Raw genomic sequence first — 57,671 nt, 5'->3', positions numbered from 1 at the left:
TTTACAACCTGATCTACAAAAGCCTAAAAAATGGCTCATCAAGGGTTATGGTCATCGTGGTCTCGATCTTGCTTGGAGCGTGCGTGTGTGCGGCATTTGTCAATGTCTATCTGGATATCGACTCAAAGGTCTCACGCGAGCTAAAAACTTATGGTGCAAATATGATCTTTGCTCCAAAAGATATGGCGACAAGTGATGATATGAGTGAAAAAACCTATAATGAAATGATCGCTAAAGTGCCAAAAGATAAGCTTTTAGGCGAGAGCGGTTATCTCTTTGCTCAGGCAAATATCGGTCCGACAAATGCCATCGTCATGGGGACAAAATTTAGCAATCTAAAAAAAGTTAAGCCGTTTTTGGATGTTAGAGATGGAGCGATGATAAATGTTGATTTTGACGATAAAAACGTGCTAATAGGCGTCGATCTTGCTCGTCAAGCTGGCTTTAAAGCAGGCGATGATATAGAAATTCGTGCCATTGGCTCAAACGAGAGCATAAATGTAAAGATAAAAGGCGTAGTGGCAAGTGGCGACAAAGAGGATGCCCTTTTGATCACGTCGCTATCTTTGGCTCAGAAAATTTCAAACAAAGTTGGCAAGATAAACTATGCTGAAGCTGTTGTGCTTGGAAATTTTGATGAGATAACATCGCTTGCAAAAACTATAAGCAACGATGAAATAGTCGCAAAACCAGTGGCAAAGGTCTCAAAGTCTGAGGGTTATATCTTAGAAAAGATCAAACTTCTAATGGCACTTGTCAGCCTTGTCATCTTGCTCATTACTTCAATGTGCGTAAATACAACGCTTAGTGCTATCTTGCTCTCTCGATCACGTGAGATCGCACTTCTTAGAGCTATAGGCGCAAGCAAAAAAGACGTGCTAAGGCTGTTTGGCTTTGAAACATTTGTGACAGCGCTCATCTCAGCGTTAGTCGGAGCGTTTTTAGGTTATCTACTAGCTCAAATTTTAGGTTATGCGATATTTGATTCTAGTATTGATTTTAGAATTCTAAGCATCCCAGTAGCTGTGGTCATATCACTTCTTTTTGCAGCGATCGCAGCGTTTTACCCGATTAAGCGGGCACTTAATAACAAAATGGCAGATACACTAAGAGGAGAATGATATGCAAAATGCACTAGAACTTAAAAATATTTGTAAAATTTTTGGCGATGTAAAAGCACTTGATGATATAAGTTTTGAGGTTAAAAAGGGCGAGTGGGTCAGCGTCATGGGTCCAAGCGGTAGCGGTAAGAGTACGCTTGTAAATATCCTTTCTCTAATGGATACTCCAAGTAGTGGTGTCTATATGCTTGGCGGCGATGATGCGAGCAACCTAAACGCTGATGATACGCTTAAATTTAGACGTGAAAAGATCGGACTTGTCTTTCAGCAGTTTCACCTAGTGCCATATCTTAGCGCGCTTGAAAACGTGATGATAGCGCAGTATTATCACAGCTCAGTTGATGAAGAGGATGCTAAAAAGGCACTTGAGGCAGTTGGTCTCTCTCACAGGCTAACACACAGACCAAGTCAACTAAGTGGTGGTGAGCAACAACGCCTTTGTATCGCACGCTCGCTCATAAACGACCCTGAAATTTTAATAGCAGATGAGCCAACTGGTAACCTTGACGAGGCAAATGAGAGGATCATACTTGATCTTTTTTGCAAGCTAAGAAAAGAGGGCAAGACGATACTTCTAGTCACTCACAACCCAGATCTAGGCGAGTATGGCGATAAGATCGTCTATCTAAGACATGGCAAACTAGAGAAGATCCGCACTATCGAAAATCCAAAGGTGCCAAATGCGATATAAAATTTTACTTTTATGTCTAGTATCAGCCCTAGTTTTGGGCTGCGTCAAGCAGTATGAGAAGCACCACATCACGCTAAATGACTCAAGTGGCATCGATACGCAGTTTTTCCCTACCGAAAAGCGCCTAAAGATAGGTGACAAGCCATATATGCTATTTTTCTTTGGCACGGACTGTGGGGTGTGCAAGGCTGCGATCCCTGATCTAAACGCACTTGAAAAAGAGTATGGCAAAGAGGTTCAGTTCATTGGCATTTTAGGGCCTAGCAAGGGCTTTGATAAGGATATCGAAATCTTAAAAGAGCACAACATTACCTTTAAAACTACAAGTGATAAGGTCTCGGTGGATTACTTCAGCAAGGCAGTTGGTGGCGTTATGGGCGTGCCAGTTATCTATTTTTTTGATAAAGATGGTAAGATGCGATCAAAATTTATCGGTCTTACACCAAAAAGTGTGCTTGAAGGTGCTATAAGATCGCTCTTATAGGAGTGAAGATGAGAAATTTCTTTTTATTTGTCTTGGCGGTATTTTTTGTCGGATGTGCTAGCAGCACGCCAAATATCTCGGTAAAAACGAGCGATCCGATCTTTTTTACGCTTGGTGAAGCAAACAAAAGCGTCTATGTAAATTTTAAAAATAGCGCGACCGGACAAGATGTAAATGCTGAAATTTTAAGCGAATTTGCAAAGGCTGGCTTTAGAAATGAGCCAAATATCAAAAATGCCGACTTCATCATCCTTGGCGACGTGCAAAGTTTTTCTAGGACAACCAAAAGAGATCCTAGATTTTCAATGGGCATGGGATATGGCTTTGGCAGACCAAGTTTTGGCTTTGGCTACTCGATGTTTTTCCCATTTGACTATGATTATGATGACGACTTTAGCACAAACAGCTATGCTTACTACATGCAAGTAAGCGTGCTAGTGCGCCCAAAAGATGGCGGTGAGAAAGCGACAAATATCTCGCTCATGCAAGCTGGCAATGTCTATTCGCCAAGCTACATTTGGCCATTTTTCAAAGAGCGCCTAGCAAAACAGATCGTTAGCTTTTTTTATAACGTCTCACAAAGGTAGAGAGATTTAGCGAAATTTAAAAGGAGTTAAGATGCTAGTTGATGGAAGCTACGAAATTTTATCTTGTGATGATGTGGAGCTTGGTATCAAAAGAAGCTCTGCTTTATCTTTTTATGCCTGTTATGACGATGTTAAAGAGGCAAAAGCTCTTTTAGTTATCATCTCTGGTTTTGGAGAGGACTCTGACTCTGGCTATAGAACCCATCTCATGCGAAGCATGGTAGAGTCTTATGATGTGGCATGCATTAGTGTGGATTATCACTGTATAGGCAACCGCCCACAGCTTGGGGCAAAAATTGGGCTTGATGATATAGACCGCGCGATACTAATAAGAGAATTGGCAAAGATCGGTATAACTTTACCTATTGATTTAAAAATAGTTGATAACTATGATAAAACCTGCGTTTTACTTAAAAGTCTTAACGAGGAGATCACTATTAGAAAAGAGAGCGGGGTCTTGCCAGATGATTTTATTTTAGATATCAGTATGACTATGTTACCGACAAAAAATGAATACCAAAATTTTGGCGTTATGCAAGCAATGGACGTGCTAAATGCCGTGCTTTATACAAAAAAATATATAAATAGTGCCAAATTTGAGCATCTACCAGTGATAATGGTAGGCAGCTCACATGGTGGATATCTGTCACATATGTGCGCTAAGATCGCTCCATGGCTAGTTGATGGGGTGATAGATAATAGCTCTTACGCTATATTTTTATGGAAACTTATTGGTTTTGGCAAGGAGATTGATTTTACTAGATTTTTTGGTTGTGGCACTGGAAATTTATATGAAAATTTAAATCTTTATTTCTGTGATAAAACTTATTGGACTCTTAATGAGAAATCACCATATTATTTTAGTGATGCAAGAGAAGAGATAAGAAATATCCTAAATTTAGATCATTTAACTGTTCAAAGTAGCTATAAAAAACCAGTTTACGTTAGCCATCACTGCATTTATGACACAGATATAGCCCCATCAAAGGATAAAACCAAGCTTTACGAGGCTCTTAAGAAGCTTAAATTTGACGCGACACTTCATATGATAAAAGATGAGAGCGAGGTTGATGGCAAATTTATAAAGTCACTAACTCACGGCATGGGGATGTCTTATAAACTGCTTTTGCAAAGAGAGCTTCCTAGCGTTATGAAGAAAATCTTGTCTAAAAAAGATAAAAAAGATGAGATCAATGAAAAATGCATAGAGTATAAGTGTGGTGATTTGCTTTATAAATTTAGTGAAGTCTCAGATCAGATAAGGCTTGAAGTTACCAATATTTAAATTTTATAGCCATTTTATCTAAAGCTAGGCTTTTAAAGACCTAGCTTTAAATTTTCTAATTATCTATCATAAAATCATAAAATTCGTTGTTATATCCTACGTTTCCTACTTTGCTATATTGTATAAGAGCGGCTTTTATGTTATCGATTTGCTGATACATAAAGCCAAGGGCGGCTCTGTTTTCGACAGCGCTTGGATCATTTAGCTTTGTAAGCTCTAAAAGTGCGATCGCGTTTGTTATTTTGTTTGCTCCAGTGGCCGCCACAGAGGCTAAAAAGAGCGTTCCAGCGTCATTTATCTTAAACTCATCTATAATCTCATTATAAAGCTTAAAACTCTCGTCAAAGTCGTTTGTAAAGATATCCACGTAGGCTAGAGTTTGGATCAAATTTATATTTTTTGGCGCGCTCTTTAGCTGGGCTCTTAGCTTGTCACGCTCCCTTGTTAGCAGGCCTGAGATCTGAAGTAGCTTGATGTATTGCTTTTTGATGATGTCAGCGCCGTGATAGAAGGCATTTGAGTCGAGATTTTTATCGGTGAAGTAAATTTGTATCGCTTTTGCGTACTCTTTGACGTTTTGATCTTTGTTTTTAGAGATGAAATTTAATATATTTGCGATGATATCATTTGGTAAGATCTTCATAAGCTCATCAGCCTTTTTTGACATTAGTTCATCGTTGTTTGAGATTTTAGCAATGATGATATCAAAGGCTAAATTTAGCGTCGTAGGCTCTTTTGGCTCTTCAAGCCACCTTATCATCGCACTTTGGTTGCCGCTTATCAGGCTTAAAAGTGAGGCGTATAAATTTACAGGCTTTAGGCTTTTGTCATTTTCTAAATTTTCGCCGATCTCTTCAACTAGTTTTGGATTTAAATTTCTATTTATATCCATGCAGATAGCCCCAAAGATGCCAGAGAGGTGGTTATTTACATCTTGATGGTAGCTTGCTATAAAGTGTTTTGCAGCAAGGCTAAAATTTCCAAGCTGAGCGTAGCTAAGAGCTAGGTTATACTGCAAGATCGAGTGGTTTGGATAGGCTTTGGCAAGCTCTTCAAAGTCCTTGTTTGCCTCTTTTAAGCGGTAGTTAAGTGCCTTTGCGATGGCTTCGCTAAGTTTGGCATTGACCTTTGAGGCGGCGGCACTTTGGCTAAGGTAGTCATTTGCCGCTGAGGTATCGTCTAAAAAGACGCTAACACCACCTTTTCTTATCTGCTCGATGCTCTGTTTTGCGTCAAAAACCTTGTAAGGCGCGAAGTAAAAGAGCGTCTCGTAGCGTCTTGTTCTATCAAAAAACATATCGTCACTAAAGTGCGCCTGAGCTAGGCTAACGTCAAAAAGATCTGGCTTTAGGATGGTCTTTATCTTGTAAATTTTACTTGGCATCGAGGCGTTGTAGTCATAAACATCTTTGATAAATGCTGCCGCATCGCCATAATCAGCCGTTTTTAGATCGATTAGTGCCTCAGTCATCTTGATAAGATCGATATTTGGCGTGTTTTTAGAAGCCTTTGTTAGATAGTCCCTTGCCTTGTCGTATTTGCCAAGTCTTGCGTAGAGCTGTGCTAGCGTAAAGTCAGCCTTAAACGCCTTTTGTCCTTCAAGCTTAGCTATGGCTCTTTCGTCATCGCCAAGAAGCGATAAAATTTTAGCGCTTAGGTAGGCATACTCGCCCTTATAGTCCTCTGTGCTAGGGTGCGAGAGTGCTTGCAGCGCCTCGTAATAATTGCCCTTGTAATAATTAACTAGCGCATAGTAGTAGCTGTAAAGTGGCGAGCTGTTTTCATATTGCAAAAAGGAGTCTGCAAGCCCTATGTAATAATTGAAATTTTTGGTGTTATTTAGCTCAAGCGAGCAAACAGCGGCGTTTATGGCGCTAACTGCGGTGTTTTCGCGGTCAGTTATCGCTTTGTTAAACGAGATGATCGCCTCGTCGCATTTTTCTTGTTTCATCTGTGAAACGCCGAGGTTGTAGTTTGAAAGCGACTGGTTATAAACGGCTATATTTTCATAAATTTTTAACGCTTCAAATTTGTTGCCACGCTCATAAAGCTGGTTAGCCTTGTTTATCATCTCATCGATCTTTGAAGCACCAAAATTTTGCGTTTGGTAGTTGTTTTCTATATTTTTTACGATAGCTGTAGTGTCTATCTCCTCTTTTTTGTCTTTTTTTAGCAAGACGATTAGCAAAACAGCGATCAAGATGACAAGCACCAAAGCAGCTGCGCCGATGATGATAAAGAGCTTTTTCTTGCTCTTTTTTACAGGTATCGGCTCTGGGATGCTCTCATCTTGCAGCACGCCATCACTTGCTATGCTCTCAAGTGAGACGATCTCTTCAGGAGCTTCAGCTTTTGCCTCCTCAGGCGCTTGCTCTGCTTGCTCGCCAGGTGGTTTTAGAACTACAACCTCGTCATCAGCCACTACATATACCTTTTAAGAACTTCTGGAATTTCGATAGTGCCATCAGCCTTTTGGTAGTTTTCCATTATCGCTATTAGCGTCCTGCCAACTGCCAGACTTGAGCCATTTAGGGTATTTACAAGCATATTTTTCTTACCATCTTTAAAGCGAATTTTCGCTCTTCTTGCTTGAAAATCACGAGTATTAGAGATAGAGCTTATCTCGCGGTACTTGCCCTGACCTGGTAGCCAAACCTCAAGATCCACCGTCTTTGCTGCGCTAAAGCCTAGATCGCCGCTACAAAGAAGCATGTGGCGGTGAGGCAAACCAAGGCTAGTTAGCAAGTCGCTAGCGCAAGATATCATCTCAGCAAGCACGCCCTCGCTTTGATCAGGTTTTGTGATGCTTACAAGCTCGACCTTTTCAAACTGGTGCTGGCGGATCATGCCCCTTGTGTCGCGTCCTGCTGAGCCTGCCTCTTGGCGGAAGCATGCTGAGTAGCAAGTCATCTTTATAGGTAGCTGCTCAGCCTCAATGATGGTGTCATTGTATAAATTTGTCACAGGTACTTCGCTAGTTGGGATGAGGTAGAGGTTCTCGTCACGCACCTTGTAAAGATCCTCTTCAAATTTAGGTAGCTGACCAGTGCCAAAAAGTGTGTTTGAGCTTACTAGATAAGGGACATTTACAAGCTCAAAGCCTCGTGCGCTGTTAAAGTCGATCATATAATTAACAAGCGCTCTACTAAGCCTTGCTCCCATGCCACGAAGCACGGTAAAGCGCGACCCTGAGAGCTTTGCGCCCCTTTCAAAGTCAAGCCAGCCAAGGCTCTCGCCTAGCTCCCAGTGCTCCTTTGGCGTAAAGTCAAATTTAGTTGGCTCTAGCACCGTTTTTATGCAGACGTTATCGTCCTCGTCCTTGCCAAATGGTACGTCATCGTCGGTGATATTTGGCACGCTAAATGAAATTTGCTCAAGCTTTTCTTCATATTGTTTAACAATCTCATCAGCGTCAGCAAGGGCAGCTTTGTTTAAATTTAGCTCACTCTTAAGCTCGCTCACATCTTCACCAGCTCTTGCTTTTACGCCAAGCTCCTTGCTCTTTGCGTTTTGGATCGCTTGGAAATTTTCAAGTGCTTTGCGCTTTTGCTTTAGCTCGTTAAAAGTCTGCAAAAGCTCGTCTAGCAGGCTAGCTTTAACGTTTTTGCCCTCTAGTTTTTTTACGAATTCATCGTAGTTTGTCTCAAGTAGTTTTAAATTTATCATTATCCTCTCCTTATCCTATCCTTAAACCATAAACATAACTTTTGCAAGCAAGACGATCGCCACCGCAAGCGTAAGCGCGATAGGGTGGATGTTGCCAAGTGGGCTAGGGCGCTTAAATATAAATTTGCAGCTTAAATTTACTATCACCGCAGCCACGATCACCATCGCTAAGCAAAATTTGATCATAAAAGCGATCTGTAAATTTGTCTCAAAGTAGCCTCCAGCCTTGCTGCCGACCCAGTTACTCATCATCATGCCACCAGTTAAAACTAAAAGTAGCACGCAAATAGGCATGATCTTAACAGCTACTGAGCCGATGGCTTGCTTTGCCTTTTGAGCAAGCTCTGGCGGCATCTTTTTGCTTGCCGCTCTTAATATGATCACATCAAAAAATAGATAACCAACAAAGATAATCGCACAAAAAAGGTGAATTATCTGCGCGTAGGGATATAAATTTTGCATATTTTTCCTTATCTGTAAATTCCAACCGCTTCACGCACTTTTTTTATCGTTGCGTGAGCTACATTTTGGGCTTTTTTAGCGCCTAGATCTAAAATTTTAGCCACCTCGTCAGGGTTGTTTTGATAGTATTCAAATTTCTCTCTTGCATCTTTGAAATAGTCCCAAACAAGCTCGTTTAGATAGGCTTTAAAGTGTCCGTGACCCTCGCCGCCTCGCTCATATCTAGCCTGCAAGTCGCACTGTCCGCTCTCGTCTAAGAAAAGCTTTGCGATGTTATAGACGTTGCAGTTTTGCCACTGCTTTGGCTCTTCAAGCGGCGTGCCATCAGTCACGATGCTTGAAATTTGCTTTTTAAGCGTCTTGGCGTCTGCGAAGATATCGATCGTGTTGCCGTAGCTTTTGCTCATCTTTTCGCCATTTGTGCCGGGCACGGTAGCGACGTTTTCATCGATCTTTGCCTCAGGCAATGTAAAAATCTCGCCATGTTCGTTGTTAAATTTGATCGCGATGTCGCGCGCGATCTCTACGTGCTGGATCTGGTCTTTGCCCACAGGCACGACCTGCGCGTTATAAAGCAAGATATCAGCCGCCATCAAAACTGGGTAGCTAAAGAGTCCGTGGTGCGAGCTAATGCCCTTTGCGACCTTGTCTTTGTAACTGTGCGCGCGCTCAAGTAGCCCCATAGGCGTGTGCTGGCTTAGCACCCAGTAAAGCTCAAGCACGTCTTTAACGTCACTTTGCACCCAGAAAATGCTCTTGTCTGGGTCGATCCCAAGCGCCAAAAATGCACACGCAGCGTCAAATGTGTTTTGCTTTAGCGCCTTGCCGTCGCTAAGGCTGGTCATCGCATGGTAGTTTGCTATAAACATAAACATCTCGTTTTGCTCTTGCATATCAACCATCTGCTTTATCGAGGCAAAATAGTTGCCAAGGTGTAGTTTGCCAGAGGGTTGGAGGCCAGTTAATACTCTCATCTTATCCTTTCAAATTTTGGCTTTTTCTCGCGAGCGCTTTTGATAGAGATTTGAAATTTTAAGCTTTCGGCAGACTATATGTCTAGCCTCGGCTTAAAATTTCAAATCTCTATCAAAATCATCTCACGATACTTCGCCAAAATGCTTTTTTTAAATTTTAACATCAGGGTAGATACTTTTATCTAGTCTAATCTTAAAATTTAGCTTGCTAGCCCTCACTTAAAAACAAAATTTCGCCTTGCCTAAACAAAAAACTCTTCGCCAAAGCTTTTAAATTTTAACATCACGTTAGACTTTGTGCGTCTAGCTTGATCTTGAAATTTATCGTTGCAAGTAGCCCTCGCCACTTTGCAACTAAACTTTTAAAAGTATCCTTATCTCTTTTACGATCTGCTTTGGAGTTTTGCCCTCGACTTCAACGATATAATCAGCCTTTTTCTCGTAGAGCTTTTCTCGCTCCAGATGAAGTGCCTCAGCCTTTTTTAGGTCGCTTAAAAGCGGGCGTTTGGCGAGCTTTTTCTCGCTATTTTTGCTATTTTTTAGTCTTTGCATGATCGCATCAAAGCTTGCTTTTAGATAGATCACGGTGCCTATTTTGTTTAAATTTTTAACCTTTGCAAATCCCCCACCTGTCGAGATGATCGCATTTTTGACATTTGTCGCTAGAAATTTAGCAAGGTCTTTCTCAAGCTGCCTAAAATGCTCCTCTCCGTACTCTTCAAATATGGTTTTTATCTTCATATTTTGCGAGCTCTCTAGCAAGTCGTCGCAGTCAAGGTTCATCGTCTTTAACGCCTTACTTAGTGCCCTTGCGGTTGTGCCCTTGCCAACACCCATAAACCCTATCAAAACGATGTTATTGTTCTTTGTCTTCATCACTCTCTCCACGTTTTTTAGGGATTAGCACGATAGGCACACCAGCTAGGCTAAAGCTCTCTCTAAGCTTGTTTGTTAGGTAGCGTTTGTAGCTAAAGTGCAGGCATTTTTGGCGGTTCATTATGAGCGCTATCATGATAGGTGCGGTTTTAAACTGCGCTGCATAGTAGATTTTAACGACCCTGCCTTTATCTCGTGGCAGAGGGTGCGCTTTGGTTGCTTCGCCGATCACTTCATTTAGCTTTGAAGTTTGGATTTTTTGGGTGTAGTTTTTATAAATTTCAACTATGAGCGGGTAAATTTTATGCACTCTTTTGCCACCAAGTGCTGAGACGCTGATGATCGGCGCATATGAGAGAAATTTAAACCTATCCTTTATCTCTTTGCAAAGCTCGTCAAATTCTTCGCTACTTTTGTCCCATTTGTTTAGCACGATGATGACGCCAAGCTCAAATTTCGAGGCGATGCCAGCGATACGCTCATCAAGCTCGGTTAGTGGCTCAGAGCTATCAAGCACAAGTAGCGCCACGTCTGTCTCTTCTAAAATTTTCTCAGTTCTATTTAGCGCGTATCTCTCGATGCCTTCGATCTTGCCGCGCTTTCTGATACCGGCAGTATCGACAAACTCAAAAACTCTGCCATCATGCTCGTAAATTTCATTGACTGGGTCGATCGTAGTGCCTGCTACGTCGCTAACAACGGCGCGGCTCTCTTTTACAAGGGCGTTTAGAAGTGAGCTTTTGCCGACATTTACACGGCCTATGATGCCAACTCTTATGTTTTTGCTCTCATAGTCTATCTCGTCGCTTAGCTCGCCCTCGTCGTTATAGTTTTCTAAAAAATCATCAAAATCATCGATCAAATCGGCCTTTATCTGCACTTTCTCTTCTAGGTGCTTTGCTAGCCAGATGCTAAGCTCATCGACGCCAGTGTTGTGACTTACTGAAATGCCAAATGAGTTTTTTGCGCCAAAACTTACAAATTCCCACTCTCTTTGCTCGTCTTTTTTGCTGTCGATTTTGTTGATGACTAGAGCGATTGGTAAATTTAGCTTGCTAAGCTCGTAAAAAATGGCTCTATCCTCATCATCTGGCATCATTTTGCCATCGACCATGTATAGGATAACGTCTGAGTTTCTAGCCTCTGCTAAGGTCTTTGCTTTTACGTTTTTAAAAAGCTCGCTGCTATCATCAAGCCCGCCGCTGTCGATTAATATACACTCTTTGCCCTCAACTTCGATCTTAGCTTTATTTGTATCTCTTGTAGTGCCGCTAACGTCGCTTGTTATGGCGATGCGTCTTCTTGCTAGGCGGTTAAAAAGTGAGCTTTTGCCGACATTTGGCTTGCCTACTAATATTACTTTTTGCAAATTTTGTCCTTTTTATGATGGCTGATTATACAAATTTTTCTCTTATATAAAGTATAAAATTACGCTTAAAAGCGCCGAAATAAAAGAAAAAATCAACCAAAATTTAAGCCATTTTTCATTAAAATGAGTGCTTTAAATTTAGAGGTTTTGCGATGTTAAAAAGGTTTTATATTTCACATCTTGGCATTTTTTATATGCTCTTTGCTTGCTTTATGTTTGCCGTGACTGGCGCATTTGCAAAGTATCTGAGTAAAGATATGCCTTCTATCGAAGTTGTTTTTTTTAGAAATTTGATCGGACTTTTCATCGTCATCTACGCCATCTATAAATTTCCATTTAAACAAACTGGCGGACACTTTTTCTTACTGATGTTTCGCGGTTTTGTAGGCACGGTGGCGCTTTTTGCATTTTTTTATAACGTCGCACACGTAAATTTAGCCACAGCCTTTACCTTTCAAAAGACAAACCCGATATTTACAGCCATTCTCGCAGCTATCGTGTTTAAGGAGCGGCTAAGTTCGCTTGGCTGGTTTGCTGTCTTTTTGGGATTTGGTGGAATTTTGCTCGTTATCCAGCCAAATTTAGGCATAAATAAGACCGATATCATCGGCATTTGGAGCGGTCTTGGAGCGGCTATTGCCTACACGAGTGTCAAGGAGCTAAACAAGAGCTACGGCACAAATATCATCGTGCTAAGCTTTATGCTTTGGGGCTCTTTTTTGCCGCTTATTTGTATGGGGATGGCTGAGTTTTTTACATATGAGCCTCTGGATTTTTTATTTTCTAAATTTACTATGCCAAGCTGGCACAACGTCGTTTTTATCTTGCTAATGGGGCTTAGTGGCTACTATTTTCAGGCGTTTATGACAAAGGCATTTGCGGTTGGCAAAAAAGCTGGTGTCATCGCTGCGGTTAGCTACGCTGACGTCATTTTTACGCTTATTATTGGCTATTTTATGGGCGATGCGTTGCCAAATCACCTAGCACTCGCAGGTATCGTGCTTGTCGTGGTGAGTGGAATTTTAGTTGTTAAAGAAAAATAAAGGAGAAAATATGATATTAATCGCTGGACCTTGCGTGATAGAGAGCAAGGAGCTTGTTTTTGAAGTGGCAAAAAGGCTAGTTAAATTTAATGAAAATCCAAAAATTGACTTTTACTTTAAGTCGAGCTTTGACAAGGCAAATCGCACGAGCATTAGCTCATTTCGTGGGCCTGGGCTTGAAAAAGGCTGCGAAATTTTGGCTGATGTAAAAAAAGAATTTGGCTTTAAAATTTTAACCGATATCCACGAGAGCTATCAGGCAGCACCTGTTGGCGAAGTGGCTGATGTGCTGCAGATCCCTGCATTTTTGTGCCGCCAAACAGACCTTCTTGTAGCAGCCGCAAAGACAAAAGCGGTCGTAAATATCAAAAAAGGGCAGTTTTTAGCGGCGTCTGCGATGAAGCACTCTGTTAAAAAGGTGCTTGAGACAAGAGGTGTGAGCGGCGATGGATATGAGGTCGCAAAGGCAAATGGCGTCTGGCTAACGGAGCGTGGAAGCACCTTTGGATATGGAAATTTAGTCGTTGATATGAGAAATTTGGTGATGATGAGAGAATTTGCGCCAGTCATTTTTGACGCGACCCACAGCGTGCAGATGCCAAGCGCACTTGGCGAAAAAAGCGGCGGCGATGCTAGATTTGTGCCGTATCTTGCAAGGGCGGCAGCTAGCGTTGGGGTGGATGGATTTTTCTACGAGACGCATATAAACCCTTGCGAGGCGCTATGTGATGGGCCAAATATGCTAAATTTAGACGAGCTTGAAAAAGTTGTCGAGCAGACGATGAAGATAGAGGAAATTTTAAATTTTTAAACAAAGGATAAAAAGATGAAAAGGATTTTTGCACTACTTTTAGGAGTGTTGTTTTTAGTAGGTTGTGGCTCATCTCAGCCAAAGGTGCCACTTGCTGGCAAGTATAAATTTGAGGGCATAGAGTACGCTCATGTGCAACACCACGAGCCGACAAAATTTCTCTATCAAAGCCCAAAAATGGTCGAGAAAAAGTACAATAAGCAAATCACAGAGGCGCTTACAAAAGAAAATTTGCTTGATCCTAGCTCAAGTGATGAGCTAAAGATAAAGATAACTCACCGCAGGGAATTTATAGGCGAAGCAACCTTTGCTAAGAGCGACAGAATGGGCAATATCTACCTTACTTACGAGGTAGAAGTCATTAGAAATGGCGAAGTTTTGAGGCATTATGGCTCTAGCGAGCTAAGGTTTGACCCTGGATTTTTTGGAAATTTAAAGGGGATAGCTGGGCAAAACACAGATGATAGTTTAGAAAATGATGCGATAAAAGCCATGGTGAGAAAAATTTTAGAGATAGTAAAAGGGTTTTAGGTAGTTTGTCAAATAGAGGTTTTTTGTGGATATTGCTTGGCGCGGTGGCCGAGTGTGGTTGGGCATATGGGCTAAAGCACGCTTCAAATTTAGGCGAGTTTTTGCTCACGACCGTGCTTGTGAGCGTGAGCTTTATCTCTTTTATGAAGGCTTTAAAATACATCCCGATAAGCATCTCATACGCTGTATTTGTGGGCTTTGGGACGGCTTTTATCGTCATAGCTGAGATCGTTAGCGACTACGTAGCAAGCGGGATCATGCCAAATTTCTTTAGGCTATTTTTTATAGCGACGCTCATTTTAGGCGTGCTTGGGCTAAAAGGCATAAAAGAATGATCCACTTTTTAGCGCTTTTACTAGCTGGATGTTGCGAGGTTTCTGGCGTCTTTTTTATCACGAAATTTTCAAAAAGCACAGGCGTAAAAAAGTGGGCAAATTTCATCCTTTTGCTTGGAAATTTCGCCCTTTCTTTAACGCTACTTAGCTATGCGATGCAAACTATCGCTATGTCGGTGGCGTATGCGATCTGGACAGGCATCGGAGCGATCGGAGCAGTCGTGGTTGGCGTAGTTTTTGAAGGTGAAAAGATAAATTTTAAAAAAGCCTTGTTTTTATCGCTCATCATCTTTAGCGTCATCATGCTAAAGATAGTTTGATGATTAAACAAGCTTTTGCTAAACTTGCATAAAAAATAAAGGAGAAAAGATGAAAATAATCGAAGGAAATTTAGCCCTAAAAGGCAACGAAAAGATAGCGATCATAAACGCAAGGTTTAACCACATCATCACAGACCGCTTGGTAGAGGGCGCAAAAGATGCATTTTTACGCCACGGCGGCGACGAGAAAAATTTAACTTTAGTGCTAGTCCCTGGCGCATTTGAGATACCTATGGCGCTTGAAAAGGTGCTTGCAAGCGGTAAATTTGACGCAGTTTGCTGCGTGGGAGCGGTGATAAGAGGCTCAACTCCGCACTTTGACTACGTAAGCGCAGAGACCACCAAAGGCATCGCAAACGTGACGCTAAAATACGCAAAACCAGTCACATTTGGCGTGCTAACGGTAGATAACATCGAGCAAGCGATAGAGCGAGCTGGCAGCAAGGCTGGAAACAAGGGCTTTGAAGCAATGACTGGCGTTATAGAGATGCTAAATTTATACAAAAAGCTAGGAGAGTAAAATGGCCACACGTCATCAAGTGAGACAAGCCATAGTTTCGCTACTTTACTCAAACGAGATAAACCCCGTAACTGCGGAGTTTGAAGAGGAATTTTTAGAAGAGAAAAAGATAAGAAATGAGCGCAAAAATGAGGCGCAGCAGACCTTTAAAGAGGTGCTTGCAAATAAAGAAAAACTAGATGAAATTTTAAAACCACACCTAAAAGATGGCAACTTTAGCAAGGTTGGCGCAACAGAGCTTGCTATCCTTAGACTTGGGCTTTATGAGATGAAATTTAGTCAGACTGATAAAGCTGTCATAATAAATGAGGCGATCGAGCTTGCAAAGGAGCTTGGAAGCGATCAGGCGCCAAAATTTATAAACGGCGTGCTAGATAAGATAAAGGGCGATCTATGAGGCTCTGCGTCGCTCTTGATATGGCGAGCAAGGATGAAAATTTAGCCCTAGTGCGCGAGCTAAGAGGGCTTGATCTTTGGCTAAAAGTGGGGCTTAGAAGCTACCTTAGAGACGGAGCTAAATTTATAGAGGAGCTAAAAGGGGCAGGGGAGTTTAAAATCTTTCTTGATCTAAAGCTTTACGATATCCCAAACACGATGGCAGACGCAGCTGAGGTCGTCTCAAAGATAGGCGTGGATATGATAAATTTGCACGCAAGCGCTGGCGAGAGAGCGATGAAGACCGTCATGGAGCGCCTTAATGCACTGCAAAATCGCCCTTTGGTGCTTGCTGTATCAGCACTTACTAGCTTTAACGAGAGCGAATTTGAAGCGGTTTATAACGATACTATTTCTCGCTCGGTTATGAAATTTAGCCAGATGAGCTTTGAAGCGGGGCTTGATGGCATGGTCTGCTCGGTTTTTGAAAGCAAGCTCATAAAAGAAGTGACAAATCAAAATTTCATCACGCTTTGCCCTGGAGTTAGGCCTTTTGGCGAGAGCGCAGGCGATCAAAAGAGGGTTGCAAATTTAGTTAGCGCAAAGCAAGAGGGCAGCGACTTTATCGTCGTTGGCAGACCGATTTATGAAAACGCAAACCCGAGAGAAATTTGCGAGAGAATTTTGAAGCAAATTTAATTTAAAGCGTACAAATTTTTTAACTCTGACCCTTTTATTATTTCTTAAAAGGGTGTATTTTCATACACCCTAAAAACTTATAAATTTATTCTCCATTGATAATAAATCCAGCCCAGTAATATGGGTGTAAATCTTGTTTTATCATCTCTATTTTTGAGTTTTTGAGCAGAATATTATAGTTTGGTTGGTTTTTGTCTTTAAGCCCTTCATAAAAGGTACTCATAAGATTTACAGTTTGCTTATCATCAACTTTCCATAAGCTCATCATTACATTTTTTGCGCCAGCTTGGATAAATGTTTTTGGTAAAGCAGCGACCGCACTTGTATCTTTTGAGTCTACTACGCCAGTTTCACAAGCTGAAAGTACTACCATATCAGTGCCTGACAATTTTAAACCAGACATTCTTAGCGCCATTACTATACCACTCTTATCTTTTGTATTCGCACCACTTAGTGCTATGCCTGACTTTAGCATAGGATCTATGATTTTATCATCATTGATAAAGAAGCCATGAGTAGTTATATGTAAAACCTTTGGAGAAGATATGCTAAACATATTTTTTTCGCTAGCATTTTCTCTGTCATAAATTTTTATGTTAGTGCCAAATACTGCTTTTATAGCGTTTTCTTCTTCTTTAAAACCTTTTAATCTAGTGAAGAAATTCATCTTGCTTAAAGACCTTGTAAGTACGATATCATCTGAGCTACTTGAAGTTTTATCGCTTGTACCTACTGCATTATCATAGTCTGGATCACTAAACATAGTTACAGGTTCTTTTGCACTACTTTGATTATATTTATGAGCTCTTACAAATTCTTTAGCAGAAGCTATGTATCTTATATTTTTATTTTCTATTAAGTAGCCATTATTATCACGCAGTGCTTCAAATGGAAAGAGTCGTAAGGCGCCATCGGCAGCTATTATTAAATTCTTATAACTATTTATCCTTGCAGGCATATTACTAAATAATGTTTTGTAGATATTTGAAGAGAGCTCTTTTGAAAGTTGTGTAGCTTTAGTGCTTTGCTCCCCACTTGATATTATATGTTCTATGTCATCTCTAAATTTTTTAATATCTTGATTTATCTCGTTACTTTGAGATTTGCTAAGAACTACAAGATCTACTTTTTGATTTTTATCTACACTAAATATATAGTATTTTTCGTCGTAATATCCTATATCTATAAGCAGCTCATCTTGATTTAAAAATTTAGTTACGTCTTGGATACTTATATTTTTCATGTCAAGTATCTCTTTGAAATTTGATGACATAGCAGATAGTTCTGATTCTAAATTCTTTATATTTTTTTGTGTTTGATCTAGCTTTTCTTTACGTTCTTTTTCTAGCTTTTCTGCCTCTTTTTCATCTTCGCCTTCAAAGCTTTGTCTTGAAAGGCCAGCATATTCTTTTTTTAGAGCATTTAGTTCATCTATTTTTGAAGCTACAAAAGAATTTGTAGTGGTTTGCCTTAGCATATATATAGAGTTTTCAGCATCTAATAAAGAATCTTTTGAGTTTATGAAAATTTTATACATATCTTTTATTATGTCTGGTCTTTGTTGCATTGCTTTTGAGCCAATATCCAAGAAATTAGGCATAAACTCTTTATTTGCATCCAAAAATGCCTTCTTTTGATCATTATCTAGTGATTTAAAATTTTGATTTTTCATAGTATCAAAGATCGCCATAGACTCTTTTGCGTAAGTATAAGCTTTTTGGTAGTCTTGTTTGTCAGCATATATATTACTGATATCTTTTTTTGCTCCAGCGAAGTTGATGTGATTATTTACACCATAAGTTCTATTCATCATATTAATTGCCTTATCATAGTAGTTTAGTGCTGAGTCATACTCTTTCATCTCTTTATAGTTATAGGCTAGATTAATATATATATACATTAGCAAATTACTTTTTGGTGCATATTTATTGGTTAGATCGAGCGATCTTTGTAGGTAGCTAAGAGCATTGTTGTACTCTTTTAGTTCTGTATAAGCAACAGCAGCATTTACGTAGATCGCAGCCAACCGCATAATTCCACTTGTTTTTTTAGTATCAAAATTTTTTTCCTGCAGATTTGCTGCTTTTAGGGAGTATTCAAGCGATTTTTGAAAGTTCTTTGCATGCATATAAATACCGCCTATACTTGATAGCATGACCTCTATTATGCCGAGATCATTACCTTTATATTTATCTTCGGCTATACTCAAGGCATCTTCGCAAAGTTTTCTTCCTCTATCAAAATCACCTAGTCTAGCATAAACACTTCCTATATAACATTTTGCTTGAAGTGACCAAAACCCATTGGGATCATCTTCGGCTTCTATTATTTTGTTGTAGTAGTTTAGTGCTTCTTGGTATTCTCCTAGTTCTGAATAAGCGAAGCCTAAATATTCATACATGTGAAGTCTTGAAAAAGACGCCTTGCCTAGTTGTTTATCATATCTCTTAAGAAACGTAGGTGCATTTCTTAGCAAGCTATCATAGTCTCTGTTAGTTGAGTTTTTCGCCAAGCGTTCATAGTCATCACTAAACTGTTCTATCTTTCCAGAAAAGGCAACTATGGTTGCATCTTTTACCATACCTAGCTCAGCACAACCTGTTAAAATACCAGCTACTGCAGCTGATATGGCTATGCTTGATATTTTTTTGTTTAACTTCATTTAGTTCTCCTTACTTTATGATGTTTTTGATGTCTAAATTTATATGAGGAAATAGCAAAAATGATCTCTAGCCCTTTAAAAGAAAGTAAAGGCAGAGCCCAGGGTATATAATAGCCCCAAAATAATCCAAAAAAAGATATAGTAAAAAAGATCACAAAATTTACAGTGGTTACTAGAGTTAGTCTAACTCCTTGTGATTTTATAGGGCTAAGTTTTAGTGTTAAAAATGTAATTGAACTAAGCATAAAAAAGTAGAGAATAAATGAATAGATAGGTTCTAGTTGTTTTAGCTCTTTTATTTTAAATGCTGTTGTTATAGTATCACTTAACGCTAATACTCCACTCCTAGTATCATCAATAGCTGTTTGATATATATCTCCAGAGCCTTTGTAGTCTGAGCCTATAAGCACGATAGCATCTTTAAAGCCACTTATGGTTGCAAGCTTGTCAGCAGAATATATAGAGATGTTTTCATAGTTTGATTTTAATGATCCGTTTTTTAGTTTAGTGATCTTTTTATAAAGTACTCTTGTAGAGAGTAGTTGTGAGAAATCATAGCTTTTGTTATCGTCACAATAAAAGCTTTCATATCCACTGCTTAAAGCCACAGCTATGTGAGGTATACTTTTATTGTCTTTGCATGTAAATTTGGCATATCCTCTTGTAATATTATCAGAATTTACATGCATGGTTGTAGAAATTAAAGTGATATTTTTATCTAAATATGGCTCAAGAAATAGTTTATTTTTTTGAGTAGGAAGATAAATTTTATATCTTTGTGAGTATTTATTCAAAGCATTTATAAGTAGTCTATCGTCATCAGTTACTTTGCCTTTTATATCACTTGGATATGCCAAATAATAGTCCAGTAAAACAGCCTTTGGCTCTTTATCTTTCGTTCTAGCATCTAGCTCATCAAGAAGTGAGGCGAGAAGGTCTCTTGGGGTAAAATTTGCTGCAAGAGGCTCGTCCGCTTTGGATAAATTTTTCTTTTTCAGATATGTTTCATCTATAAGGACAACTATGATTTTTGGAGATTTGTCACTACTTTTTATGAATGAATGAGTTTTTATGGCAATGTCATAGTCTGCCGTATCGATAAAGTTTTTTCTAACAAATTCGTTATTTGATAGAAAAGTATTAAAAATAAAGAAACAAAAAGCTGAAGCCAGACCGAGTATTAGTGAAAATTTAAATTTGCCATATTTTTGAACAAGGTCTGACTTATTTTTTGATATGGCTATAACAAGTTTTACTAATTCTAAATAAAATTCACGCAAAGCTTTCATGCGAATTATTTTTCAATTCTTAGACAATATATGTCGTAACCATCCTTATCTAAAATACGAATAATATCACCAGATTTTGATTTTATTTTTTTCTGTGTAAAACACTCATCTACCTTGCAAGTATAGACTAACTTGTCGTTCTGATAATATTTTAGTGTGTGGGCATTTTGGTTAATAGGTAATGTGTCGGTTGAAATTTTAAATACCAAACAATCGCCACCTCTTGTAAATGCGCCTTTTTGTTCGACTTCAACCTTTGCTGTAAAAAATGCCTTGATCTCACCAAAGATAGTTTGAGCTACTTCAGCTGTATGACTTTGCCCAGGCTTTGATAGCTCTATATCTTGATTTGAAACTGTGTCGGTAAGAAAAAGTTTTCCGTTTCCACTTTCAAATTTTATAGTAGAGCCATCTCTAACTTCCGTTTTCGTGCTTGTTTGTCCATCTATGGTATATATAACATCGCCTTGTGTTTTTATATAGACATTCGCTAAACATAATGAAGCCACCAAAGATAAAATAAAAGCTTTTTTCATAGACATTCCTTTGTTTGATTTGTGTTTAAGAATTATAGCAAATTTAAATGATTTTTTAGTTAAATAAACATATTAGAAATAAAATTTGAATATTATAAATTAAATTTGCAGTTCACTACGTTTCTTTACTATCTCCACCTCATTTATATCTTCAAATTTGATCTTAGTTTTTACGATCATGAGGGTTTTGTCTTTGAAATTTACATCTGAGACTAGTCCGCCAGATCTTACGTAAGTAAAGCCGTTGTGGTAGCTTACACGCACTTCATCAGCTATTTTTATCTCGCTTAATTTTTTTAAAATTTCATCGACCTTGCTCTCATCAAGCTCTAGTTTTTCGCATTTTTCTCGCTCTTTTTGGCGCAAGGCTCGCTCTAAGGTAGAAAGAGGATTAAACGAGCTAAAAATTTTTGCCCTATCTTTACTCACCGCTCTTGTGCCCTCCGATCTTTTTGTTTCTATCTTGCCCAGTCGCTTCTGGTAGCAGGTCGATCGCACGCAGGATCGAGTTTTTGCCAAATTTCTCTTTTATCAAATTTAGCGACTTTAGCACCGCTTTTTCCTTAGCGTCATCTTCAAATAGGCTAAATTCTGCCAAATTTTCTTTTACCACATCGTTTGCCGATATGCCTATTTGCCTGATTAGCCCAGCATTTTTTATCTTATTTAAAAGTAGCTCCTCAGCCGCGCTCATCAGCACGCTTGAGATATTTGTGGGCGTTTTAAACCGCACGCTTGCACGTTGCTGTGGCTCAAGTTTATCGGCAAATCTCACATTTATCGTTAGCCCACTCGCCCTCACATCTTTGTTTATCATCCTAAGTGCGAGCCTGTCAGCCATCTCTTTTAGCACGATCACCGCCTCGCAGCGCTCGTAGTCTCTGGGCAAAATTTCCGAGCTAAAGTAGGACTTCGTGCTTGGTTTATACGCCTTTATCTCGGCTATCGTCGTTGGCTCTATGCCGTTTGCGTGATCGATCGTGATGTAAGCATCGACGCCAAAAATTTTTTCGAGCAGGCTTTTTGGTGCATTTGCGATATCTTTCATGCAAAAGATGCCGCATTTTTCGAGCTTTAGCCTAGTTTGCTTACCGATACGCCAAAAGTCACTTAGTGGCTGGTGAGTCCAGAGCTGCTTTTTATAAAGCTCTTCGTCAAGATACGCGATGCCGTCATCTTGGTGCTTTGCTAATATATCAAGCGCGATCTTTGCGAGGTATAAATTTGTCCCCATGCCACAAGTCGCCGTCACTCCAGTCGTTTTTAAGATCTCATCCATCATCATCTTTGCCATCTCTTTTGCGCCAAGAGCGTAAAATTTCAAGTAAGAAGTGAGGTCTATAAAGCACTCATCGATCGAATAGACGTAGATGTCCTCTTTGGAGACATATTTTAGATAAATCTCATAAATCCTTGCGGCGTAGTCGATGTAAAACTGCATCCTAGGCGGCGCGATGATAAATTTGATATCCCTTGGTATCTCAAAGAGCCTGCAGCGGTTTTTCACACCCTTGGTACGAAGCGCAGGGCTAACAGCTAAGCAGATGCCACCACTGCCACGACTAGCGTCAGCCACGACTAGGTCGGCCTTAAATGGATCAAGCCCACGCTCTACGCACTCAACCGAGGCATAAAAGGACTTTAGGTCGATAACGGCGTAAATTTTCTCTTGCAAATTTTGGTTTTTCATAAGGGGATTATAGATGAAATTTGGTAAAAGTTAGTTTGTAAAATTTTGTTTGAAATGGCTTAAAATTTTAATAAAAATCTTTTAGAAAAAGGCTAAATTTGAGTGCAAAGACCCAGCACCAAAGATATCGCCTCCACTCACAGCTAAATAACTCCGTGATCAGAAACTACGCCAAGATGCGTGCTAGAGAGCCGATGCTTATAAATGTAAATGAAGGCATAGCAACTGGCGACGTGGTGAGAGTATTTAACGACAGGGGTGAAATTTTAGTTGGCATGCTTGCCACTCATCATCCCAAAGTACGTCATCGCCATCTGCGAGGGCGCATGGTGCGACCCTGAAGTGCTAGAGGAGAATTCTAACTCGCGACAAAGGCACATCTAGCATCGCTCAAGCAAGTGCGGACGCAGGGTCTTAGCCGATCTTGAAAAATATAAAGGTGAGATCAAGCTGGTCGCTGTAAATTTCAAAATTTAGCTCTCGCTTGTGGGCTAAATTTATCCGTAAATTTTCTTTAAATTTTCAAGCTTCGTGCTTGCATTTAGTAGGAGCATGTCAGCAAGAACCAGCCTTATCATCGCGGTTGCGACGACACTGCCACGTATGCCTATGCAAGGATCGTGCCTGCCTCTTAGCTCAAAATCCACCGCCTCGCCAGACAAATTTAGCGTTTTTTGCTCTTTAAATATTGAAGGCGTTGGCTTAAAATGGCTCTTTAGCACGATCTGGGCCCCACTGCTTATGCCGCCAAGTATGCCACCAGCGTTGTTGCTTAAAAAGCCAAGCTCGTCCATCTCGTCGTTGTTTGCTGAGCCAAGCATAGAGCTTACATTTACGCCAGCACCGACTTCTACGGCCTTTACGCCGTTTATGCCCATTAAGGCCGCCGCTAGAGCGCTATCAAGCCTATCATAAAGTGGCTCGCCAAGACCAGCTGGCACGCCTTTAGCCACGCTTAAAACCACAGCTCCGACGCTATCGTGCTCGCTTCTAGCCTTGCTAACTGCCTCTTTCATCGCCTCTTCGTTGCCAAGAGCGTAAATTTGCGACTCTTTGGCAAATTCGAAATCAACCTTTTCGCTAATGACCTTGCCGATGCCAAGCACACCGCTTAAAACTTCTATCTTAAACTCATTTAAAAGTAGCTGCGCAAATGCCCCACCGGCGACCCTTACCGCAGTCTCTCTGGCACTCGCGCGCCCACCACCTCTGTGATCTCTGATGCCATATTTTTTAAAATATGTAAGGTCAGCATGGCCAGGGCGGAAAATCTCACGTAAATTTTCATAGTCATTTGACTTTTGGTTGTTGTTAAAAATGGCAAAACCTATCGGCGCTCCAGTGCTCATGCCATCAAAAACGCCGCTAAAAATTTCTATCTTATCAGCCTCATCTCTTGCTGTTGTGAAGCTACTTTGCCCAGGGCGACGCTTGTCAAGCTCACTTTGGATGAAGTCTGCATCGATCTTTAGCCCAGCTGGCAGGCCGTCTATCACGCCGCCTATCGCCACCCCATGGCTCTCGCCAAAGCTAGTTAAGGTTAGTTTTTTGCCAAATGTATTCAAAATTTATCCTATTTTTTGATTTTTTCTAGCGCTATCTTTGCTGCGAGCTGTTGGGCCTGCTTTTTGGAGCTTCCAACGGCTCGTGAAATTTCCTTGCCATTTAGTAGTAGAGCTATCTCAAATTCTTTCTTGTGATCAGGGCCAAATGAGCCTATGAGCTCGTAGCTTGGTATGACACCAAGGGTTGCTTGAGTGACCTCTTGAAGGGCCGTTTTGTAGTCCTTTTCAAGGTGTGCAAAGTCGATTTGCGGATAGCAAAGCTCAAGCAGCGTGATCGAAATTTCTCGCACTTTATCAAGTCCAGCCTCTAGGTAGATAGCGCCCATCACAGCTTCAAACGCGTCGCTTAAAATGCTATCTTTCTCTCTACCGCCGTTATTTTCCTCGGCTTGGCTAAGCCTTAAAAACTCGCCCATTTTTAGCCGTCTAGACATATTTGCAAAGCTTTTTTCATTTACAAGTGCGGCGCGAAGTTTGCTCATATCGCCCTCTGCGATCTTGCTAAATTTCTTAAAAAGATACTCAGCCACGAGCAGATCCATCACCGCATCGCCCAAAAACTCGAGCCTCTCGTTATTTAACGCCTGCTTGGTGCTCTTGTGCGTTAGCGCCTCTTCCAAAAGCTCAGATTTTTTAAATTTATAGCCAAGATTACGTTCAAATTCTTCTAAATTTTTCATATTTTATTCTCATCTTTTATTCTTAATGCCTCGTCTCTTGCCATCTGGTCGCACTCCTCGTTTTCAGGGTGTCCAGCATGCCCCTTAACCCAGCTAGCTACGACTTTATGCGGCTTTGAAATTTCTAAATACTCCTGCCAAAGCTCGACATTTTTTACATTTTTAAAATTTCTCTTTTGCCAGTTTGCAAGCCACTCATTTATGCTATTTGCCACGTATGAGCTATCGGTAAAGAGCCTTACCTCGCAGGGCTCTTTTAGTGCTTTTAGCCCCATTATCGCAGCTTTTAGCTCCATTTGGTTATTTGTCGTATATGCCTCGCCGCCACTTGCTTTTTTCTGCGCTTCATTAAATCTCAAAATGTAAGCCCAGCCGCCAGCTCCAGGGTTTCCAAGGCACGAGCCGTCGCTAAAAAGTGTTACTATCTTCACTTGGTTTTTCTGTGATGTGGGATAAAATTTTCACACTTCCTAGCTCGTGACAGACCGGACAGCGGTAAAAGTGCATAGGAAATGAGTTTTTGCAGTTTTTGCAAACGTAGTTAAAGCTTAGCCCAGCCGCGTCAAATTTAGCATCTTTTAGCCTTTTTATAGCATTTAGCTCAAAGCCATAAATTTCACATGGCTCATCTATATCGCCCTTTGCGTAAAAGAGTGATTTGTATTTTGGATCGCTTAAATTTATAGGTGTTTTTAGGTTATAAAGCAGGTCTAGCACATCTTCAAATTTGGCAAAATCTTTTAAATTTTCTAAATTTTCATTGTGCCTTATGAAAAGCGCTAGGATCATGCGCTTTAAAAGCTCAAAATTTTGGCTAAGGTGCGAGAGAATCTCTACCTTTTCGCTAAAGCTTAAATTTCTATCATCAAGCGTGCTGATCGCCTTTATATAGGCCTTTTGATCTTTTACATTTGTCCCTAGCTCTTCAAGCGAATTTAGCGCATAAAGGGCTTCTTTATAGTTTTTAAGCTTCTCATCTATCATCGTTAAAAAGCGCAGTGCGAGCACGTTTCTAGGGCTTAGCTCAAGAGCTTTTTCAAAGATTTCGCTAGCTTTTTTTAAAAATCCAGCCTTAAAATAGACCTCTCCAAGCTCGTTTAGGATAAATTCCTTCTCGTTTTTATCTTTTACCTTTTCAAGTGCGATGAGATAGACGCCGATTGATTTTTCAAAGTCGCCATTTTTAGCAAAGGTCTGACCTAGCATGCTAAGGCTTGGTATATCTACTTCTGGGCTTTTTAGCATCTGCTTGTGCTCGTCGCTTATGCCATCTTTGCTGTCAAATTTCTTGATAAATTTCTCGATGCGTTTTTTCTCATCTTTGCTTGAAAATATGCCCCAAGCATAGCTTAAAGCTGCGATCATCAAGATGATACTAAATAGAATAATAAGGCTAAATATCGGATCTCTGTGTCCAATGAAAAAAATATCCACGCTAACACTTTGTAATAAAATTTTACTTTAATTATAACAAAGCAGTTGTATAATTTTGCTTATGATAGATCCAAAATCCATTGAAAAATTAAAAAACCAAATAGACATTGTTAATATCATCGAGCAGTATATCCCAGTTAAAAAGATGGGCTCAAGCTACAAGTGCGTATGTCCGTTTCACGACGACAAAAACCCGAGCATGAGCATAAATCAAAACAAGCAGATGTATCACTGCTTTGCCTGCAAAGCTGGTGGAGATGCGGTTAAATTTGTGATGGATTATGAAAAGCTAACCTACCCAGAGGCGATAGAAAAGATCGCTCAAATTTCAAATTTTAGCCTTGAATACACAAACGACAAGGTGCCAACACAAAAAGAAAATAAGCACATTTTAGAAAAGGTAAATGCCTTTTATAGAAGTGAGTTTTACAAAAATGAAGCGGCCGTTAGATATATCAAGTCGCGCGGCATAAATGACGCGATGATAGAGAAATTTGAGCTTGGCTGGGCTGGGGATAGTAAAAGTACCATTAGGCTTTTGCAAAATGAGAATATCGAGCCAAAAGAGGCGCTTGAAGTTGGCATCGTAAAGCAAAATGAAAAGGGAATTTACGCTAGTTTCATCGAGCGCGTAACATTTCCTATCTACTCGCACACGACAAGGCTAGTTGGTTTTGGCGGCAGAACGATATCAGATCACCCTGCAAAATATGTAAATTCGCCTCAAAGTGCGGTATTTGACAAGTCAAAACTACTCTATGGCTACCACCTTGCTAGACAAAGCATCTTTGAGAAAAATCAGATAATAATAACTGAAGGCTATCTAGATGTCATCATGCTTCACTACGCTGGCTTTACAAACGCTGTTGCCGTGCTTGGCACAGCACTTACTACAAGCCACTTGCCACTTTTAAAAAGAGGCGAGATAAGCGTGGTGCTTTGCTTTGACGGGGATGGTGCTGGTATAAATGCAGCCATAAAGTCAGCTCACCTGCTAAGCATAAATAAGATAGATACAAAAGTAGTCATCATAAGTAACGGCGCAGACCCCGCTGATATGGTCTTTGCAGGCAAGATAAAGGAGCTTAATGAGCTCTTTGGCTCAGGCGAGGACGCGGTGAAATTTTATATAGAAAAGATCATGCAAAAGTACGACATAACCCGCTCAATGCAAAGAGATAACTGCCTAAGCGAGATAAAAGCCTATATGGACGAGCTTGGAGAGGAGATAGCAAGCTCGTATGTGACCGAGGTAGCAGCAAGATTTAACCTCACTCCACAAAGCGTAGCAGATAGGTTTGGGCTAAAGCAGAAGCCAAAAAATGAAGCTAAATTTAAAAGAGAATTTAGAAAAAAAGATAAAGATGAATTTAGCAATTCTGTCATGGTAGATGAGGTGCCAGCTGTGATGAACAAAGACCCGCTTGAGTTTGCACTTTTTAAAACCATGCTAAATAACCCAAACTACAGAGATGAGATACTCTCAAAGCTTGGAGCTAGATACTTCATAAAGCATCCCGAGTATCTAAACGCCATCCTTTATAGATACGACGTGAGCGACGAGCAGATGGTTAGAGAAATTTTAATGGACGAAAATATCCATGAGATCATCGATGCAACCACTTTGCAAAAGGCTATTTTAAATATGCAAATCGCCTTTTACGAGAACGAGCAGCAAATTTTAAAAGGCTCTGACAACCCAAATAAGATAGAAATTTTAGAAAAACTGCTATTTATCATCAAAGATCTCAAGACACAGCTTTATAAAATTTAAAAACTCACACTTTTTCAGCTTCAAATCATAAAACAAAATGTAAAATGCTTAAAGTAATAAATCTTTTTAAGATTGGCTTTATATTTTAAGGATTTATGATGATAGACGCTAAAAGATTTGAGAGAAATTTTAACGCTATAAGCGAGTTTGGAGCGCTAAAAGGCGGTGGGCTAACAAGGCTAGCTTTTAGCAAAGAAGACCTTGAAGCAAGAAAATTTCTTATAAATTTGATAGAAAAAAATGGCTTTAAACTTAAAATTGACAATGTCGGCAACATCTACGCCATCTATAATGATGGCTGCGAGGCAGACGCGAAGCCAGTTTGCGTGGGTTCTCACATAGACAGCGTGCCAAATGGCGGCTTTTATGACGGCACGCTTGGCGTCATGGCTGGGCTTGAGGCACTAAGCTCTATAAAAGAGGCTGGCATCAAGCTAAAGCGCCCGCTTTGGCTCATAAATTTTAGCTGTGAGGAGTCAAGCCGCTTTAAGACAGCGACTATTGGCAGCAAGATAATAAGCGGCAAACTAAGCCAGCAAAGGCTTCATGAGCTAAAAGATGAAGATGGCATCTCGCTTTTTGAGGCGATGAGCGCGGCTGGGTTTAAACCACAAAATTTAGATGAAGCCATCTTAAAAGAAAACTCCCTGCACGCCTATCTTGAGCTTCACATCGAGCAAGGCCCAGTGCTTGAGCGAAGCGGTATAAGCGTTGGCGTGGTAAGTGGTATCGCAGCGCCTATTAGATTTGAGATCACTATACGTGGCAAGGCTGATCACAGTGGCGCAACTCCTATGAATATGCGTAGTGACGCCCTGCTTGCTGCTTCACACATCATAATCGCTGCAAATAAATTTGCTAAAAACAAAAAAACAGCCGTCGCGACCGTTGGCTACGCTCATGCAAAACCAGGCGTTTTAAACGTCGTGCCAGGCGAGACGAGGCTTGGCGTTGATCTAAGAGATATCGATAAAAAAAGCCTTGATGAGCTAAATTTAGAGCTTAGAAATTTCGTGGACGAGCTAAGCCGTGAGCTTAAATTTAGCTACGAGATAGGAGAGCTAAGTAGCGACGAGCCAGTAAAACTAAGTGAGCACGCCATGAATTTACTTGAAGATGAGGCCAGAAAGCTTGGCGTAAAAACTCTTACATTGCCAAGTGGGGCTGGGCATGACGCGATGAATTTAACCAAGCTTGCAAGCAGCGTTGGCATGCTCTTTATCCCTTGTGTGGATGGTATCAGTCACAACACCAAAGAGGCGATAAATTTTAAAGACGCCGTAACAGCAACAAAAATTTTAACAAACGCACTAATAAGACTTTCAAACGAGGAGTAGTCATGGATAAAATAGCAAATTTAGCACTATCTTTAAAAGATGAGCTCATCAAAGACCGCAGATACTTTCACTCGCACCCAGAAACTGGCTGGTTTACCTTTTTTACGACTGCGGTTTTGGCAAAAAGGCTTAGCGAGCTAGGCTATGAGGTGAAGCTTGGCGAAGAGGTCGTAAAAAGCGATGCAAGGCTAGGCGTTGGCAGCAAAGAGCAGTGTCAAAAGGCGATCGAGCGAGCAAAAAGTCTTTTAAATCCTGACGAGGCAAAATACCTTGAATGCATGAAAGATGGCCTAACTGGGCTAACAGCCTTCATCGACACAAAAAGACCTGGTAAATTTAGCGCTTTTAGATTTGACATCGATAGCGTTGATGTGACAGAGAGTGCAGAGGCTGCTCATAGACCTTGTAAGGAGGGCTTTGGCTCAGATATCGCTGGTATCACGCATGCTTGTGGGCACGATGGACACATGGCGATGGGTCTAGCGCTTGCAAAGCTGATCGCTAAAAATTTAGATGATTTTAATGGCAAATTTAAATTTATATTTCAAACCGCAGAAGAGGGCACAAGAGGCGCTGTGGCTATGGAGGCTGCTGGGGTGCTTGAGGGCATCGAGTACCTACTTGGCGGACACATCGGCTTTCAAGCAGAAACAAATGGGGGCATAGTTTGTGGCACAAACAAACTGCTTGCAACATCTAAATTTGACGTGCATATCACTGGCCGCTCAGCTCACGCAGCAGGAGCGCCGCAGGAGGGAGCAAACGCCCTTTTAGCCGCTGCTCAAATGGCTCTAAACATGCATGGCATCACAAGGCACGCAAAGGGCGTGACTAGGATAAATGTAGGCGTTTTAAGAGCAGGCGAGGGTAGAAACGTCATAGCACCAAACGGCTATATAGCCTGCGAAACAAGGGGCGAGGATACAAATTTAAATGAATTTATGTATAAAAAATGTATGGATATCGTAAAAGGTGTGAGTGAAATTTATGACGTCCAGAGCAAGGTGGTGATGACTGGGGGCACAAGCGGGGCAAATAGCGACAAAGAGGTGACTGAAATTTTCTATGAAGCAGCAAAAGCAAGTCCATTTATAGATGATGATAAGATCGTTAAAGAGCTTGATTTTGGTGCTTGCGAGGACTTCGCTCACTTTATGAGAGCTTTGCAAGATAGGGGCGCAAAGAGCGGATATATGATGATCGGTACAAATTTAAAAGCAGGCCATCACAACAGCAAATTTGACTTTGACGAGGAGTGTTTGGTCGCTGGAGTTGATATCTATCTAAGGGCTGCTTACAAACTAAACGGAGCTAAAAAATGAAAAATGCTTTACTAATCAGCGCTTCAAGCTACCAAGATACTGGCTACTTGAGACACTGCAAAAACTGGGTTAAGGACTTCTTGGGCGAGAGTGGCAAGGAGGAGATTTTATTTATCCCTTACGCTGGAGTTAGACGAACAAATGACGAATATGAGCAAAAGGTGATCGACCGCCTAAAAAATAAAAATATAAAATCTATCCATCACTACGAGGATAAAATTTCAGCGATCAAAAACGCTAACAGTATCGCAGTTGGCGGTGGTAATACCTTCATGCTTCTTTACACGCTTTATAAGCTAAATTTAATCGAGCCTATAAAAGAGGCTGTGGCTAATGGTGCAAAATACTTTGGCTGGTCAGCAGGCGCAAATATCGCTGGAAAGACGATGATGACGACAAATGATATGCCTATCATCATGCCAAAGTCCTTTGATAGCCTAAATATCTTCCCATATCAGATCAACCCTCACTTTATAAGCGGCAAGCTAGCAGGTCATAACGGCGAGAGCAGGGAGGAGAGGTTGGAGGAATTTTTAATAGCAAATCCAAAAGAGACTATCTACGCTTTGCCAGAGGGCACGGCTTTGCTTATAGGAGGCAACGAAGCTGAGGTCATAGGACACAGCGAAATTTTAAAATTTGAGTATCAAAAAGAGATAGAAAAAATAGAAGTTGGAACTAAATTTAAAATCTAAACAAGGAGAGAGGTATGGAATCATTCAAGCTAATCGCTGCCATTCTTGGCATCGTTGCAGTTGTCGCACTTCTAGTCTTAAAAAAAGAGACAAGAACGGTGCTAATAGGTGTTGGTTTGGTGCTTTGTATAATCGCACTAAAACCGATGGGGGCACTAAGTGCTTTTACTGACTATATGACAAAAGCAGGGCTTATAAAAGCTATTTGTGCGAGTATGGGTTTTGCTTTTGTTATGAAATACACAATGTGCGATAAGCACCTTGTTGCGCTTCTTACAAAGCCACTTAAAAACGTGGGATTTATCTTGATCCCTGTAACAACCGTGCTAACTTACTTTATAAATATCGCTATCCCTTCAGCTGCTGGCTGCTCGGCTGCTGTTGGTGCGACACTTATACCACTTCTAATGGCTTCAGGCGTTCGCCCTGCGATGGCTGGTGCGGCTGTTTTTGCTGGTACATTTGGCTCAGTCCTAAGCCCAGGCTCTGCGCACAACATATATGTGGCTGACCTTGTCAAAAAGACAGTTGAGGGCTACACAGTTCAAGACATCATAAAAGTGCAAATTCCTAGTGCATTTACAGCTCTTGCTATCGTAGTTGTCATGCTAACTATTGTCGCAATATTATTTAAAGACTATCAAAAAGGTACAAATTTCACTCTTGAAAATGGCGCCTCAAGCGAAGAGAAGTCAGCGTTTAAAGTAAATTTGATCTACGCTCTTATGCCACTTGTCCCACTTGTCATTTTAGTCATCGGCGGAACAAGCCTAGCAAAAGACTACAGCTTTTTGGCATGGACAAAGATGGGCGTTGCTGAGGCGATGATACTTGGTGCTATCATAGCTATCTTTGCTACGCTTACAAACCCACAAAAGATCACAAAAGAGTTCTTTAACGGCATGGGTCACGCTTACGCTGATGTTATCGGTATCATCATCGCAGCTGGCGTCTTTGTCGCAGGTCTAAAGGCGTGCGGAGCCGTTGATGTGGTCATCGCATGGTTAAAAACTGATCAAAGCTACGTTAAATTTGGCGGAACATTTGTGCCATTTATCATGGGTATAGTTACAGGCTCAGGCGACGCTGCTACATTTGCATTTAACGAAGCTGTCACAACAAACGCTGCTGCACTTGGCTTTGAGCAAGATAAGCTTGGTATGGCTGCAGCCATCGCTGGCTCACTTGGACGTTCAGCTTCTCCGATCGCTGGTGCTGCTATCGTTTGTGCAGGTATTGCTATGGTTAGCCCAGTTGAGCTCGCAAAAAGAACGTTTTTAGGCATGTTTCTCTCTGTTGTGGCGATCGCATTTTTCGTCATCTAAGGATGAAAGATGGATATCGTAGAGAGATTTATAAACTATACGAAATTTAACACCACGACAAATAAAGATAATGGATTAAAAGGCATCATGCCTTCTAATCCAACCGAGTATGAGCTGGCCAAATTTATCAAAGATGAGCTTGGCTCGCTTGGTATAAAAGATATCATCTTGCAAGATAGTGCCATCTTGATAGCAAAGATCCCCCCAAACTGTGAAAACGCCCCAAGTATCGCCTTTTTTGCGCACTTAGATACAAGCAGCGAGCAAAAAAACGACACAAAAGCTAAGATAGTAAAATACACAGGCGGCGACATCTGCCTAAACGAAGAGCAGGGCATCTATCTTAAATTTAGCGACAACCCAGAGCTTAAAAAATACGAGGGCGATGACATAGTCGTGACTGACGGCACTAGCTTGCTTGGCGCTGATGATAAGGCTGCGATCGCTAGTATCGTAAATATGGCTAGCTTTTTTATGCAAAATCCTGAGGTTAAGCACGGCAAGATCGTGATCTGCTTCGTGCCTGATGAGGAGCAGGGCTTGCTTGGTGCAAAGGCGCTTGATGTAAATTTGCTTGGAGCTAGTTTTGGCTACTGCTTAGACTGCTGCGAGATAGGCGAGCTAATATATGAAAACTGGAACGCAGCTGACTGCACGGCGGTCTTTAAAGGCGTTTCGGCTCATCCGATGAACGCAAAGGGCAAATTAGTAAATTCACTACTTCTTGCGCATAAATTTATCTCGCTTTTGCCAGGCGGCGAAGTGCCAGAGTGCACCGATGGCAAAGAGGGCTATTTTTGGGTGAAAGAGCTTAGCGGAAACAGCGCAAAAACGACGCTCAAGATCGACATAAGAGAATTTGACGAGGTGAAATTTCAAAAAAGGCTTGAGTTTTTAAGTGAGATGGCAAATTCTTTTAATAAAATTTATGGAGATCGTTGCGAGATCACGCTAAAAACACGCTATGAAAATGTCTTTAAATTTTTAAAAGATGAAAATTCACTGCCTATAAAACTAGCAAAAGATGCCTTTAGCGAGCTAAATATCACGCCAAACATAAAGCCGATGCGTGGCGGATATGACGGTGCTGCGATCTCTGCAAAGGGCGTACCAACGCTAAATTTATTCACAGGCGGAAATAACTTTCACTCTATCTACGAGTACTTACCAGTTAGCAGCCTAAAAGCCTCAAGCGAAGTCATTAAAAAAATCGTAATTAACGCTGCTAAATAAACTTCATAAAAGCCTAGATTTAGTAAATTTAGGCTTTAAATTTTACTTTTTGGGACAAAAATGAAGGCTTTAGCTTTGTTTAGCGGAGGGCTTGATAGCATGCTCTCTATGAAAATAATAAGCGATCAAAACATCGAAGTGGTCGCACTTTATATGGATACTGGATTTGGCGTGGATGAGGAGAAGTACGAAGTTTTAAGGCGCCGTGCAGCCTTGGCTGGGGCTAGCCTAAAGGTAGTTGATATGAGAAACGAGTATCTTCGTGACGTGCTCTTTAACCCAAAATACGGCTATGGCAAGCAGTTTAACCCTTGTATCGACTGCCACGGATATATGTTTAAAACCGCTCTTAATATGCTAAAAAGTGAAAATGCAAATTTTATAATCACTGGCGAAGTTTTGGGTCAAAGACCGATGAGCCAGCGCAGAGACGCACTTTTTCAGGTGAAACGCCTAGCTGATGATGAGGACGATCTAGTGCTTCGTCCGATGTGTGCTAAGCTCTTGCCACCAACTAAGCCAGAGCGCGAGGGCTGGGTCGATAGAGAGAAGCTACTTGACATAAGCGGGCGCGATAGAAAGCCGCAGCTTGCTTTGGCGAAGGAATTTGGCTTTGAGGACTTTGCAACGCCTGGAGGTGGGTGTTTGCTAACGATCGAGAGCTTTGCTGTAAAGATAAAAGACTACTTGAAATTTGACAAAGAGATGCGAGATATCGACGTTACGTGGCTAAAACTTGGTAGGCATCTGCGCTTGGTTGATGGAGCTAAAATGATAATAGGACGTGATGAGAGCGATAATAACGCACTTTTGGCTCATCCAAATGATAAATTTGAGCAGGTGAAATTTAAAGAGAGCGATGACATCGTGGGAGCTGTTAGCTTTATAAGCAAAAATGCTAGCAAAGCCGACAAAGAGCTTGCTGCAAGGCTCGCGCTAGCTTATACAAAAGCTAGCAGAGATGATGAATTTGAAGTTAGCATCGCTAATGAGAAATTTATTATTAGGCCTGAAGATAAAAAGCTAGCACAAGAGTTTTTTGTGAAGTAAGCTTAAATTTGCAAAGAAATTTGCTCTAAATTTCTTTGCAATACCTAAAATTTTATAACTATTTCAAACCCCCACAAAATCTAAATTTACAAAATTCCCAGTCATAAATATGTCACAACTGTACCAAAGTACAATGGTTTGATTTTGATAAAATCGCTAAATTTACGAAAAAATTTAAAAAAGGGAGACACATGTCAAAGGAAATAGGCGTAGTAAAAAATGTAACGCGAGGAAGCGTAAAAGCTATAAGCCTAACAGGTGAAAGCAGAGAATTAAAAGTAGGTGATATAGTATATCAAGGAGAAAAGATAGTCACTGAATCAACTGATGCAAAAGTAGTAATAGCAAAAGCAGATGGAAAAGAGATAAGCCTAATAGGTAAAGACTCAATAAATTTAGACCAAAGCGTTAGTGAAAATTCTCAAACAACAGCAGACATAACTTCACTTCAAAAAGCGATCTTAAGTGGTGAAGGTCTAGCTGGTTTAGAAGAGACTGCAGCCGGTGTAAACCAAGCTGGTGGAAACGCTGGAGGTGACGGCGTAAGTCTTGGTGCTGCTAGCTTTGCTCAGGGTGGTCACTACTCAAATATAAATGCGAATTTTAATAATCTTTCATCTCAAACAAGCACAAATGCCCCAGTTCAAACAGGTGTAGGTGGTGCAGTTACACTTGACAACCTTGCAGTTGCTATTAATGAGATATATCCAACCAGCAATGTCCCAACTCCAACAATCACAACAATAATAGATGGCAGGTATGGTGGTAAATGGAATGCTGATGTAATAGGTGATCTATCAAATGATAATAGACCATTTATCAAAGGAACAGCAGAGGCTGGATCAATAGTTGAAATCTATGACAATGGTAATAAGATAGATGAAACAAGAGCCTATGATAATGGCACTTGGGAGTATGTGGTACAAAATGACCTTCCTGATGGAAAGCACACTATCACAACTGTGGCTGTTGTAGATGGTGAGAGAAGCCTTAGTAGCAAAGAAGCTGAGGTTACTATTGATACAACTAAGCCAACAGTAGAGTGGACAGATTTGCCACATAATATTATAAGAAAAGATGTAGTTTCTATGAGTGATGGTGATCCTGAACCATCAATGACTGGAAAGACTGAGCCAAATTCTGAAATAAATGTAAGAATAGGCAAAATAGAAGATAGTGGAACTCATACAGTTTTTGAAGGCAAGGTAACAGCTGATGATAATGGCAACTTCACAGTAGATAAATCTACAATGGGTGATGGTTTTCCAGAACACTTTACGCCTGGCGAATACTCTTTCACAACACAGGTATTTGATCCTGCTGGTAATTCAAGTTTTACAAAATTACCTAAAAACTATACGCCAAAAAATGGTGCATTCTCAATAGAGCGTATATATGATGATGAATTTAGTGATCTAACAGAAGTGCAAGGCGATTATAGTCCTGTTTATAGACCTGTTGATGGGGATAGAAGGCCAACATTTGAGGGCACAGCAGAAGCAAATGCTGAGATCACATTGGTTGTTAAGCATCATGGCTATGATTTTATGACTAATCAGAGAACTCCAGTTGAAATACAAGATATTTTAACAACAAGAGCTGATGAGAATGGCAAATGGAGCGTAGAGGCAAAAGTTGATTATAAAGACTCTATGCTTGACTACCACACAGTTGAGGCAAAAGCTACCAACCCATCAGGTGAGACGCTTGATCTTACTCCAACTACATTTTTCATGCCAACAACTGCACCCGAAGATCACCTATAATCAATTATGCGAAGAGTTTTGCTCTTCGCTATTTCTTATTATTTAAAAAATTATTATTTGACACAAATTTAGATTTATATAAGTGGCGAAAAACCAGTAAAAGTAAGCTTAGATGAGCTATGAGTTAGAATTTCTACCAGGTGCTTTAAAAGAGTGGCAAAAGCTTGACAATAGCATAAAAGTGAAGTTTAAAAAGAAGCTAAGTGAGCGTCTATAAGACCCAAAGGTTGCCAAGGACAAGTTACTAGGCTATGAAGATGTCTACTTGAGATAAGATATTGCCTATCAATAAAAATAAAAGCAAATTTATAGAAAGCATCTTGTAAAATAAATCTATCCTGAAAAAATGTACCGCTTTTTATAAAAACTGTACCATACTTTTAGGAAATTTTGAAGAAAGGGAAAGAGCAAAAGCATCACTGCTAGTGCCTAAAATAGTGTGTTTTGGTGTCACGGGGGAGACTTGAACTCCCGACCTCCGGCCTTATGAGGATAGATTTTTAAATATCGCTTAAAGCCCTGCTGCATCGCCATTACAAACAACTTTTTGTCATAAGCACTAGTCAGGTGTTCCACTTTTGTTCCACTGCAAATCCATGGTACATCTAAAAAACCGCAATGGAATTTATTACTACCGAAGCGTCATCGCACCAAAAGCAAGAAAAGTCTTAAAGTGCTCAAGAGAGCTATCTTTCTCCTTGGGGACTTATTCCTTATTAAAAGCCAGAAAATCTGCTAGAATCTATGATAGATATATTTATCTCATAACAAAGGCGGTGGATATGAAGCTAAATCAAGGAATTATAGATTCATTAGTTGATAGTTTTATGCAAGCAAAGATCGATAAGAGCATAAAAGAGCATTCGCTTTATGATAAAAAGATAGATATTGACTTTGCAGATGCGTTAAATAGGCACTTCAAAGAGGCCTTAAAAAATGATAGCTTCCCTGATTTACTTAATAAAAGCAATGAGACTTTAAATGGTAAGGCTGAAATTTTATCTAATAGTCCAGATGAAGCCATAGATCAAGATGATAAAGCCAGCATAGCTCAAACCCTGCTTGAAAAACATATATTGTCCCTAAACTACCTAATATCAAAGCTTGATAAGAGCACAAACCTTGTGTCTAAAAGACTTAAATTTTTAAGTAAGCAAGATGAAAGTTATAAATTTGAGCCAAACGATATAGATAGCTTTCAAGATAACATCAACTCTCTAGATGAAGCAAATGGGCTACCTCTTAACAAAGAAGATATCAAAAGCCTAGCTAAAAATTTCTCACATGCCATAATGGCAACTGCCGAGCAACAATACGGGCTTAACACTCCTTTTAAACTAGTAAAAACAAAAGGTGATGAGAGGAATGCAGAGCAGATACTAACTAGCAATAGCCATCTAATAGGCAAGCGCATAAAAGTAGGAGATAGTAGCTTTGACATGGGTAGCTTAAACGATGAGGCAGTACAAGAATACGAGATAGTGCCATGCACTACTAGCCCAAAAAAGGTGGAGAGTAGGGAGATCATCACATTAAAAACGGCATTTGAAAATTTTACAGCTAACACTAGCGTTAGTCAAAAGTGGTCAAGTAGCACTATGGATCTAGTAAATATAGTAGGCAATATATTATTTAAATTCTTTCATCCGAACAAGGACATCACAACCATATCACGAGATGATCTGCTTAAATTTAGAAATACTTTGGCTCACATACCAACCAAGCTAAACCAAAAAGCTAAATATAAAGACAAAAGCCTAGAGCAAATCATACATATAGGCAAAAACGATGCCAAGCTATCACAAGTAACCATACAAAAATATATGATAAGAGTAGTGCAGTTCTTTAAGTATTGCTACAACAGCGACTACATAAGTAAGAGCATCGTAAATGACTTAAACATAAAAGTAGAGATAAATCCGATGGAGCGTAAGGTTCTGCCTTATAGCAAAGAAGAGGCTAATGCTATCTTTAAAATAGTCCAAAATTTTAAAGAGACCAACAAGTCACCAAGCAAGCGGATAAGTGCAAATGATCTATACTATATAACCATGATAGCAGCATATAGTGGCATGAGGATAAACGAGATAGTTCAGCTAAGAGCACGTGATATCGTGCAACACAATAACGTGCTTTGCTTTAGTGTAAATAGAGATGATGGTAAGAGTACCAAAAATATAAACTCCATAAGGCTTGTGCCAGTCCATAGCAAGCTAATAGAGCTTGGACTAATGGGGTTTGTAAAACAAAGAGCTAGTGCAAATAAAAGCATCTTCAAAGTAAGCAACAAAGATTTTTCAGAAATTTTTAGATCACAAATACAACGAAAGCTAATAAGTAGCGACAAACAAAAGACTTTCTACTCATTTAGGCACTACTTTATAGATACGCTTGTCCAACAAGAAGTAGAGCCAAATATCATAGCTCAAATAGTAGGGCATGAAAAGCAGTATAAAATTTTACTAGGAACCTATGCCACAAACATAAACGCTAGTGTGCTAAAAGCAAAAGTTGAAATGGTGTGCTATTAGATATTAGATGTATGGTTTATAATGGATACATGTTTTTTCTATAAACCATAATCTATTGCTTGAAATTGTTAATCCTTTATATTATGCTCTTTGGCATAGCTTAAGATCTTTTGCCTAAGATCTTCTGGAAAGCTATCTCTATACATCACTGGTGTTAGAGGATTTAGCTTTTTATCTAATTTACCAGCCTCATATAGTCTTGTTAGCTCTTCTGGTGTGTTGTAGTATGGTGCATTTGGATATCCCTCTGGTGGGGTTAGGGACATTATTTTGGCTTCTAGGAGGGTGGAGTCGATGTAGAGGGCAACAGCTCTATCGTCCCAAGTTCCAGGAAAACCACCATTAAAGTCTTGACCGCTTCCATCAATATTGTCTTTAACGTATTTTGTAAATTCTTCCCTAGTAGTCTCATTTGCATCTAGATCTCTAGGATCTAGCAATTTCCCTTCGTCTTCTACTAATTTTCTTAAATGAGTATGCATTGAACCATTTGGCTCAACTACGGTTAAATTTCTATTAAAATCCATCACAAAGTAATTTCCTACTATCTCATCTAAATAAGGCATCATGCCATATTCGTCTAATGGAGGATTTTTAGCTAGTCTTCTAAACTCTTCAGCCATTTGTAAATTTTTGTTTAGACCTACTAAATAGGTAGAGTATTGAAACATGTCGGCTAATGCCTCCAAGGCTCCGTCTTGACCAAGTTGGGCTGATAGAAACATTGATTGATATGCTCTTGCTTTAAATCCTGCATAACCTAATCCAACTCCTCCTGAAAATCCAACAGTGCTTCCTAATACTCCAGCACATATATTCCACTCTGCTGCAAATAGTTCTGATTTTAATGTGCTTTTGTGAGCATTTACTTCATCATAAATTTCAGCATATTCTGGTTTAGTTAGTTTGCCATTGCTATCTACTCTACCTATGGCATCTTCTGGTATATCTATCATAGTACATTTTAGATTACTTCTTTTTACTAGATAGATATATCTATCTCGTTTATCTTTTAAGCTTTCATAGTAGGCTTTTTCTGATTTAGTCCAAGGAGATAGTTTAGTAGAGCTTGCTTTATAGCTAATGTCTAGCCATGGTTTAAAAGATAGATAGTCTGTTTGACCTAGTGAATTTGGTTTAGGGTTATAGTATAGTGGTTTATAGTTTTTATATGGAGATGAGTCTAAGATGGAGCGGGCTTGTAGGATCATTTGAGACTTTTCTTCCAAGCGTGCCGTATTATTTTTTGCATTTTTGGAAGCAATTAAATTTGTCTTTTTGTCAAATTCTATCTTATCCCCATTTGGAGCTATAACCGTATAAATTTCTTTATCCATTAAATTTCCTTTATTTATTATTAATAGTGATCCTGCTACTAAAAGAGCTATGATGATAAATATAATCTTCTTCATATCTTATCCTATATATAGACCATCTTCCATAACTATGGTAGTGGCTAGACGACCTACTAGGCGAGGTGGGATTGTCTTTCCATTGAAATTCCCATCTTTAGAGTCATTTTCTTTACACCCCACATATACCCCTTTGATATTATTGCTTCCAATAGTATCAAGTGCTTCTACTAGATCTCTTGAGAGGTTGCGATGAGAGTTATCGCTATCTTCTGTGTTAAATATACCTTTTTTAAATTTGTTTATTATCTCTACTGCTTTTTGATATGAGTTTATCGGATATTTTGGTTTGCCTGATGCTACGTTTGCTAATGAGCTTCGCTTATAAATTTCATACACCTCTTTCTCCTCTTTCACATCCAAATTTAACTCCCTTATCTCTACATCAGACTCAGTGTATCTACTTCTAGCATATTTAAAGTAGTTTGCATCTATCTCATTGCCAGCTCCTCTTAGCTCATCTAAGCATAGATAAGTACTAAGGTTATTTAGTGCTAGTTTAGAGGCTAGGTTAAAAGATAGTTTATTTTTCTTATGGTCTATGTCGTAGTATATAAATGAGTTATAGTCTAGTCCTCCACTACTTATATTAGCTCCTAGAAATAGTCTATTTAAATTTAGACTTATATAGTTTTGATAGATCATTACTGGATAGTAACAATAGCTATTTGTACTATTTTTATCATAAGCTTCTTTTATAGACATAGGTTTATATGAGATATTATTTAGTGCATATGCTTCATTAAATTTATATGTATATCTTGTATGCATTATCTCTTTGTAGTTTTCTTCTAGCTTTTCGTATGAGGTTTTCCAAAGTTCTAATGTACCACTAACCATAGAAGCACCTATGCTCTTACCTAATGATCCTGCATAATCTTTTATTAGCCTCTTTATCTCTTGAAAATCTGTATAGCTAAACCTATGAGTATATCTCATAAATGTATATGTTGTGATCTCTGTATAAGTTATGCTTAGTTTATAATACTCCATTGCCATATGAAGCCTAAAAGCATTTGAAGCTTGAATGATTAGATTAAGCTTTGAATGTTGTAAAACTACGCTTGTAGTTTTTAAACTCGTTATTAGCAAGATATATCTATCTATCTCTTTAGTCTTTCTTGCACCAAGTAGGCTTTTTACTAAATTTAATACCCCAAGCTCATCAAGAAATGTCTCTCTTAGTGCCTTTGCGTCTTTATTAAATATATAAGAGCCAAGGGATTCATATATCTTAGATATGCCATCTTCTCCAACAAATTTTGCTAGTGGAAACACCTCTTCTATAGTAGTTTTTACTAATAATGAGGTTACCTCTTTATTTATATCTCTATCATTACTATATGCTATATCTTTTAAATTTATAGCCTCTTTTAGAGTGTTTTTATTCTTAGCAGCTATAGCCTCTTTTATAGTAGCTTCATCTTTTTTATAGTTATCATCTATCTTGTCAGCTTGTTCTATAAGAAGCTTCATTAGATCTTTTTGCAAAGGGTCTTTGATATCTGCATTTTTACCAACTTCATTTTCTGCTAAAAGCTCTTCAACGCTAACTACATCCTTGTTATTTACACCATCCATATATTTAGAAATTTCTTCTATACATAGATACTCACCACTTTTTAGACCACTATTTTTTACTGAGTCTTTGTAAAAAAATAGCTTTAAATCTCTATCAAAAATTCTTATTATAGAGTTTGAGTGCAAGGCTTTTATCTCATCATCTTCTATTACTATATATTCATCACCATCTTGAATGCTTTTCTTTATCATTTTTTTTGAATAGCTTTTAGTCATTATAAAGTAAGCCACACTAAGAGATAGTGCTTCTATGAAAGAGTAGCGCTTTGGGAGGGTTTGTATTATACGTTGCATTTGTGAGTGGTATTCATCTGCGGTTGATGAGCCATTTTTTATATCATCTATAAGTTGGCTTGAGATATTACTATTGTTATATGCTTCAGCCTCTCTTCTGTTTAAGGTGTTTTCATTTACCTTATCAAATACTGCCTTAAAAGAGAGAGTTACCTTTTTCATATACTCTTCTTCACTTTTTTTGATCTTCTCCATATCATTTGGCTGCTTAGCATAAGCATTTACGTGAGAGAAATTTGTCTTAAATAACTCTTCGTATTTGGTGTAGTTATCAAGATAGTTGGTGTCATCTTGATAGGCGATCTCTTTAAATTCTTCCCTTTTTTGCTCTATGTTGTCTATATATTTTTTATCTATCCTTGCAAATGGGGATAAATTTAAAACAAGAGTTGATCTATTGTTTTCTTTATTGATATTTATGCTGTACTGACTGTAATCCTTAATAGGACTTAGGGTTTTTATGTCAGTAAATTTTTGCTTTACTAGGTTGGGGTTGTTTGATCTATTTAGTTCGTCTTCTATCACTTGATCTAGGCATTTACTTATTACTTCTTCTCTTAGCCCTGCACTTGATCTAAAAGGTGAATTTGATAGCACTACATAGTTTTTATTTAAATTTGAAAAATCTTTGCTGTTCATCTCATCATTTGCAGAGGTGCCATTTTTGTCAGACTTATTTGCTATTAGATTGGCTAGTTTTATAGAGTTAAAATTTGAAGCACAGAGAAAATTTAAATTTGCGTTTAGTCCTTTTATTTGATCCTTTAGTCTTTTAAAGAGCGTATCATCACTAGAGCCAAAGCCTAAGTTTTTATTTACTATATCATAAGAGCAAACATCCTTAGTGTGATCAAATACCGATAGATTATCTAAATGACCAAATACACTATATCCCTCATCTGCATTGCAATTAACCTCATTTAGGTTATTGTCGTCTCTAAAGTAGATATAGTCTAAATTTAGATGAGTAAAGTCTATAAAGAAGCCAGAATTAGAAGATTTATCTTGTTTAAATACTAATACATTGCAACTTGAGTTTATATTTAGCGTATTTATAATAGAAGCAAATCTAGATGTGAAAAAGCTAAGGATAGGTAAGGTTACACCATAAAGAGATCTATTACTTTGATGCTCGACCATTTTGTAGGTTAATTTACCAAGCTCATAGAACAAAAAGCATCCGTTTGCCTTTTTAAGCGCAGCCTTTGGGTCACTTAAATCAACTACGCTTAGTATAAAAAGAAATATTTGTTTGAGTAAAAACTCTCCGCTTTCTTTATTTAGCTCGCTTAAATTCTTATCTAACTCTCTAAAGCACTCTTCAATGCTTTTTTCAAATTTAGTTCCATCTAGTCCTTCACTAGATATCAAAGAGCTAGCATCGCTTAGCAGATCATTTTTTAAGGTATTTAGGCACTCTTTTACGATATCTTTGGCGTCATCGTAGTTGGATACTACGGTCTCAAACATATCATAAAAGCTTATAGCTTCTGTCTTTGTTTCACCCATGCTTTTTAGCAAATTTCTCTCGTGCTCATCCTGAGCAGCTTCAAGTTCAGCTTCATATCTTGCTTTACTTTTTATGGGGCTTATCTTCTCTTTTAAATTTGCAAAAAACTTATCAACCGCACTCTTTTTATGGACAATCTTTACTGGTATATCTCTATATTCAAATTCTCTTATTCTATTTATCTTGCTATCAGTAAAGCTCTCTTTATCTATATAAAAGTCAGATACGATCGATACATCTTTTTTATCTCTCTTCTTAGAAAATATTAGATTAGATATGATCTCATTGGCTATGCCGTTAGAGTACGATGTGAGTGAATTCAAGCTAGACGTATAAAGAGTTACGCATTTCGCATCAGCCATATACTCTTTTATCTTTTTTAATGTCTCTTCGCAAGAGTAGGTTATTTTTATTTCGTTGTTTTGCATATTAAGCCACCACTACTGTTTTCGGTATTTTATTGTGATTGTATTTATAATATTATTAATTTATTATTGATTAAGGAAAAGTAGGAAATACTTGATACTTGGGCTTGTCTTTTTTAGCTTGCCAAGCTAGTTGGGCAAGCTATCTAAATTTATAATACAATTATGCTATAATCGTGTTATATTATTAAAAGGAAATAGCATATGCCTCAGATAATACCTATAAAAGAGCTTAGAAACACAAATGAAATTTCACAGCTATGCAATAGCAAAGATGAACCAGTATTTGTAACTAAAAATGGCTATGGCGACTTGGTTGTGATGAGTATAAAGACATACGATAAACTAGTAGCCACAGCTGATATAGATAGCGCCATCGCATCATCTGAAGCTAAGATAACAGCAGATACAAAGATGCTAGAAGCAAAAGATGTTTTTGCTAGTTTAAAAGCTAAGTATCTTGAATAAATATAAAGTCCTAATCTCACCACAAGCTTATGACGAGCTTGAGGCGATTTATAAATATATCGCACTATCTTTGCTCTCGTCAGGTGCTGCAAACTCTACATTAGAGGCTATCAAAAACGCTATCCTTAGTCTAGATGAGATGCCAAATCGTGGTGCTATTAGAAAAGTTGGCAGATATGCCAATATGGGCTATAGACAGCTATTTGTTAAAAACTACACAGTGATTTATAGGGTCAATGAAAAAGATAAGGCTGTTATAATCATCACTATTAGATATACGCCAAGCGCTTTTTAGACATGACTTCAATAATATCTATCTAAAAATAAATATCCACCAATTCTAATGCTCTCTCATCTACGAAACATACATAACATCACATACTATACATTACGTCACCTACTGCATGTTACATCATGTACTATACATAACATCATGTGCTGCATGTGACATCACATACTTGACGTGACATCAAGTACTGCACATTACATCACATGCAGTATGTTACATTATGAATTTATTTGTTATAATCCAAGAAAATTTAATGCCAGTTTCAAGTCTATTTATCAACATTTTTAGTATGTTGATAAACTTACTTAGCAAGCTCGGTCCGAGCTTGCTGTAAGGTCTTAGCCAGACGGGCAAAATTTTTATTTACAAAGATACAACCTAAACAAAACTTTATTCATTCAAGATGACCTTTGTCTATAAAATATCTAAGTTTTATTTAAGATAAATATTATTTTAGAACACGCAAAAATTCTTTCAAATTTCCATTCATAAAATTTCTTACTTCCAAAACAGTAATCCCTATCCATAAAATGCTAAAATAGCAAGCAAAATACAAATGGCTAAATTTACAAATGCTAGAGAGCGACCTTTGAGAGTCAGCGGACCTTTTGTGCCCAGGCTCAAACCTCACATTGTATAAATACTACGTGCCAATGCTTGGTCTTATCTTTTTGCGATACTCTCTTGGGAGAGTTACCTGAGTGCTATGATGATATAAGCATCTCAGCGTGCAGAGAGAAAATTTACGAGTATGTCTATATGAGATATAGGAGTGTTGCGTAGGATATACCACAAGTTTGTAAGTAAGCTAGTGTAAATTTACTTGGTAAAATTTACACGGCTAGCTTACTTTGGTGGCTTAAATTTATAGATTACGCATTGTAAAATTTAAAGGATGCTAGCTACCCCATCTCCATCCCGGCATCATCTTTTGTAAATTTACCTCTTAGCTCTGGCATTTCATTTACTATCATATCTTTTAGCTCTGGGTTGATATTTGCTATTTCTAGCAAAAGACCTAAGCTTTTGTCATTAAAATTTCTTAGCTCAGTATTTTCACTTTGCAAACTTTCGGTTTTACGTGTTAGAGATTGGTTTTCTCTATCCTTGCTCTTTAACAATGCATTTTGCTCATCTATTTTTGTTTGCTGATTAGTATGTGCTTTTACTCTATTTTTAAGAAGCATTATCTCTTTGTCTTGCTCAGCTTTGGTCTCTTTTAAATCATCTAGCTTTTTTTCTAACTGTTCTTTTTCTTTTAAGACTTCTAAGCTTTTCTTTTTATATTCCTCTATGATTTTACTTTGTTCTGTTACTTGCTCAGCAAGAAGCTCTACCTTTTCTTTTAGCTGCTCATCAGATGTGATGGTTATGCTCTCTTGCAGCTGTTCAAAAACAGAATTTCTAAGACCTACTATTAAAGCTCTTTTTTCATTTGGCTCTAACCTAAAGTACTCGTCGCCCCACAAAGGTTCTTTCTTTTGCATATACTTATTTGCTTCCGCTTCTATAAGCTTTTGAATTTTCTCTTTTAACTCTTGCTCACTCTTATATTCACTTGCTATTTGGTGCATTTGGGTTAAATTCTTGTGTCTATTTTTACTTGACTTACCACGAAGTACCTGACCTTCAAATGCCTCCGCTCCCATATCTTGCAGCTCTTTACCAAATTTTGCTGTTTTTGACCTGCCGCTAAATCTCAAATTTGCATGCTTCTCAAAGCTATAGTTTGTAAAAAAGATATGAAAGTGCTTGGTCTTTTCGTCATTATGCTCAGCTACAAGCAGACACTTTACGCCATGCTTTGCGCAGTATGCATTTATAAATCTCATAACTCTATCCATCTGTATGTTTTCATTTATAAATTTCGACTCTTCTTCATTTAGCCCTTCTTTTGGCTCCTTCTCTCTGTCTGTACCAAATGTGATGATGACTTCACAAAAACTAGCCATATCTTTGCGCCAAGCTCTACGTATAACTATGTCTTTACCTTGTCGTTTTTGTGTGTAGGATTGCTTGCCATAGTCTTCTTTAAAGCTATCCTGAAAGCCTTTAAGTAATTTCTTTACAAAGGCCATATTATGTAGTTCATCATCTTTGCTGTTAGCATCTCTCATATTGCCATTGCCATTAAACTCGCTTAGGAGTTTGTAACGATTAATAGTGGCTGGATTTTTGTTAAGATACTTTATATGCTCGGTTTGATTTTTCTCACGGCACGCATGCGCAAATCTACCTATAGCTCTACCATATGTTAAAAAGTCCGACCTCACGTTTATAACTAGGTTGTGATCATTTATTGTATATGCATTAGCCATGGCAAATTACCTCACTACATAAACTTTCTTCCCTGCTAGCGGTGCTAGTTGCTATAAATGAAATTTTTTTCATTTTCTTCCTTTTAAATATATTTATAGTAATTACACCAATTTTGAAAAAAATCTGCGCTAGAAATGTAAATTTTTGTGAAAAAATATGTCATTTAAGAAAAACAAATTAAAAATAGTAAAAGGATAAATGCCAAAAGTGCGTATTTAAGGGGATTCTAGATAAAAAGCTAGAAGTAAAAATTTAAAGCAAATCTATTTTTTATGGTATTAAAAGGGTGATGGCTTTATAATCATTGGAATTTTTAAGAGACTGTTCCACTTTAGTAACTAAGTGTTCCACTCTTAAAGGAAATTTTAAAGAAAGGGAAAGAACAAAAGCATCACTGCTAGTGCCTAAAATAGGGTGTTATGGTGTCACGGGGGAGACTTGAACTCCCGACCTCCGGCTTATGAGACCAGCGCTCTAACCAGCTGAGCTACCGTGACAACTTAAAATAAGTTTTGGATTATACAACCTAAGAACTTATTTTTAGCTAAAATTTATCTCACACAAATTTTACTATATAAAAAAGCAAATTTGACTGCAAAAGCAGCCAAATTTATTTAAGCTTTTTTAGTGAAAAATCCAACGTAAATAGCGTAGATAAAGCCGATCACTACGGCATACGGGGCAAAAGGTGTGATGCCAGCTCCTGAGCTTGCTAAGATAAAGTTATGACTTATCGCAGCACCTGCACCCATGCCTAAAACAAATACGGCTGAGCTTAAATTTCCAGCTCCCATCTGCACTAGGTGTTTGCCAGGGCAGCCGTAGCTTAGACTAAAGCAAAGGCCAGCTAAGCTCATACCTAAGAAATTCCAAAGCATATCATTGTGAGCGATAGGTTGTCCTTCAAAGCCAAATTTGTATTGATTTAGCACTAAATTTGTGATGCTTGCAAAAAGAACGATAGAGACGATGCCATAAAACATCGAAAAGTCACGTTCAAAAATTTTACTGATAGCTCCCACTGAGCAAAATTTACTTCTTTGCATAAATGCGCCGATGATGATGGCACAAATAAGTGAGATAAATAAATTTGCATGCTGTGAGCCTGGACCTTTTTCTGAGCTAAATAATGCGCCATTTTCGCCAAGTTTTAGACCAAAGATAAGTGCCAGTAAAAGCAAAATAGCAATAATTAGTGGTAAAAACCCTATCGCCTTTGCAGTGGTTTCATTTTCAGGTAAAACGTAGCCATTTTTCTTAAAAGCTCGTCCCACAAAGACGCCAGCAAATAGGCCAACAACGCCAGCTATAGCGGTCATATCTCCGCCTCCAAGGCGTAAAAACGCCCTCCAAGGGCAGCCTAAAAATATGAGGCAGCCTATCATCGCAAACACGCCTAAGAAAAACCTAGAAAATGCCGCGCTGCCAGATACTGGAGTGAAATTTTTGCTCCAAAGCATGCTAGCCAGAAAGCCTCCGATGATAAGCCCTAAAATTTCAGGCCTTAGATACTGCACGACTTTGGCCTGGTGAAAGCCAAGCGCACCCATGCTATCTCGTAAAAAGCAAGCCGCGCAAACGCCCATATTTGCTGGGTTGCCAAAATGAACGAGCACCGGACCAAGTATGCCAAGGCTCGCACCTGCGATGATGTAAAGTAGTGTTTTGTTCATGTAAATTCCTATGTAAAGGTAAAATCAAACTGATTTCTTAAACGACATTTTAATAATCATTAAATAAAACAAAGATTAATTTTTTGTAAAACAGAAGTGGCTAAAATATGCAAAAATTTCATAAAAAGGATAAATGATGAAAGATTTTATGAGCTATGCAGATAGTCTGAAAATTCTAAAAGACACGATAAATGCGTGGGAAAAGGCCGAAAAAGTAGCCATCACAGATGCGCTTGATAGAAATATCGCCTATGATGTCACAGCCGCTGAAAACTACCCAGCAAAGCCAGTTTCAGCGATGGATGGCTACGCTTTTGCCTTTAGAGATGGCCTAAGCGAGCTTGAGCTCATCACCGATCTGCCAGCAGGTAGCGACAAAGGGCTGCATGTAGAGGGTAGCAAATGCGTCAAAACCTTCACTGGCTCGCTAATGAGCGAAGGCACTGACACTCTTGTGCCGGTTGAAAATGTCGAGGTTAGCGGCTCAAAAATAATCATCAAAAAGAGCGTGCCAAAGGGCTTTGCCGTGCGAGCAGTGGGTGAGAGCTACAAAAAAGGCGAAATTTTAATAAAAAAAGGCACGCGCCTAACATACTCTGAGATAGCGCTTCTTGCCGAGCTTGGCGTCTTTCACGTAAGCGTATTCATCCGTCCAAGAGTGGCGATACTAGCAACTGGCAGCGAGATAAAAGACCTTGGCGAACCGCTTGATAGTCCAGCACAAATTCACAGCTCAAACCACGTAGGCATCGCTATGCAGATACGCAAAATGGGCGCAGAGCCGATCCTTTGTGAGATCGTAAGAGATAAGGCCGAGCTTGTCGAAAAAGCGATCATAAATGCGCTAAAATCAGCCGATATCTTAGTGACTACTGGCGGTATCAGCATGGGAGACTATGACTTTGTAAAGGGCGCTTTAAATGAAAACTTTAAGCTTATCATCGAGGGCGCTGCGATAAAACCAGGCCGCCACATCAGAGTGGCAAAATCAGGCGATAAATACATCTTTGCGCTGCCGGGATTTCCTTACTCGGCGATGGTTATGTGCGTGCTTTATGTAAGAGTGCTTATAAACACTTGGTTTAGCCAAGAAGAGCCAAAGATCACGGCGATAATGGATGAAGACTACAAAAAACGCTCGCCATTTTTGGAATTTACAGCGGTAAATTTAGAAAACAGAGATGGCAAGATCTTTGTAAATTTAAACGGCAAAAAGCTAGGTAGCTCAGCGATCGTAAATAACCTAACAAACGAAGCTGCACTGCTTATCATCCCTAAAGAGACAGAATTTATCGCAAAAGGTGAAGTGGTAGAAGTTTTAAAGATGCCTTGCTAAGGGTAAAATTATAGCCCTTGAAGCACTACGACGTCGGTTATCTCGGCGTCTTTTTCTATCTTAGCGTCTAGCCCTTTGGCTATTTTTATAGTGATATCTTTTGTTTGATTTGGCGTTAGAAAGATCAAATTTCTAACGTCGTTTTCGTATTCGCTAAGTCTTTCGTAGTAGCCGTTTATGCCGTGCTTGCTCTTATACTCTGGCTTTATGAAATTTAGCCTAAAAACATCTGCGCCATACTTTAGCGAGTACTCTTTAAATTCATATTTTCTTTGGCTGGTAGTCTTGAAATTTTCATTAAATAGCTTTAAAAGCGCCTTGTCACTAACTTCTTTTGCGTCGCTCTCTTTTAGCACGATCTCGTCAGCTCCGTTTGGCTCTTTGTACTCGGTGCCGTTTATGGAGTATATGGCGACGTGCATGTTATCTCTTTGCGATGCAGCACTTTTCATGAAAAACCTTAGCCTTGGATTTTGCGTGATCTGTACATCTTTTGGGGCTACTTCGTTGCCGTTTGCATCAACGTATTTTACCCCCTCAAATGTAAGTAAATTTGACTTTTTAGCCACTGATAGCACGCAGCCTTTATCACTTAAGCAGTGATGCACTAGATCTTGCATGAGAGCGTGGTTGTCATTTACTCTTTTAGCACTTAGTGCGCTCTTTGGTACGTGTGCTACGCAGGTGCATGGCGAATTTGCCGAGCAGCCAACTATCGGCGAGCCTAGGAAGTCTTGACCTAGTATGAGCGGTATGCCATTAGATGTGATACTCCTGCCAGCTTTGCTTTTTAGCACCACTCTGCCACCATGCGGGCAAGTGATGATGTCGTCTTCTATGACTGGGTGAGCGGTGAAATTTGTAGCTACCGCACCAGAAGGCATGCTTTGATGATTTACCGCTTCTCTATCTTGTGCCTGCTTCTCTTTTTTCTCATCATTGTTAGCTCTTTTTAGCTTTACATCTAAGCTACCCCTATCTATATCATAGCCAAGCACTCTTATGCTAGTGTTTTTATTTGTGATATCAAGCGAGCCTTTAGAGCTTTCATCGCCCCTTGGGCTAAAGTAGTAAAAGGGCTTTTGATCATCTTTGTTCTCAAAGAGATCATGCTCTTTTTCATCTTTGAAATTTGTAAAGCCAAATTTATAGTCTTTAGCTTCATTTGCACCTTTTAGAAGTGTAGCGTTTAAAAAGAGATCGACCTTGTAGTTTTCTGGGTTTTCCACGCCAAATTTATCTCTTATCTTCTCATATAGTCTCTCAATATCCACTATGTCTTTATCTTTTGTAAATATGGCTAAACTCTCTTTATCCTTATCCACATAGACGCTAGAGCTAGAGGATAAAAAGCCAAATTTTATCTCGCCTCTATCTTTTACGTCATATAAATTTATAGAGCCACTGCCTGTGCCTTTGTCAAATAAAAGAGAGTAGGTCTGTTCTGATTTTTTCATAAAATATGCTTTATTGTCTTGTGATGAAAGCGACCTTGTGAAATTTGACGCATAGGTGTAGAGCTTGCTAGCATCAGCCTTGGTGGTGGTGACATCACTAGAGCTCTCATCTACCACCTTGTACGTCCTGCACTTGTGCATAGCCCTTTTATCTTCTATCTTTTCACAACCACCTTCTTTAAATTTCTCTACTTCATCTTTGCTTATTATCTTTGTATATCGCTTCTCATCGCTAAGCTTAAGTATATCTTCTACTATCAAGGCTTCTTGCTCGTCTTTTAGATAGTGATCTGTGCGTATGTCTAAGTCATGTTTTATGTTATTTAACAGTATAAGTAGTAGCCAGTTTTTGTTTTTATTATATGTAATGGGTGAAATGGTGGCTTTATTGTCCATGTTGAAATTTACGCTATTGTATTGCATAGATAAATTTGTATCAAGATCAAATATAAGCTTATAGTTTTGCTCCATAAATTCATTTAGATATAAAAACGTACCTTTTAAGCTAACATTTTTTGTCTTTTCGTCATTATCTTTTTCCTTTAAAAGATATGAGAAAAAGTATAGTGTAGTAGCCGTATATGTAAGAAAGTGCGAGCTTATACTTATATCTGTTTTTGGTATCGCATCTACGTTGCCTATATTTATTAGCACCTCATTGCCATTTATATCAAGCCCAAGGTCTTGTATAGCGTTTTCGTAGAGTTTGTTGTTAAAGGCTAGGCTATCATTATCAGTCTTTGCGTGGTATATGTTATTAAAATTTAAAGGTGCTGGTAGGTAGGTGTGGTCCTTATCTGCTAGGATTAAATTTACATATAATCTTTTTTTACAAGAGAGCATACTTTGCATATTAGGAGTTAGTCTTCTTTTAGTAAATATATTTTTATTGCTTAGTATTCTATCTATTCGATCTATCTTGTGTGCAAAATCAATAGTATTAGCATAATCACTAAGCAATCCAGGCGAGTTAAATGTATAAATTTCATCTATATATTCAGAAAAAGTAAAAGCACATACTTGAGTTAGATATCCACCAAGAGAGTGACCACATATATTTATCTTTTCGCCTTCTTTTAATATAGGTATAACATTATCTAAAAAGAAATTTATTAAAGAATTTACCTGAGTTGGTATCCTATATGTTGCCAGCTGATTATCCGCTTTTAAGTCCCCAGGAGTTATTTCAGTACCTCTAAAGGTTAGTATCTTTTTGTTGTTATCTTTTGTATCTTCAAATAGAGTGGCACTAAAACCTTCATCATCATTTTTTTGATGTTTTAGAAGTCTAAATCTTGATGTGAAATTTTTGGTACGTTTGGAGATTTGGTGGTAGCCTTCTTCGTTTATAAATATACGCTGTGAAATTTCACCATTTTTTTCCTGAACGGCAATAAAGTTTTTAATGTTATTCGAGATTTTTATATTTGTATCTTCTTCTCCAAATTTAAAATTTGGTTTTTTGATAGTTAAATCCTGCATAAATCTAGCTTCTACACAAAGAGCGTAAGCAGTAGGTTGTCCTATTTGGCGACCGTTTTCTTTTGCTTTTTGGCTTATCTTCTCTAAAGTATGACCATAATAAGTATAGTCTGCATAATCCCATCTAGGATTAGGTTTTTTTAAAATTTTCTCATTATAAAATTTATCCGAAAAACTCCAAATTTCATTCTCATCTATGTACTCAAAAAAAGCATAACTTACATCAGCTATATCAGCATAGTCTTTTATCTTATTTACCATCTCTTTGTTGGTTAAATTCTTTTGAGTATTCATTTATTTATCCTTATCTGAAGTGCTGACTTTTTCAAATTTATTGTTTATAAATTCAAATCTATTTCCACTAAGCACATAGCTATAATAAATTTCTTTAAATCTTATTCCACTTGCCTCATCTCCATATAGTCCAAATTTGGCAACTTTATAAGTATATGTTACAGATAAAGATATAGGCACTATCTCGTTATTTTCTACATAAAAATATATAAAAGACATGCTAGGTTTAAATTTATTATAGTCATCGCCTATGTAATTAACTATTAGATCACTATATCTTTCAGGTATCCAAGCTTGTTTTTTGAAATCATTTCCGTAATCTCTTGTAGTTACATAATATTTTTTACCATTAGATAAAACTCTAGGTAATTTTTCATTCATAATAGTCTGGTCATTTAAGTCAAAATCTCTATTGTTGTTTTTAAAGAAATCATCAAGATACTTATCCCTCTCTTCTTCTCTCCTATCTATCTCCCTCTCTAGCTTCTCATCAAATACATAAACACCACCATATTTTTTAGCTATGCCCTCTTGCTCACTAGTTAGATCAGAAATTCTTATAAAGCCATTAAAATAAGCAAGTGGTAGCAGTATAAACAAGCAGATAAAAACTATAAATTTGACTTTTTTCATCATAAATCCTTTTAAATTTAAAACTATACAAGATAGAAATTTCTCATAATCTTATTGTGATTATATTTATAATATTATTAATTTATTATGCCTAGCTAGGTTTATTGATTATAAAATTTATCCGAAAAACTCCAAATTTCATTCTCATCTATATACTCAAAAAAAGCATAAGCAACATCGGCTATATCAGCATAGTCTTTTATCTTATCTACCATATCTTTATTTGTTAAATTTTTAAGAGTATTCATTTATTTATCCTTGTCTGAAGTGCTGACTTTTTCAAATTTATTGTTTATAAATTCAAATCTATTTCCGCCTTTGGCCAGTCCTATATCATCTTTTATAAATTTAATTCCGCTTGCTTCATCGCCATATAATGTAAATGTTTTAATTCGATATAAGTAACTTGCAGATGTTCTTATAGGCACGACTTTGTCGCCATCTATATAAAAATATGACATAGATAAATTTGGTGTATATTTTTCTAAATTTTCTTTTCCTATGTAATTTATAATTTTCTCGACATAATCATTAGGAATTTTTACTTCTTTACCAGTTTCGTTTTTATAATCAATCCATCTGAGGTAGTATCTCTTTCCATTAGACAAAACTCTTTCAAGTTTAGGATTGTCATAAAATTTCTCTTGCAGTAGTAACCTTAGTTGTTTGTTTTGTTCTTCTTTGTCTTGTATATTTGAGACTTCTTTTAGTATTTCCTTATTAACCTTGTCCCTCTCACCTTCTCTCTTATCTATCTCCTTCTCTAGTTTTTCATCAAATACATAAACACCACCATACTTTTTAGCAATGCTCTCTTGCTCACTAGTCAGATCAGAAATTCTTATAAAACCATTAAAATAAGCAAGTGGTAGTAGTATAAACAAGCAGATAAAAACTATAAATTTGACTTTTTTCATCATAAATCCTTTTAAATTTAAAACTATACAAGATAGAAATTTCTCATAATCTTATTGTGAATATATTTATAATATTATTAATTTATTATGCTTAGCTAGGTTTATTAATTACAAAATTTATCCGAAAAACTCCAAATTTCATTTTCTTCTATATACTCAAAAAAAGCATAAGCAACATCGGCTATATCAGCATAGTCTTTTATCTTATTTACCATCTCTTTATTTGTTAAATTTTTAAGAGTATTCATTTATTTGTCCTTAACTTTATTGCTGATTTTTTGAAATTTGTTGTTTATAAATTCAAATCTATTTCCGCCAAGCACATAGCTATAATAAATTTCTTTAAATCTTATTCCGCTTGCTTCATCTCCAAATAATCCAAATTTAGCAACTTTATAAGAATATGTTACGGATAGTGATATGGGTACTATTTGATCATTATCCACATAGAAGTAGTCAAAAGAAAAACTAGGGTTAAATTTCTCATAGTCTTTTCCTATGTAATTTACTATTAGGTCACTATATCTTTCAGGTATCCAAGCTTGTTTTTTGAAATCATTTCCGTAATCTCTTGTGGTGATATAATATTTTTTACCATTTGACAAAACTCTTTCAAGTTTAGGATTATCATAAAATTTCTCTTGCAGTAGTAACCTTAATTGTTTATTTTGTTCTTCTTTGTCTTGTATATTTGAGACTTCTTTTAGTATTTCCTTATTAACTTTTTCTCTCTCTTCTTCTCTCTTATCTATCTCCTTCTCTAACTTCTCATAAAATACATAAACACCACCATATTTTTTAGCTATGCTCTCTTGTTCGCTAGTTAGATCAGAAATTCTTATAAAGCCATTAAAATAAGCAAGTGGTAGCAGTATAAATAAGCAGATAAAAACTATAAATTTGACTTTTTTCATCATAAATCCTTTTAAATTTTCACTATTGTCTTATCTTTTGCTTTAAAGTCTTATTGCGATTAGTTTTTGTGGTGGTTTTAAATTTTAAAAAGCAGGGAGAGCTCCCTGCTGTGGTTATTTCTCTTCGTTTGTTTTGATGTAAGCGTAGTCAGAAATTTTAGTCCATTCTCTTGCTTTTTTGAGGAAAGCTCTTTGAGACTCAACGATCTCTTTAAATAGTGGATCTTTTGCGCTCTCTTCATCAAGTAGCTCATTTGTAGCCTTTTTAAGAGCTGCGATGACCTCTGGTGGGAAAGATTTTACTTGGATGTCTGGGTACTCAGCCTTCATCTTGCCCCAGTACTCTACGTTTGCGTAAAATACCTTAGTATTCACATCTCTTGCCACCTCAGCAGCAGCCGCTTCAAAGATCGCTTTTAGGTCATCTGGAAGTTTTTCATACGCATTTTTGTTGAAGAAAAACTGAGTTTCGCCATCTGGCTCTTGCCAGCCTGTGTAGTAGTATTTTGCCACTTTGTGAAAGCCAAGTGCCATGTCATAAGCCGGGCTAACCCACTCTACCGCATCGATCGTGCCCATCTCAAGAGCCATGTAAAGCTCGCCAGTTGGGATAGTGTTGATATTTGCACCAAGTTTAGCGTAAATTTCACCGCCAAAGCCTGGAATTCTTATCTTTAAGCCTTTGATATCATCAACTGACTTGATCTCTTTTTTAAACCAGCCGCCCATTTGCATGCCAGTGTTGCCCGCTCTAAAAATTTTGATGTTATATGGGTCAAAAACTTTCGCCTCTAGCTCTTTACCGCCGCCAAATTCATACCAAGCTGTTTGCTCGTCGGTATTCATCATAAATGGCGTCGCTGTAAAGAACATTGTCTTAGGGTCTTTGCCTTTGTAGTAGTAGCTAGCTGTGTAGCCGATGTCGTACTGACCGCTCTTTGCAAAGTCAAGCATCGCAAAAGGCGACTTGTGCTTTGACGGGTAGTCGATCCTGATCTCGATGCGGCCGTTACTCATCTTTTCGACCTTATCTTTTAGCTCTTTTGGCACGTCACCAAGTACTGGCATAGTGCTCTCCCATGAGGTTGCAAGCTTGAGCTTATAGACTTTGTCATCTCCCATGGCAGCGCAAGCAAGAGCTGCTAGGCCAAGAGATGCTAATAAAAATTTATTCATACTCTCTCCTTTAAAAATTTTGCATATTATACAAAAAATTTACATTATTAAAATGTGTTATAATCGCAAAAATCAAATTACAGGGCATAAAAATGATAAAAAAGACGAAAATTGTAGCGACTTTAGGGCCAGCAAGTGACAACGAAGAGACGATGGAGGCGATGGTTAGAGCAGGTGTTAATGTTTTTCGTTTAAATTTTAGCCACGGAACACACGAATACCACAAATCAAACATTGATAAGATCAGAAATGTCGAGAAAAAGCTAAACAAACGCATAGGCATCTTGCAAGATATCTGCGGTCCAAAGATCAGAGTTGGCAAGCTTAGCGAGCCATTTTACTTGCAAGCTGGCGACGAGCTAAGCATCTACGCAGAGGATATCGTGGGCGAAAAAGTTGCAAAAGGCGTTTATAAAGTAAGCCTAAATCAACCTCAAATTTTACCTATGCTAA

53 protein-coding genes, 1 tRNA gene and 1 pseudogene (2 of these 55 cut by a window edge) are annotated in these 57,671 nt (G+C 38.5%); 28 read left to right on the top strand and 27 right to left on the bottom strand.

Annotated features, from left to right (window positions below; genetic code table 11):
* The 5 genes in view from CVS86_RS04190 to CVS86_RS04170 are tightly spaced (at most 31 nt apart) and all read left to right on the top strand, a layout consistent with a single transcriptional unit that may run on beyond the window.
* On the top strand, positions 1-1,121 hold the 3' portion of the coding sequence (locus CVS86_RS04190; protein WP_107791068.1) for an ABC transporter permease. Its footprint begins 22 nt before the window's first position; the window shows 1,121 of its 1,143 coding nt (coding positions 23-1,143); its start codon lies off the left edge, out of view; its stop codon occupies positions 1,119-1,121.
* A gap of 1 nt (position 1,122) precedes the next feature.
* Positions 1,123-1,812 carry an ABC transporter ATP-binding protein gene (locus CVS86_RS04185; RefSeq protein ID WP_004317741.1) on the top strand — a complete coding sequence of 230 codons (690 nt, stop codon included), beginning with the start codon at positions 1,123-1,125 and terminating at the stop codon, positions 1,810-1,812.
* On the top strand, positions 1,802-2,296 hold the full coding sequence (locus tag CVS86_RS04180) for a TlpA family protein disulfide reductase (RefSeq protein WP_009294896.1): 495 nt from the start codon (positions 1,802-1,804) through the stop codon (positions 2,294-2,296). Before CVS86_RS04185 ends, CVS86_RS04180 begins: the two co-directional genes overlap by 11 nt.
* Positions 2,297-2,304: 8 nt before the next feature.
* Complete coding sequence (locus CVS86_RS04175; protein WP_107791067.1) at positions 2,305-2,883, top strand: hypothetical protein; 579 nt, start codon at positions 2,305-2,307, stop codon at positions 2,881-2,883.
* A 31-nt stretch (positions 2,884-2,914) separates the two neighbouring features.
* On the top strand, positions 2,915-4,168 hold the full coding sequence (locus CVS86_RS04170; protein ID WP_107791066.1) for a DUF2920 family protein: 1,254 nt from the start codon (positions 2,915-2,917) through the stop codon (positions 4,166-4,168).
* Between the two features lie 55 nt (positions 4,169-4,223).
* Here CVS86_RS04170 and CVS86_RS04165 read toward each other — a convergent pair whose 3' ends face one another.
* The 6 genes from CVS86_RS04165 to der all read right to left on the bottom strand — a co-directional run bounded on the left by CVS86_RS04165 (position 4,224) and on the right by der (position 11,515).
* Entirely contained in the window at positions 4,224-6,590 is a 2,367-nt protein-coding gene (locus CVS86_RS04165; protein ID WP_107791065.1) for a tetratricopeptide repeat protein, read from the bottom strand.
* Positions 6,590-7,834: a serine--tRNA ligase gene (gene serS / locus CVS86_RS04160; protein WP_103590423.1), complete on the bottom strand. Its 1,245-nt coding sequence runs from the start codon at positions 7,832-7,834 to the stop codon at positions 6,590-6,592. The genes CVS86_RS04165 and serS overlap by 1 nt, the downstream gene beginning before the upstream one ends.
* 21 nt (positions 7,835-7,855) lie before the next feature.
* Positions 7,856-8,296: a hypothetical protein gene (locus tag CVS86_RS04155; RefSeq protein ID WP_009294891.1), complete on the bottom strand. Its 441-nt coding sequence runs from the start codon at positions 8,294-8,296 to the stop codon at positions 7,856-7,858.
* A gap of 8 nt (positions 8,297-8,304) precedes the next feature.
* The gene (trpS, locus tag CVS86_RS04150) at positions 8,305-9,270 is read right to left on the bottom strand and encodes a tryptophan--tRNA ligase (RefSeq protein WP_107791064.1); all 966 of its coding nucleotides are present in this window, start codon (positions 9,268-9,270) and stop codon (positions 8,305-8,307) included.
* A 354-nt stretch (positions 9,271-9,624) separates the two neighbouring features.
* Positions 9,625-10,146: a shikimate kinase gene (locus tag CVS86_RS04145; protein WP_107791063.1), complete on the bottom strand. Its 522-nt coding sequence runs from the start codon at positions 10,144-10,146 to the stop codon at positions 9,625-9,627.
* On the bottom strand, positions 10,127-11,515 hold the full coding sequence (gene der / locus CVS86_RS04140) for a ribosome biogenesis GTPase Der (RefSeq protein ID WP_107791062.1): 1,389 nt from the start codon (positions 11,513-11,515) through the stop codon (positions 10,127-10,129). The genes CVS86_RS04145 and der overlap by 20 nt, the downstream gene beginning before the upstream one ends.
* Positions 11,516-11,667: 152 nt before the next feature.
* On the opposite strand from der, the gene CVS86_RS04135 reads away from it, so the two are divergent.
* Genes CVS86_RS04135 through pyrF form a run of 8 tightly spaced genes read left to right on the top strand, consistent with a single transcriptional unit; the run spans position 11,668 to position 16,149 of the window.
* The gene (locus CVS86_RS04135; RefSeq protein WP_021086097.1) at positions 11,668-12,558 is read left to right on the top strand and encodes a DMT family transporter; all 891 of its coding nucleotides are present in this window, start codon (positions 11,668-11,670) and stop codon (positions 12,556-12,558) included.
* Between the two features lie 10 nt (positions 12,559-12,568).
* Positions 12,569-13,369 carry a 3-deoxy-8-phosphooctulonate synthase gene (gene kdsA, locus CVS86_RS04130; RefSeq protein WP_107791061.1) on the top strand — a complete coding sequence of 267 codons (801 nt, stop codon included), beginning with the start codon at positions 12,569-12,571 and terminating at the stop codon, positions 13,367-13,369.
* A 15-nt stretch (positions 13,370-13,384) separates the two neighbouring features.
* The gene (locus CVS86_RS04125; RefSeq protein ID WP_107791060.1) at positions 13,385-13,900 is read left to right on the top strand and encodes a hypothetical protein; all 516 of its coding nucleotides are present in this window, start codon (positions 13,385-13,387) and stop codon (positions 13,898-13,900) included.
* Between the two features lie 5 nt (positions 13,901-13,905).
* Entirely contained in the window at positions 13,906-14,235 is a 330-nt protein-coding gene (locus CVS86_RS04120) for a DMT family transporter (protein ID WP_107791059.1), read from the top strand.
* Positions 14,232-14,555 (top strand): DMT family transporter, encoded by a 324-nt coding sequence (locus tag CVS86_RS04115; protein ID WP_103570380.1) that lies wholly within the window; start codon positions 14,232-14,234, stop codon positions 14,553-14,555. Before CVS86_RS04120 ends, CVS86_RS04115 begins: the two co-directional genes overlap by 4 nt.
* A 49-nt stretch (positions 14,556-14,604) precedes the next feature.
* Positions 14,605-15,075, top strand: a complete 471-nt coding sequence (ribH, locus tag CVS86_RS04110) for a 6,7-dimethyl-8-ribityllumazine synthase (protein WP_004317743.1) — start codon at positions 14,605-14,607, stop codon at positions 15,073-15,075.
* A gap of 1 nt (position 15,076) precedes the next feature.
* Positions 15,077-15,472 (top strand): transcription antitermination factor NusB, encoded by a 396-nt coding sequence (gene nusB / locus CVS86_RS04105; RefSeq protein WP_107791058.1) that lies wholly within the window; start codon positions 15,077-15,079, stop codon positions 15,470-15,472.
* Entirely contained in the window at positions 15,469-16,149 is a 681-nt protein-coding gene (gene pyrF / locus CVS86_RS04100; protein ID WP_107791057.1) for an orotidine-5'-phosphate decarboxylase, read from the top strand. The genes nusB and pyrF overlap by 4 nt, the downstream gene beginning before the upstream one ends.
* Positions 16,150-16,234: 85 nt before the next feature.
* Here the strand turns inward: pyrF and CVS86_RS04095 are convergent, their stop codons facing one another.
* The 5 genes from CVS86_RS04095 to CVS86_RS04075 all read right to left on the bottom strand — a co-directional run bounded on the left by CVS86_RS04095 (position 16,235) and on the right by CVS86_RS04075 (position 22,326).
* Positions 16,235-18,811: a CHAT domain-containing protein gene (locus tag CVS86_RS04095; RefSeq protein ID WP_107791056.1), complete on the bottom strand. Its 2,577-nt coding sequence runs from the start codon at positions 18,809-18,811 to the stop codon at positions 16,235-16,237.
* A complete protein-coding gene (locus CVS86_RS04090; protein ID WP_107791055.1) occupies positions 18,808-20,100 on the bottom strand; it encodes a CHASE2 domain-containing protein in 1,293 nt (430 codons plus the stop codon). Before CVS86_RS04090 ends, CVS86_RS04095 begins: the two co-directional genes overlap by 4 nt.
* A 5-nt stretch (positions 20,101-20,105) precedes the next feature.
* Positions 20,106-20,636 carry a hypothetical protein gene (locus CVS86_RS04085; RefSeq protein WP_103639141.1) on the bottom strand — a complete coding sequence of 177 codons (531 nt, stop codon included), beginning with the start codon at positions 20,634-20,636 and terminating at the stop codon, positions 20,106-20,108.
* Positions 20,637-20,735: 99 nt separating this feature from the next.
* Complete coding sequence (locus CVS86_RS04080) at positions 20,736-21,065, bottom strand: YolD-like family protein (RefSeq protein WP_107791054.1); 330 nt, start codon at positions 21,063-21,065, stop codon at positions 20,736-20,738.
* A complete protein-coding gene (locus CVS86_RS04075; protein WP_107791053.1) occupies positions 21,058-22,326 on the bottom strand; it encodes a DNA repair protein in 1,269 nt (422 codons plus the stop codon). Before CVS86_RS04075 ends, CVS86_RS04080 begins: the two co-directional genes overlap by 8 nt.
* A 110-nt stretch (positions 22,327-22,436) precedes the next feature.
* On the opposite strand from CVS86_RS04075, the pseudogene CVS86_RS10235 reads away from it, so the two are divergent.
* Positions 22,437-22,803 (top strand): annotated as a pseudogene (locus tag CVS86_RS10235) (molybdopterin dinucleotide binding domain-containing protein); the annotation flags it as partial.
* Between the two features lie 20 nt (positions 22,804-22,823).
* Here CVS86_RS10235 and aroC read toward each other — a convergent pair.
* From aroC to CVS86_RS04050, 4 genes are read right to left on the bottom strand one after another with little or no spacing between them, the layout of a single operon-like run.
* A complete protein-coding gene (gene aroC / locus CVS86_RS04065) occupies positions 22,824-23,891 on the bottom strand; it encodes a chorismate synthase (RefSeq protein ID WP_103646481.1) in 1,068 nt (355 codons plus the stop codon).
* Positions 23,892-23,899: 8 nt separating this feature from the next.
* The gene (gene rnc, locus CVS86_RS04060) at positions 23,900-24,571 is read right to left on the bottom strand and encodes a ribonuclease III (RefSeq protein ID WP_103566893.1); all 672 of its coding nucleotides are present in this window, start codon (positions 24,569-24,571) and stop codon (positions 23,900-23,902) included.
* Complete coding sequence (gene rnhA, locus CVS86_RS04055; protein WP_103646482.1) at positions 24,568-25,002, bottom strand: ribonuclease HI; 435 nt, start codon at positions 25,000-25,002, stop codon at positions 24,568-24,570. Before rnhA ends, rnc begins: the two co-directional genes overlap by 4 nt.
* A complete protein-coding gene (locus CVS86_RS04050) occupies positions 24,980-26,005 on the bottom strand; it encodes a tetratricopeptide repeat protein (protein WP_107791052.1) in 1,026 nt (341 codons plus the stop codon). Before CVS86_RS04050 ends, rnhA begins: the two co-directional genes overlap by 23 nt.
* 61 nt (positions 26,006-26,066) lie before the next feature.
* On the opposite strand from CVS86_RS04050, the gene dnaG reads away from it, so the two are divergent.
* From dnaG to CVS86_RS04000, 10 genes are all read left to right on the top strand, one after another.
* Positions 26,067-27,779, top strand: a complete 1,713-nt coding sequence (gene dnaG, locus CVS86_RS04045) for a DNA primase (protein ID WP_199906520.1) — start codon at positions 26,067-26,069, stop codon at positions 27,777-27,779.
* Between the two features lie 98 nt (positions 27,780-27,877).
* Positions 27,878-29,116 (top strand): M20 family metallo-hydrolase, encoded by a 1,239-nt coding sequence (locus tag CVS86_RS04040; protein WP_107791050.1) that lies wholly within the window; start codon positions 27,878-27,880, stop codon positions 29,114-29,116.
* A gap of 2 nt (positions 29,117-29,118) precedes the next feature.
* Positions 29,119-30,438: an amidohydrolase gene (locus CVS86_RS04035; protein WP_107791049.1), complete on the top strand. Its 1,320-nt coding sequence runs from the start codon at positions 29,119-29,121 to the stop codon at positions 30,436-30,438.
* Complete coding sequence (gene pepE / locus CVS86_RS04030) at positions 30,435-31,133, top strand: dipeptidase PepE (protein WP_107791048.1); 699 nt, start codon at positions 30,435-30,437, stop codon at positions 31,131-31,133. The genes CVS86_RS04035 and pepE overlap by 4 nt, the downstream gene beginning before the upstream one ends.
* A gap of 14 nt (positions 31,134-31,147) precedes the next feature.
* The gene (gene dcuC, locus CVS86_RS04025) at positions 31,148-32,458 is read left to right on the top strand and encodes a C4-dicarboxylate transporter DcuC (protein ID WP_103641943.1); all 1,311 of its coding nucleotides are present in this window, start codon (positions 31,148-31,150) and stop codon (positions 32,456-32,458) included.
* Positions 32,459-32,467: 9 nt separating this feature from the next.
* Complete coding sequence (gene pepT / locus CVS86_RS04020; RefSeq protein WP_107791047.1) at positions 32,468-33,691, top strand: peptidase T; 1,224 nt, start codon at positions 32,468-32,470, stop codon at positions 33,689-33,691.
* Between the two features lie 60 nt (positions 33,692-33,751).
* Positions 33,752-34,741, top strand: coding sequence for an argininosuccinate synthase domain-containing protein (locus CVS86_RS04015; protein WP_107791046.1), 990 nt, complete (start codon positions 33,752-33,754; stop codon positions 34,739-34,741).
* Positions 34,742-34,932: 191 nt separating this feature from the next.
* Complete coding sequence (locus CVS86_RS04010; protein WP_107791045.1) at positions 34,933-36,507, top strand: retention module-containing protein; 1,575 nt, start codon at positions 34,933-34,935, stop codon at positions 36,505-36,507.
* A 112-nt stretch (positions 36,508-36,619) separates the two neighbouring features.
* Entirely contained in the window at positions 36,620-36,724 is a 105-nt protein-coding gene (locus CVS86_RS10230; protein WP_413784221.1) for a type II toxin-antitoxin system RelE family toxin, read from the top strand.
* A 565-nt stretch (positions 36,725-37,289) separates the two neighbouring features.
* Positions 37,290-39,038, top strand: a complete 1,749-nt coding sequence (locus tag CVS86_RS04000) for a site-specific integrase (protein ID WP_107791044.1) — start codon at positions 37,290-37,292, stop codon at positions 39,036-39,038.
* Positions 39,039-39,106: 68 nt separating this feature from the next.
* Here the strand turns inward: CVS86_RS04000 and CVS86_RS03995 are convergent, their stop codons facing one another.
* Both CVS86_RS03995 and CVS86_RS09870 read right to left on the bottom strand, forming a co-directional pair.
* Positions 39,107-40,450: a thioredoxin reductase gene (locus CVS86_RS03995; RefSeq protein WP_107791043.1), complete on the bottom strand. Its 1,344-nt coding sequence runs from the start codon at positions 40,448-40,450 to the stop codon at positions 39,107-39,109.
* A 3-nt stretch (positions 40,451-40,453) separates the two neighbouring features.
* Positions 40,454-44,263 carry a hypothetical protein gene (locus tag CVS86_RS09870; protein WP_199906516.1) on the bottom strand — a complete coding sequence of 1,270 codons (3,810 nt, stop codon included), beginning with the start codon at positions 44,261-44,263 and terminating at the stop codon, positions 40,454-40,456.
* A gap of 201 nt (positions 44,264-44,464) precedes the next feature.
* On the opposite strand from CVS86_RS09870, the gene CVS86_RS03985 reads away from it, so the two are divergent.
* Both CVS86_RS03985 and CVS86_RS03980 read left to right on the top strand, forming a co-directional pair.
* Positions 44,465-44,728 carry a type II toxin-antitoxin system prevent-host-death family antitoxin gene (locus CVS86_RS03985; RefSeq protein WP_107791042.1) on the top strand — a complete coding sequence of 88 codons (264 nt, stop codon included), beginning with the start codon at positions 44,465-44,467 and terminating at the stop codon, positions 44,726-44,728.
* The gene (locus CVS86_RS03980; RefSeq protein WP_107791041.1) at positions 44,721-45,023 is read left to right on the top strand and encodes a type II toxin-antitoxin system RelE/ParE family toxin; all 303 of its coding nucleotides are present in this window, start codon (positions 44,721-44,723) and stop codon (positions 45,021-45,023) included. Before CVS86_RS03985 ends, CVS86_RS03980 begins: the two co-directional genes overlap by 8 nt.
* Positions 45,024-45,919: 896 nt before the next feature.
* On the opposite strand, the gene CVS86_RS03975 is transcribed toward CVS86_RS03980, so the two are convergent.
* The 3 genes from CVS86_RS03975 to yedE form a co-directional block, all read right to left on the bottom strand.
* On the bottom strand, positions 45,920-47,335 hold the full coding sequence (locus CVS86_RS03975) for a hypothetical protein (protein WP_107791040.1): 1,416 nt from the start codon (positions 47,333-47,335) through the stop codon (positions 45,920-45,922).
* Between the two features lie 421 nt (positions 47,336-47,756).
* Positions 47,757-47,833 (bottom strand) — tRNA-Met (locus tag CVS86_RS03970).
* Positions 47,834-47,950: 117 nt separating this feature from the next.
* Positions 47,951-49,009, bottom strand: coding sequence for a YedE family putative selenium transporter (gene yedE, locus CVS86_RS03965; protein WP_107791039.1), 1,059 nt, complete (start codon positions 49,007-49,009; stop codon positions 47,951-47,953).
* A 136-nt stretch (positions 49,010-49,145) separates the two neighbouring features.
* On the opposite strand from yedE, the gene CVS86_RS03960 reads away from it, so the two are divergent.
* Complete coding sequence (locus CVS86_RS03960) at positions 49,146-50,345, top strand: molybdopterin molybdotransferase MoeA (RefSeq protein WP_107791038.1); 1,200 nt, start codon at positions 49,146-49,148, stop codon at positions 50,343-50,345.
* Between the two features lie 8 nt (positions 50,346-50,353).
* Here the strand turns inward: CVS86_RS03960 and CVS86_RS03955 are convergent, their stop codons facing one another.
* From CVS86_RS03955 to CVS86_RS03925, 7 genes are all read right to left on the bottom strand, one after another.
* Positions 50,354-53,578 (bottom strand): Mbeg1-like protein, encoded by a 3,225-nt coding sequence (locus CVS86_RS03955; protein WP_107791037.1) that lies wholly within the window; start codon positions 53,576-53,578, stop codon positions 50,354-50,356.
* The gene (locus CVS86_RS03950) at positions 53,579-54,211 is read right to left on the bottom strand and encodes a tRNA 2-selenouridine synthase (RefSeq protein ID WP_107791036.1); all 633 of its coding nucleotides are present in this window, start codon (positions 54,209-54,211) and stop codon (positions 53,579-53,581) included. It lies immediately after the preceding gene.
* 101 nt (positions 54,212-54,312) lie between these two features.
* A complete protein-coding gene (locus CVS86_RS03945; protein ID WP_107791035.1) occupies positions 54,313-54,459 on the bottom strand; it encodes a diadenosine tetraphosphate hydrolase in 147 nt (48 codons plus the stop codon).
* A complete protein-coding gene (locus CVS86_RS03940; protein WP_107791034.1) occupies positions 54,460-55,128 on the bottom strand; it encodes a tRNA 2-selenouridine synthase in 669 nt (222 codons plus the stop codon).
* Positions 55,129-55,232: 104 nt separating this feature from the next.
* Positions 55,233-55,376 carry a diadenosine tetraphosphate hydrolase gene (locus CVS86_RS03935; protein ID WP_107791033.1) on the bottom strand — a complete coding sequence of 48 codons (144 nt, stop codon included), beginning with the start codon at positions 55,374-55,376 and terminating at the stop codon, positions 55,233-55,235.
* Complete coding sequence (locus CVS86_RS03930) at positions 55,377-56,042, bottom strand: tRNA 2-selenouridine synthase (protein ID WP_107791032.1); 666 nt, start codon at positions 56,040-56,042, stop codon at positions 55,377-55,379.
* A 114-nt stretch (positions 56,043-56,156) separates the two neighbouring features.
* Positions 56,157-57,218: a TRAP transporter substrate-binding protein gene (locus CVS86_RS03925; RefSeq protein ID WP_107791031.1), complete on the bottom strand. Its 1,062-nt coding sequence runs from the start codon at positions 57,216-57,218 to the stop codon at positions 56,157-56,159.
* A gap of 92 nt (positions 57,219-57,310) precedes the next feature.
* Between CVS86_RS03925 and pyk the strand changes: the two genes are divergently transcribed.
* A protein-coding gene (gene pyk, locus CVS86_RS03920) for a pyruvate kinase (RefSeq protein ID WP_107791030.1) crosses the window boundary here: on the top strand, positions 57,311-57,671 show its beginning. It continues 1,091 nt past the right edge of the window; the window shows 361 of its 1,452 coding nt (coding positions 1-361); the start codon lies at positions 57,311-57,313; the stop codon falls past the right edge of the window.

Origin of the sequence: Campylobacter concisus (genome assembly GCF_003048605.1) — a bacterium.
Classification (GTDB): Bacteria; Campylobacterota; Campylobacteria; order Campylobacterales; family Campylobacteraceae; genus Campylobacter_A; species Campylobacter_A concisus_BM.
Note: the sequence above shows the minus strand (reverse complement) of the source record. Positions and strands in the feature narration are given on the sequence as shown.

Bases quoted from the DNA above. Each gene is read 5' to 3' on its own strand.
- CVS86_RS04185 (WP_004317741.1), top strand. From the start codon at position 1,123: ATGCAAAATGCACTAGAACTTAAAAATATTTGTAAAATTTTTGGCGAT.
- CVS86_RS04180 (WP_009294896.1), top strand. From the start codon at position 1,802: ATGCGATATAAAATTTTACTTTTATGTCTAGTATCAGCCCTAGTTTTG.
- CVS86_RS04175 (WP_107791067.1), top strand. From the start codon at position 2,305: ATGAGAAATTTCTTTTTATTTGTCTTGGCGGTATTTTTTGTCGGATGT.
- CVS86_RS04170 (WP_107791066.1), top strand. From the start codon at position 2,915: ATGCTAGTTGATGGAAGCTACGAAATTTTATCTTGTGATGATGTGGAG.
- serS (WP_103590423.1), bottom strand. From the start codon at position 7,834: ATGATAAATTTAAAACTACTTGAGACAAACTACGATGAATTCGTAAAA.
- CVS86_RS04155 (WP_009294891.1), bottom strand. From the start codon at position 8,296: ATGCAAAATTTATATCCCTACGCGCAGATAATTCACCTTTTTTGTGCG.
- trpS (WP_107791064.1), bottom strand. From the start codon at position 9,270: ATGAGAGTATTAACTGGCCTCCAACCCTCTGGCAAACTACACCTTGGC.
- CVS86_RS04145 (WP_107791063.1), bottom strand. From the start codon at position 10,146: ATGAAGACAAAGAACAATAACATCGTTTTGATAGGGTTTATGGGTGTT.
- CVS86_RS04135 (WP_021086097.1), top strand. From the start codon at position 11,668: ATGTTAAAAAGGTTTTATATTTCACATCTTGGCATTTTTTATATGCTC.
- kdsA (WP_107791061.1), top strand. From the start codon at position 12,569: ATGATATTAATCGCTGGACCTTGCGTGATAGAGAGCAAGGAGCTTGTT.
- CVS86_RS04125 (WP_107791060.1), top strand. From the start codon at position 13,385: ATGAAAAGGATTTTTGCACTACTTTTAGGAGTGTTGTTTTTAGTAGGT.
- CVS86_RS04115 (WP_103570380.1), top strand. From the start codon at position 14,232: ATGATCCACTTTTTAGCGCTTTTACTAGCTGGATGTTGCGAGGTTTCT.
- ribH (WP_004317743.1), top strand. From the start codon at position 14,605: ATGAAAATAATCGAAGGAAATTTAGCCCTAAAAGGCAACGAAAAGATA.
- nusB (WP_107791058.1), top strand. From the start codon at position 15,077: ATGGCCACACGTCATCAAGTGAGACAAGCCATAGTTTCGCTACTTTAC.
- pyrF (WP_107791057.1), top strand. From the start codon at position 15,469: ATGAGGCTCTGCGTCGCTCTTGATATGGCGAGCAAGGATGAAAATTTA.
- CVS86_RS04095 (WP_107791056.1), bottom strand. From the start codon at position 18,811: ATGAAGTTAAACAAAAAAATATCAAGCATAGCCATATCAGCTGCAGTA.
- CVS86_RS04090 (WP_107791055.1), bottom strand. From the start codon at position 20,100: ATGAAAGCTTTGCGTGAATTTTATTTAGAATTAGTAAAACTTGTTATA.
- CVS86_RS04085 (WP_103639141.1), bottom strand. From the start codon at position 20,636: ATGAAAAAAGCTTTTATTTTATCTTTGGTGGCTTCATTATGTTTAGCG.
- CVS86_RS04075 (WP_107791053.1), bottom strand. From the start codon at position 22,326: ATGAAAAACCAAAATTTGCAAGAGAAAATTTACGCCGTTATCGACCTA.
- rnc (WP_103566893.1), bottom strand. From the start codon at position 24,571: ATGAAAAATTTAGAAGAATTTGAACGTAATCTTGGCTATAAATTTAAA.
- dnaG (WP_199906520.1), top strand. From the start codon at position 26,067: ATGATAGATCCAAAATCCATTGAAAAATTAAAAAACCAAATAGACATT.
- CVS86_RS04040 (WP_107791050.1), top strand. From the start codon at position 27,878: ATGATAGACGCTAAAAGATTTGAGAGAAATTTTAACGCTATAAGCGAG.
- CVS86_RS04035 (WP_107791049.1), top strand. From the start codon at position 29,119: ATGGATAAAATAGCAAATTTAGCACTATCTTTAAAAGATGAGCTCATC.
- pepE (WP_107791048.1), top strand. From the start codon at position 30,435: ATGAAAAATGCTTTACTAATCAGCGCTTCAAGCTACCAAGATACTGGC.
- dcuC (WP_103641943.1), top strand. From the start codon at position 31,148: ATGGAATCATTCAAGCTAATCGCTGCCATTCTTGGCATCGTTGCAGTT.
- pepT (WP_107791047.1), top strand. From the start codon at position 32,468: ATGGATATCGTAGAGAGATTTATAAACTATACGAAATTTAACACCACG.
- CVS86_RS04015 (WP_107791046.1), top strand. From the start codon at position 33,752: ATGAAGGCTTTAGCTTTGTTTAGCGGAGGGCTTGATAGCATGCTCTCT.
- CVS86_RS04010 (WP_107791045.1), top strand. From the start codon at position 34,933: ATGTCAAAGGAAATAGGCGTAGTAAAAAATGTAACGCGAGGAAGCGTA.
- CVS86_RS10230 (WP_413784221.1), top strand. From the start codon at position 36,620: ATGAGCTATGAGTTAGAATTTCTACCAGGTGCTTTAAAAGAGTGGCAA.
- CVS86_RS04000 (WP_107791044.1), top strand. From the start codon at position 37,290: ATGAAGCTAAATCAAGGAATTATAGATTCATTAGTTGATAGTTTTATG.
- CVS86_RS03995 (WP_107791043.1), bottom strand. From the start codon at position 40,450: ATGAAGAAGATTATATTTATCATCATAGCTCTTTTAGTAGCAGGATCA.
- CVS86_RS09870 (WP_199906516.1), bottom strand. From the start codon at position 44,263: ATGCAAAACAACGAAATAAAAATAACCTACTCTTGCGAAGAGACATTA.
- CVS86_RS03985 (WP_107791042.1), top strand. From the start codon at position 44,465: ATGCCTCAGATAATACCTATAAAAGAGCTTAGAAACACAAATGAAATT.
- CVS86_RS03975 (WP_107791040.1), bottom strand. From the start codon at position 47,335: ATGGCTAATGCATATACAATAAATGATCACAACCTAGTTATAAACGTG.
- yedE (WP_107791039.1), bottom strand. From the start codon at position 49,009: ATGAACAAAACACTACTTTACATCATCGCAGGTGCGAGCCTTGGCATA.
- CVS86_RS03960 (WP_107791038.1), top strand. From the start codon at position 49,146: ATGAAAGATTTTATGAGCTATGCAGATAGTCTGAAAATTCTAAAAGAC.
- CVS86_RS03955 (WP_107791037.1), bottom strand. From the start codon at position 53,578: ATGAATACTCAAAAGAATTTAACCAACAAAGAGATGGTAAATAAGATA.
- CVS86_RS03950 (WP_107791036.1), bottom strand. From the start codon at position 54,211: ATGAAAAAAGTCAAATTTATAGTTTTTATCTGCTTGTTTATACTGCTA.
- CVS86_RS03945 (WP_107791035.1), bottom strand. From the start codon at position 54,459: ATGAATACTCTTAAAAATTTAACAAATAAAGATATGGTAGATAAGATA.
- CVS86_RS03940 (WP_107791034.1), bottom strand. From the start codon at position 55,128: ATGAAAAAAGTCAAATTTATAGTTTTTATCTGCTTGTTTATACTACTA.
- CVS86_RS03935 (WP_107791033.1), bottom strand. From the start codon at position 55,376: ATGAATACTCTTAAAAATTTAACAAATAAAGAGATGGTAAATAAGATA.
- CVS86_RS03930 (WP_107791032.1), bottom strand. From the start codon at position 56,042: ATGAAAAAAGTCAAATTTATAGTTTTTATCTGCTTATTTATACTGCTA.
- CVS86_RS03925 (WP_107791031.1), bottom strand. From the start codon at position 57,218: ATGAATAAATTTTTATTAGCATCTCTTGGCCTAGCAGCTCTTGCTTGC.